Origin of the sequence: Ideonella livida (assembly GCF_010499455.1) — a bacterium.
Taxonomy (GTDB): domain Bacteria; phylum Pseudomonadota; class Gammaproteobacteria; order Burkholderiales; family Burkholderiaceae_C; genus Ideonella; species Ideonella livida.
The window spans coordinates 1-56,155 of the sequence record NZ_JAAGOH010000023.1 but is presented as its reverse complement, the minus strand read 5'-3'; the positions used below and the strand labels follow the sequence as shown (position 1 = coordinate 56,155).

Genomic DNA, 56,155 nt, shown 5'->3' with positions numbered 1-56,155 from the left:
CTGACCCCCGGCCGGCGCCCGCCGCCGTCCCTGTCAGGAGAACCCCATGAGCCCCACGACCCTGTTCCATCCGCTGCGCGTGGCCGCCGTGGAAGACGACACCCCCGACGCCAAGGTCATCCGCTTTGAGGTGCCCGAGGCGCTGCGCCCGCTGTTTCTGGGCTTTGAGCCCGGCCAGTACCTGACGCTGCGCGCCCAGGTGGACGGCCAGGAGCTGCGCCGCGCCTACAGCATCTGCGCTGGCGTGGACGATGCCGCGCTGCGGGTGGGCGTGCGCCGGGTGAACGGCGGCGCCTTCTCCAGCTGGTTGCACCGCAGCGTGCAGGCCGGCCACACGCTGGAGGTGATGCCGCCGCAGGGCCGCTTTCACCTCACGCTCAACCCGCAAGCCCGCCGCCATGTGCTGGCCATTGCCGGCGGCAGCGGCATCACGCCCATCCTCTCCTTGGTCAAAAGTGTGCTGGCACGCGAGCCCGGCAGCCGCGTGACCCTGCTCTACGCCAACCGCAGCCTGGCCAGCACCATGTTCAAGGAGGAGCTGGAGGACCTGAAGAACCGCTACCTCACCCGCCTGGTGCTGCACCATGTCTTCTCACGCGAAGAGACCGAGGTGCCGCTGCTGCACGGCCGGCTGGACCAGGCCAAGGTGGGCGATTTCCTGCGCCTGCTGGTGCCCGCCGCCACGGTGGACGAGGCTTTCATCTGCGGCCCGGCCGAGATGAACGACGCCGCCGAGGCCGCGCTGCTTGCCGCCCACCTGCCGGCCGAGCGCATCCACATCGAGCGCTTTGGCGTGGCCGGCAGTCCCGCCGGTGGGGCGGTTGAACACGAGAGCAGGCCGGAAGATGCCGACCACGCCCGCATCACCCTGGTGCGCGATGGCCTCAAGCGCGAATTCATCTTCCGCAAAGACCAGCCCAGCCTGCTGGACGCCGCGGCTGCCGCCGGGTTGGAGGTGCCTTTCTCGTGCACCTCGGGCGTGTGCGGCACCTGCCGCGCCAAGGTGCTGGAGGGCCGCGCCCGCATGGACCGCAACTTCGCCCTCAGCCCGCAGGAAGTGGCCGACGGTTATGTGCTGTGCTGCCAGGCCCATGCCCTCACCGAGCGCGTGCTGCTGAGCTTTGACGACAAGTGATCCGCATCCAGGTCCCCCACCAGGAACCCGCCCCATGACCCACCCCGCCACGCCCCCGCTGCTGCAAAGCTTCACCGCCGGCCGCTGGACCGGCCACACCGAAGGCGCCCTGCTGCGCAGCGCCGTCAACGGCCGCCCGGTGGCCCTCACCCCGCAGGAGTCGCCTGACTTTGCGCAGGCCGTGGCCTACGCCCGCCACACCGGCCTGCCCGGCCTGCTGGCCCTGGACTTTCAACAGCGCGCCGCCCGCCTGAAGGCGCTGGCCAAGTACCTCAATGAGCGCAAGGAACAGCTCTACGCGCGCTCGGCCCACACCGGCGCCACCCGCGCCGACAGCTGGATCGACATCGAAGGCGGCACCGGCACCTTGTTCGCCTACGCCAGCGCCGGCAGCAACGAGCTGCCCAGCGGCAACCTCTGGCACGAAGGGCCGGTGCTCAACTTGGGCAAGACCGGGCGTTTTGCCGGCACGCACATCCTGGTGCCGCGCGGCGGCGTGGCGGTGCACATCAACGCCTTCAACTTCCCCATCTGGGGTCTGCTGGAGAAGTTCGCGCCCAGCTTCTTGGCCGGCATGCCCTGCATCGGCAAGCCCGCCACCGCCACCAGCTACCTGACCGAGGCGCTGATGCGCCTGATCGACGCCAGCGGCCTGCTGCCGGCCGGCGCGCTGCAGTTGGTGATCGGCCCCACGGGAGACCTGCTGGACCATCTGGACGGCCGCGACGTGGTCACCTTCACCGGCAGCGCCGACACCGCCGCCAAGCTGCGCGTGCACCCGAACCTGGTGCGCCACAGCGTGCCCTTCAACGCCGAGGCCGATTCGCTCAACTGCGCCATCCTGGCGCCCGATGTGACGCCGGATGACGAGGAGTTCGGCCTCTTCATCAAGGAAGTGGCGCGCGAGATGACGACCAAAGCCGGGCAGAAGTGCACCGCCATCCGCCGCATCATCGTGCCGCGCCAGCGCCTGGACGCCGTGGCCCAGGCCCTGGGCCAGCGCCTGGCCCAAGTCACCGTGGGCGACCCGGCGGTGGAGGGCGTGCGCATGGGCGCCCTGGCCTCGCACGCCCAGCAGGCCGACGTGGCCGCCCAGGTGGCGCGCCTGATGGCCCAGGCCGAGCGCGTGTGGGGCGGCCCGGCCGCCGACTTCCGCCCCGTGGGCGAGGGCACCGAGGCCGGCGCCTTCTTCCCACCCACCCTGCTGTGCGCCCGTGATCCCGCCGGCACCGACGACACCGTGCACAGCGTGGAGGCCTTCGGCCCGGTCAGCACCTTGATGGCCTACGAGAGCGCGGGGGCCGATGACCTGGCCGGCGCCTTGGCCCTGGCCGCCCGTGGCCAAGGCAGCCTGGTGGGCACGCTGGTCACCCGCAGCCCGGCGCTGGCGGCCCAGGCCATTCCGGTGGCCGCCGCCCTGCACGGCCGGATGCTGGTGCTGGACGCCGAAGCCGCGCCCGAATCCACCGGCCACGGCAGCCCCCTGCCCCAGCTCAAGCACGGCGGCCCGGGCCGCGCCGGCGGTGGCGAGGAGCTGGGCGGCCTGCGCGCTGTCAAGCACTACCTGCAACGCAGCGCGGTGCAGGGCTCACCCACCATGCTGGCGGCCATCACCCGCGAGCATGTGCGCGGCGCCAAGGTGATTGAGACCGAGGTACACCCCTTCCGCCGACACTTTGAGGACCTGCAGATCGGCGAGAGCCTGCTCACCCACCGCCGCACCGTCACCGAGGCCGACATCGTCAACTTCGGCGGCATCTCGGGCGACTACTTCTACATGCACTTTGACGAGCTGGCCGCCAAGGAAACCGCCTTTGGCCAGCGCATCGCCCACGGCTATTTCGTGCTCTCCGCCGCCGCCGGCCTGTTTGTCAGCCCCGCCCCCGGCCCCGTGCTGGCCAACTACGGCCTGGACACCCTGCGCTTCATCAAGCCCGTGGCCATTGGCGACACCCTCCAGGCCCGCCTGACCGCCAAGCGCAAGATCGACCGCATGAAGACCGATGCCCAGGGGCGCGGCCAGGGCGTGGTGGCCTGGGATGTGGAGGTCAGCAACCAGCACGGTGAACTGGTGGCCAGCTACGACATCCTGACGCTGGTGGCCAAGAAGGCATGAGGGCCGCCCGCAGCCGATGAACGGCACCTTCCCCCAGGCGCATGAGCTTTTGGGGGGACGACGGGAGACGGGCGTGGTTCTACGGTGGCGCCTTCCACCACCACCACGCTGAGGAGACTCCCATGCGCCACCTGATCGTCTGCTGCGACGGCACCTGGAACACCCCTGAGGACACCGATGCCGGCGTGCCGGCGCCCACCAATGTGGTCCGCCTGCACCACGCCCTGGCCGCCGCCACGGGCACCGGCGTGCCCCAGATCGCCTACTACCACCCCGGCGTGGGCACCGGCCGCAGCTGGTGGGACAAGGTGGTGGGCGGCGGCGCCGGCGCGGGCCTGAACGACAACATCAAGAGCGCCTACCGCTTCCTGTGCCAGCACTACCAGGACGGCGACCGCCTCTTCCTCTTCGGCTTCAGCCGCGGGGCCTACACGGTGCGCAGCCTGGCCGGCCTGATCGGCCGGGTCGGGCTGCTGGACCTCAACGGCCTGTCCGCTGCCGAGGGCTGGAAGCGCATCGCCACCGTGTTCAAGGAGGGCTATCGCAAGAAGCGGCAGTCGCGCGGCGATTGGGAGGCCTGGAACTTCCTCGACACCCTGGGCCCTGACAACCGCCCCCGCGTGCCGGTGCATTTCCTGGGCGTCTGGGACACGGTGGGTGCCCTGGGCATCCCGGACGACATGGCGGTGCTCAACCTCATCGACGAGTTCAAGGACTACACCTTCCACGACACCGAGTTGGGCAAGCACATCGTGCACGCCCGCCACGCCGTCGCGCTGGACGAGGAACGGGCCAGCTTCCAGCCCACGCTGTGGACCGACACCCCGCAGGCCAGGACCCTGTGGTTCCCCGGCGTCCACGGAGACGTGGGCGGCGGCTATGCGGATGCCGGCCTGTCCGACGGCGCCCTGGCCTGGATGATGGACGAGGCCCAGGCTTGTGGCCTGGCCTTCGATGCCGGCATCCGCCAGCAGATCCACCCCGACGCCCAGGGCACACTGCACGACTCCGCCACCGGGGCGTTTCAGCTGCTGCCCTTGCAGCCGCGCGGCGTGCCCCACTCCGGCAGCGGCTTGTGGCATGCATCCGCCCTGGCACGCCGCGCCACCCCCTCCATCCGGCAAGGCCGCTACCGCCAGGAGGTAAGCCTGCCGGCCACCGTGCCGGTTTTCGCCGTGGACCCCTGGAACGCCACCGGCGTGTGGCTCGAAGCGGGCGTGACCTACCGCTTCACCGCCACCGGCGAATGGCTGGACAAGGACATCGCCTGCGGCCCCGACGGCGCCGAGGACGGCCGCTTCCACTTGGGTGAGGTGATGCAGTGGGCGGGCACGGTGTCCGGCCACCTGGAGAAGGCCTGGAACACCATCTCAGGCAACCACCGCGGCGACTTCCACCTCTCGCGCCGGCATGAAGGCAAGGGCTTCCCCTGGTTCGTGCTGGTGGGCGCCGTGGCCAATGGCCGCGGGGCCGACGCGCAGGAGAAGGTCAAGGCCCACGAGACTTTCTGCATCGGCCAAGGCTGCCTCTACACCCCCGAGGCCGGGGGCTACCTCCATGCCTATGCCAACGACGGCTGGCGCCTCTATGCCAACAACCGTGGGCAGGTGCGGCTCCTGATCGAACGGGTCGCCCCACCCTCTGGCACCGGGCTTTGATACATAGAGCCCCCGCCGCGCCGTGAGGCGCTGCTAGAATGCCGGATTTTCCGCCCTGGGCAGGCCCTGACCCAGGGCGCCCGCGCAGGCTTGACCGCCCGCGCCCCGTCGCGCCCGGGCCCTGCAAAGGGCCTGCCGGCAGCCAAATTCGCGACACACGGGCTGTTCCGGTTCGTCCACCGCCATCCAAGGTCTGCATCGCCCGGCGGAACGCAGCCACTTCTCTCCAGCCGTCGCAGCCGCTGTGTCATGCGCTCGAACGGCTCCCCCTGCAGACACCCAAGGTCTCCCTGCCCTGCCGGCCGGGGCCGACGATGCGGGTGTGTCCGCCTGAAAGTCTTGAATCACCGATTCCGCATTCCAACTGGGCAAGTACTTGATTTCGCCCATGACCCGCCCCCTGCCGGCGGGACGGCACGCCGCCAGCGTGTCCATCCGTTCGGGCCACGGCACGGCCAGCCATGACCGCGTGCTGCGCCTGAACCTCGATTTCCGCTCTCCCCGGCTGGCCCTGCGCCATGCCGCCGCCGAAGGCCGCGCCTGGGTGCGCTCGCAGGACCTCTCCTGAGCCCCGGCCCCTTCCCTCCGATCCACATCCCACACACGCAAGGACCACGACATGGCCAAGGAAGAACTGATTGAAATGGGCGGTCACGTGCAGGAAGTTCTGCCGGACTCGCGTTTCCGCGTCAAGCTGGACAACGGCCACGAGCTGGTGGCCTACACCGGCGGCAAGATGCGCAAGAACCACATCCGCATCCTGGCCGGCGACAAGGTCACCCTGGAAATGTCGCCCTACGACCTGACCAAGGGCCGCATCACCTTCCGCCACCTGGAGCGCACCGGCGCCCCGGGCGTGCGCCGCCCGGCGCCGCGCCGCCGCTGAGGCGGGTCGCGGCGGCCCCAGGCCGCCGCCGCTCCTGCTGGCCGCCCCATGCGGGCCAGCCCCACCGACCGCCCCGCACGCGGCGGACGGACAGCCGCCGTACTGGTCCCCCAGGCCATGCCTGTTCGGGCAAAAGGGTCGGACGGCTGAAGCGAAGATCGGGCACATGCCCCCGCGCGCTGGGCGTGGCGGGCCCGGCCTGCCGCCTGGCAAGGCCGCCGCGCTGTCGTCGAGGTGCCCCATGTCCTTCTTCCACAAGCTGCCCGGTTTCCAACGCTCCGCCCCCGGCTGGGAGCACCGCCTGTGGCGGCGCCTGCCCGCCATCCTGCTGTGGGGCACGCTGCTGCCGGCGCTGCTGGCCGGCGCCCTGCATCTCGCGGCGGAGCCTCCGGCCGATGCGGGCCGGGTGAATGCCGCCCTGCTGCTGTGGGACTTCACGCTGGTGGGGGTGGTGGTGCTGCACTGGACCCTGGTGCTCACCGTGGGCCTGGCCTGCTTCATCGTGCGGGTCATGAAGGGCCCGGCCTATGTGGCCGACCCCTACCCGCTGCCGGTGCTGCCGGAGCCCGGGGACGGCCCGCAGGGCTGAACGCGCCGGCCGGGTGACGCCCGCGCAGGCCTGACCACGGAACTTTCCGCGCGGCGGCGACCCTGCCCTTGCAGGGCGCTGCGCCGCAGCGTCCCCCCCCCCCCCCAACGCCCCGGGAAGTCTCCTGGGCCTGCCGTGAGGACTCTGCTGAATGCCCCATGCCATCTCCCTGATCACCACCCTGGCGGCCGCCTTCGGCCTGGCCCTGATCCTGGGCTTTGCCGCCGTGCGGCTGCGCCTGCCCGCCTTGCTGGGCTATCTGCTGGCCGGGGTGGTCATCGGGCCGTTCACCCCGGGCTTTGTGGCCGACACGGCGCTGGCCGGGCAACTGGCCGAGATCGGGGTGATGCTGCTGATGTTTGGCGTGGGCCTGCACTTCTCGCTGGATGACCTGCTGGCGGTGCGCAAGGTGGCGGTGCCGGGGGCGGTGGTGCAGATGGGAGTGGCCACGGCCCTAGGCGCCGGGCTGGCCCTGGCCTGGGGGTGGAGCCCGGCGGGGGCGGTGGTCTTCGGGCTGACGCTGTCGGTGGCCAGCACGGTGGTCATGCTCAAGGCGCTGGAGAGCCAGGGGCTGCTGGCCAGCGGCCATGGCCGCATTGCCGTGGGCTGGCTGGTGGTGGAGGACCTGGCCATGGTGCTGGTGCTGGTGCTGCTGCCGCCCCTGGCCGGGCTGGTGGGCGGCGGGCCGGCACCGGCCGGTGCCTCGGGTCAGCCGCTGTGGGCGACGCTGGGCCGCACCCTGCTGGCGGTGGCCGCCTTTGTGGGCCTGATGCTGCTGGCCGGACGCCGCGCGCTGCCCTGGCTGCTGTGGCAGGTGGCGCGCACCGGCTCACGCGAGCTGTTCACCCTGGCGGTGGTGGCGGCGGCGGTGGGCATTGCGGTGGGCTCGGCCCTGCTGTTCGGGGTGAGCTTTGCGCTGGGCGCCTTCTTTGCGGGCATGGTGCTGCGTGAATCGCCCTTCTCCCACCGGGCGGCCGAGGAGTCGCTGCCGCTGCGCGATGCCTTTGCGGTGCTGTTCTTCGTCTCGGTGGGCATGCTGTTCGACCCGCGGGTGCTGCTGCAGCAGCCGCTGCAGGTGCTGGGCGTGGTGGCGGTGGTGGTGGTGGGCAAGTTCGTGGCCGCCGCCGGCCTGGTGCTGCTGCTGCGCTATCCGCTCAACACGGCGCTCATCGTGGCGGCCAGCCTGGCCCAGGTGGGCGAGTTCAGCTTCATCCTGGTGGGCCTGGGCATTCACCTGGGTGTGTTGCCCCAGGCGGCACAGAACCTGGTGCTGGCCGGGGCGCTGGTGAGCATTGCACTCAACCCGCTGGCCTTTGCGGCGGCGGCCCCGCTGGGCCGCTGGATCCGGGAGCGATCGGCCCTGGCGCGGCAGCTGGAGGCGCGCCACGACCCCCTGGCCGCGCTGCCGGCCGACACCGCGCCCACCGCGCTGCGCGGCCATGTGGTGGTGGTGGGGGGCGACGGGCCGGCGCTGCCGCTGATCGAGGGGCTGCGCCAGGCCGGCCAGCCCTGCGTGGTGGTGGACGCCCGGCGTGAGGTGGTGGAGCTGTGGCGCGGACAGGGGCAGCCCGCCGTGCTGGGCGAGTGTGCCGAGGCGGCCACGCTGGTGCAGGCGCATGTGGCCCACGCGCGCCTGCTGGTGATGCCGCGACCGCAGGCGCCGGACGTGCCGGGCCTGGTGGCCACGGCGCGCACCCTGCAACCACGCATCGGCTTGCTGCTGGCTGCCCAGGACGAGCAGGAGGCGCTGCGCCTGGCCCATGAGGTGGCGGCGCAGGGTGAACACCCGGCCGGGGTGGTGCTGGAGGCCTCGGCCCTGCTGGCCCAGGCCCTGCTGCGGCAGGCGCTTGCGGCCAGCGCCGCGCCGCATGTCAGCCCTCAGGGCTGACGCAGACGCCACAGCGCCTGGGCCAGCCACTGCAGCTCCAGCGTCAGCAACTGCAGGCGGCGCTGCAGCCAGGGGGTAAGGTCGGGCGAGGCCTCATGGCGCGGCCACAGGGTCAGGCCGGCGTCGGGCAGGCTGGCCGGGGGCTCGGGATCGGGGGCGCCCGGCGCGGGCCAGGCCAGCAGGGCCTCGGCCTGGGCCACCGTCTGCGCCAGGAGCGCCTGGGCGCGCTCGGGGTCGAGTTGGGCGCCGCGGCGGTGCCGCAGCTGCTGCACCGCGCCCAGCAGGGCGGTGGCGCGGTGGGCGTGCAGCAGCATGGACTGCAGCTCGGCCTGGGGCAATTGGGCGTAGCGGGGTTCGGCGCGGCTGCGCAGGCCGCTGGCCACCAGCTCATCAAGCACCGCCTGCAGCTGGTGCCGGCACAGGCGCTGGGCCCGCTGCCCGGCGGGGTCCAGCTGGCCGTGGAGCACGGCCTGGCACTGGGCCAGCAGCAGGCTGCTGGCTTGGCGCAGGCGCTGGGGCAGGCCGCGGCGCTCCCAGTGCGGCCACAGGTAGCAGGCGGCCCAGGCCAGGCCCGCGCCCAGCAGCGTGTCCACCAGCCGCTCGGCCAGGGGCAGGCCCTGGTCGGGCTGGAGCAGATGGGCCTGCACCAGGGCCAGCACCGTGGCCGCCGCCGCGGTGCGGCGGTAGGCGGTGTTGACGTTGGCATGGGCCACGCCCACGCCCACAAAGAAGGCCAGCTGCCAGGCCCAGGGCTGGCCCCAGGCCGCCAGCAGCGCCACCAGGGCGCAGCCCAGCACCGTGCCCACCAGGCGGTCGTTGCGCCGCGCCAGGGTCTGGGCCAGGTTGCCACGCAGCACCACGGCCACGCTCAGCATCAGCCACTGGGGGTGCTGGGCCCAGGGCACCAGCAGGCCCAGGCCCAGGGCCAGGGCCAGCGCGCCGGCATAGGACACCGCCGCGCGGGCGGCATGGCGGGCCACCGGCGAGTCCAGATGCAGGTGGCGGCGCAGCGCGGCCGGCGCCCAGCCCTCGGGCGACTGGAAGGCGGACAGGGCCTCGGGCGGCCAGTCCCGCAGGCTCACCCGGGCCCCCGGGCGGCCGGCCAGGGCATCGGCCAGGGCGGCGGTGTCGTCCAGCAGGTCGCCCAAGCGCACCTGCATGGAGTCCAGCAGCGGACGGCGCACGTCCAGCGGCAGCGGACCTGCCCCTGGCAGGGACGCGGGCGTGGCCTGCGCCAGGCGGCCGGCCAGGTCGTGGCGCCACAGCTCGGCCGAGAACTCCGGCACCGGACCGTCCTGCCGGGTCACGTCCGCCAGGCGCTCCAGCGCCTCGGCCATGCGGCCCAGGGTGCGGGCCAGCTCGGCGCGCCAGGCCAGGCCCAGGGCGTCATGCCCCAGCAGCTCCACATCCACCCGGCTGGCCAGCAGCAGTTCACGCAGGCCCGACAGGGCAATGAGCCCCTGCAGCCAGCGCTGCTGGGCCGCGCTGGCGCGCTCGGGGTCCAGCCCGTAGAGCAGGTCCCGGGCGGTCTGCAGCGCGGCCGCCCAGGCGGCATCGGTCTGCAGCGCCACCTGCAGGCCTTGCGGCCCCGGTGAGAGCTGGCCAGAAAACAGCGGCGCCCGCACCCGCAGCACCTGCGCGGTAGCGGCCAGCGCATCGGCCAGGGCCAGGCGCTGCCAGTGCGTCTGGCTGAAACGGGCGCAGGCCAGGGACCAGGCCACGCCCAGCACACCACCCAGGCCCACCCACGCGGCCTCGACCAGCCCCTGCCCCCACCAGGCCGGGGCGGGCCCACTGAGGGCAAAGACCGCCGCCAGCACGCCGGCAAAGGCCAGGGCACCACCCCGGGCGCCCCAGGCCAGGGCCAACTGACCCAGCCCGCCGATGGCCCCCACCGCCAGCACCAAGGCCAGGCTTTGGGCCAGCCCGGCTGGCAGCAGGCGCACGGCGGCCAGCAGCGCGGTCACGCCCACCGCCACCGGGACGGCCGGCAGCAGGCGGCGCCGCGCTCGCGCCGGGGTGTTGGGCACGTCCAGCAGGCTCACACAAACGGCACCCCCGGCGGCCAGCAGGCCCGCCTGCGCCCCGGCCGCCAGGCCCACGCCCAGCTGCACGCCCGCCACACCCAGGGCCACCTGCAGGCCGTTGCGGGCATTCGCACCCAGGCCCCGCCACCATTGCATCCGCATTCCGGCATCCTTGTCTGGCGGCGCGTGGGGCGCCGCCGCCGGCAGTGTGCCAGCGGGGCAGGCAGCCAGACGGCCGCTGCGTGCGGCGGCCGGGCCGCGGGCTCACGCCCGGGAGTCGGGCGTGTGATCTGCCGCAGCCGTGCGCCGGGGGCTCAGCAGAACAGGCCGTTCTCGCCCCACAGGCCGTGCCACAGGGCAAAGCCCGAGCCCACGGCCAGGCCCAGCCCGGCCACGCGCACCGCCCAGCGGTTGACCTCGACCGAGGCCTGCGCGCCCAGACGCCGCCACAGCCAGGGCCACAGCCACAGCGCCGGCGCAGAGGCCAGGGCAAAGGCCGCCATGGCCAGCCCGCCACCCAGTGGCGTGGCGGACAACGCGGCGGTCAGCAAGGCGGTCTGCAGCAGGCCGCAAGGCCAGCCCGCCCACAGGGCACCGCCGGCCAACGCCCGGCGCCAGGGCGCGCGCGGCACGATCTGCACCACCGCCTCGCCGGCCGTCCGGGCCAGGTCGCGGGCGGGGCGCAGGCCGAGCCGGCCCATCCACAGCGGCATGCGGCCAGTCACCAGCAGCCAGCCGGCCAGCACCATCACGGCCATGTGCAGCATGACCCAGAAGGGCCGCAGCATGGGGGCGGCCGACTGCAGAGCCGGCATGGCGCTGGTGGCCCACGCCAGCACCGCCCCCACCGTGGCGTAGCTGGCCATGCGGGCCAGGTGGAAGGCGACCAGCGCCTGGCCTTGCTGACGTGCCCCGGGCGAGGCGGTCAACGCGGTGCAGGCAGCGCCGCACATGGCCGCACAGTGGGGCATGCCGGCCAGGCCCAGCAGAAAGGCCGAGAGGATCAGCGTCTCGCTCATGGCATCACCGCAGGACGCACGGCCACGGTGCCGGCAGGGGCACGCCGGCGGGACACGGCGCCCGAGCAGGGATCCGGGGGCAAAAACAAGGCAACGGGCATGACGCAGGTGGGCAGGGGCAGGCAGAAGATGACGCATCGTCACCGGCCCGCCAGTCTAGTGGGCGGAACCTGCACCGGCATGCGAGAGGTCAAGCCAGCCGACAGCCTGGCGACAAGCGCCACCGCCACAATCGGCCGCCCCGTTTCACCGGACCCTCGTCCGCCCCCTCTCTGGAGACCCCTGCATGAGCCGCCTGACCCTGGCCCCCGAGCTGATCCACGCCTTTGCCCCCACGGGTACCCTGCGCGCCGCCATCAACCTGGGCAACCCGCTGCTGGCCCACCGCGACGCCGCCACCGGCGAGCTGGGCGGTGTGTCCGTGGACCTGGCCGGGGCACTGGCCGAGCGTTTGGGCGTGCCGCTGGCACTCACCGCCTTCGAGGTGGCCGCCAAGTCGGTGGAGGCGGTGCGCACCGAGGCCTGCGACATCGGCTTTTTCGCCATCGATCCCGCCCGCGGCGAGGGCCTGTGGTTCACCGCCCCCTATGTGCTGATTGAGGGCGCCTACCTGGTGCGGCAGGACTCCCCGCTGCAGGACAACGCCGAGGTGGACCGGGCCGGCCACCGTGTGGTGGTGGGCAAGGGCAGCGCCTATGACCTGTTCCTCACCCGGGCGCTGCAGGCCGCCACGCTGGAGCGGGCTGCCAGCTCCCAGGCGGTGGTGGACGACTTTGTGGCGCAGGGCCAGGAGGTGGCCGCCGGCGTGCGCCAGCAGCTGGAGGCCGACATGCAGCGCCACCCCGGCCTGCGGCTGCTGCCCGGGGCCTTCATGACCATCCAACAGGCCATGGGCCTGCCGCGCAGCCGGGGCCTGGCCGCCGCCGGCCTGCTGCAGGACTTTGTGGAAACCGCCAAGCGCAACGGCGCGGTGCAGGCGGCCCTGGCCCGCCACGGCGTGCAGGGGGCCGGGGTGGCCGGCGCGCAAGGGCGCCGACCAGCCATGGACTGAGCGGACGGCCGCGGGCCTGGCGTCAGCCGGCTGACGCCAGCTCGGTGCGCCGCCGGCGCGGCGTGGCGGGCAGCAGCCGAGCCCCCAGGGGCAGTGGCGCGCCACGTTCCACCCACCGGGTGAGCGCAGCGCCGCCGGCCAGGGACAAGGCCCAGGTCAGCAGCAGCGCGCTCAGGGCCAGCAGGGGCCGCTCCAGCCCCTCAGGGCCCAGCAGCCACCACCACAGGCTGTTGACCAGCAGGCTCAAGGGATAGTGCAGCAGGAACAGGCCGTAGGAGATGCGGGCCAGGCCCTGCAGGGCGGTGGCCAGGCCCGCCCGCGGCAGCCACAGGTCGCGGCCCCAGGCCAGCACCAGGGCGGTGAGACCGGCCACCACCAGCCGGCTGCGCCAGGCATGTTCCAGCGCCAGCAGCACCACCGCCGCCACCACCAGGGTGGCCAGCAGCCGGGCCGACCGCGGCGCCAGGCCGCGGATCCACCAGGCCAACACCCCCAGGGCATAGGAGCCGGCAAAGTAAGGGGCCCAGATGTCACCGTGCGGATCCAGGTTCCAGACCCACAGGGCGCCGGCGCCGCATGCCGCCACCGCCGCCAGCGCCAGCGGCCGGCGCCATGCGGCGGGCGCATGGGCCAGCAACGCCGCCAGCAAGGCCAGGCCAAGGTAGAGCTGCAGGTCGATGGCCAGGTACCACAGGCCGGCGGTGAGCGCCGGCTCGGCCAGCAGGTCCTGGGTGAGGGTGAAGTTGGCCAGCAGGCCGCGCAGGTCGGGGGCGGCCGGGGTGTCGGCATCGGCCATGCACCACCGCGCCAGCCAGGCCGTGGCCAGCGCCAGCAGCAGGGCAGGCCACAGCGGCACAGCCAAGCGCAGGAAACGGGCCTTGGCACGGGTCAGCCACTGCCGCCACGGCACCGTGGGCGAGGCCGGCGGCCCGCCCGCCTGGGCGCCAGCCGCGGGCAGCAGGCGCACCGCCGCGAGGTAGCCCCCCAGCACCAGGAAGACCTGCACCACCTGGCGGGCGTCGTCCGCCAGCCAGCCCACCAGGTCAGGGGCCAGCGGCCGCACCGCGACCATGAGCGGCCCGAAAAAGAGGAGGTGGTGCCAGACGATGAGCTGGGAGGCGAGCACGCGGGCCAGATCGGGCCAGCAGACGTGCGGGGAACGTGACGGACGCATGGACGGGACACGGGGCCAGGCCGGCCCGAGGGGAAACCCTCGATTATCCGACCTGACCGCCCCAGGCGCTGTCCCCCAGGGGTGCGGCACGGGCCCGGAGAGCCCGGGCGGCGGCGCGAACCGGGGCTTACTTGGCCCGGCCGGAGATCGTGATCTGCACCTTGTCGCCCGGAGAGGCCACCAAGCCGGCGGTGGAGCAGTTGAAGGCGGCCTGGTCGTTGAGGGTCACGCGCTGGCCGGTGGAGCGGTTGGTGCACACCACGCTCAGGCCGCGGCTTTTGAGGTTGACCACCTTGCCGGAAATGGGCAGGGTTTCACAGGTGCCGGCCACATCGGTCGGGATGAAAGGGTCGGCATTCAGGCCGATTTCACCGGCATAAACCCCCACACCGGCGGCGCCGGTGAGGTATCGCCCAGCAAAGGCCATGGTCACGTCCACCCGCTGGGTCTGGCCCACCGGCACCTGAATCTCCACGGAATCCTTGAGCTGGCCGTCGTCCCAGAGCTCGAAGGTGACGTTGTCCATGCCGCCACCGTCGTCGTTGACGCCCGTGACCTGGCCGGTCACGCGGATCACCACCTTGGAGCAGTTGTCGTCCTCAGAAACCACCTGCTGGCCGGTGACCACCAGGTCGCCCGCGGGCACCGCCGAGGGGGCGACCGGCGCCTTGCGGCCGATGTTGCCGCCGCCAGCCATGGCGGCGCAGGGCAAGGCCAGCGCCACGGCCAGCAGGGTTTTGGAGACAAGGATCTTGGGGAGCGTCATGGTCAGCCTCACGGAATATCAAGGGTTTTCAGGAGGACGCAGAAAATCCTCAAAAAACCCTTTTCCGGGCGGGTTGACGGATTTCTGATTCCTGTTTTCAAGTGCCCTTTGAACGAGCACACAGAAAACAGGCGTCAGGTTATGCCGCCACCCCGTGGGCGTCAAAAATCCAGGCCCCCACAGGCTAGGGAAAAATCTTACGATTGACCGCCTGAGGAAACATCAAAGGATTCTTGTTTCAATTTCTCAGGCCTGCGGCCCGGCGTCGACCAGCTTGTGCAGCAGGGCCATGAACTGCTGGCGCTCGGCCGGCGCCAGCGGCTCCAGGATGCGCCACTGGGCCCGCTCCATGGCGGGCATGACGGCGGCCAGCAGCGCGGCCCCTTCGGCGGTCAGGGTGAGCAGGCGCACCCGGCGGTCCGAGGGGCTGGCATTGCGTTGCATCAGGCCGCGGGCCTCCAGGCGGTCGACCACGCCGGCCGTGGTGGAGGTGTCAAAGCTGATCTCGCGCGCCAGGCCCCGCTGATCCAGGCCCGGCCGGTCGGCCACCATGCGCAGGGCGGCGAACTGCACCGGCGTGAGGTTGTGCCCCTCGGTCTCCTGCATGAACAGGGCCACAGCCTGCTGCTGCAGGCGGCGTATGGCATGCCCGGGCAACACGTTGAGCGGGTGGGCCTGCGCGTCGGTGGCGAGGTCTTCGGCGGGAAGGCCGGCGGCAGGGGACGGCGGGCAGGGCATGGCAGACACGGCGGACTTCAAGCTTGATCCGGGATAACCCCCGGTGCAACGCGGCGGATCCTATCATTACACTAATCGTCAGCATGCTGATGATATGCATGCTTACAGAACACCACCCTCGCCCCTCCCCCTCGACCTCCGGCGCCGTCCCCCCGGCGCCTGCGACCTCAGGAACACGCCATGAACGCAGCAAGCTCCCCCTCCAACCTGCCGGTGCTGGTCGCCGGCGGCGGCATCGGCGGCCTGGCCGCCGCCCTGGCCCTGGTGCGCCAAGGCTTTGAGGTGGTGGTGCTGGAGCAGGCCGCCGAGATCGGCGAGATCGGCGCCGGCATCCAGCTCGGGCCCAACGCCTTCCATGCCTTTGACGCCCTGGGCATCGGCCCCAAGGCCCGCAGCCGCGCCGTCTACACCGACTACATGGTCATGCACGACGCGATCGACGAGTACCAGGTGGGTCGCATCCCCACCGGCGAGGCCTTCCGCCAGCGCTTTGGCAACCCGTATGCGGTGATCCACCGGGTGGATGTGCACACCTCGCTGCTGGAGGGCGCGCAGGAGACCGGCCGCGTGCGCTTTCACACCTCCACCCGGGTCAGCCACGTTGAGCAGGGCCAGGGCACCGTGACCGTGCACTGCGCCGATGGCCGCACCTTCACCGGCCAGGCGCTGATCGGTGCCGACGGCGTGCGCTCGGTGGTGCGCCAGCAGTATGTGAACGACCCGCCGCGTGTGACTGGCCATGTGGTGTACCGCGCCGTGGTGGACCAGGCCGACTTTCCCGACGAGCTGAAGTGGAACGCCGCCAGCATTTGGGTGGGGCCGAAGTGCCACCTGGTGCATTACCCGCTGCGCGGCGGCGAGCAATACAACGTGGTCGTCACCTTCCACAGCCGCCAGCAGGAGGAGTGGGGCGTGACCGATGGCAGCAAGGCCGAGGTGGAAAGCTACTTCCAGGGCATCTGCCCCAAGGCTCGGCAACTGATTGAGCTGCCCAAAAGCTGGAGGCGCTGGGCCACGGCCGACCGCGAGCCCATCGGCACCTGGGTGTTTGGCCGCGCCACCTTGCTGGGCGATGCCGCCCACCCCACCACCCAGTACATGGCCCAAGGCGCCTGCATGGCCCTGGAGGACGCCGTCACCCTGGGCGAAGCCCTGCGCGTGCATGGCAACGACTGGGACCAGGCCCTGCCGCTCTACCAAACCAGCCGCGTGGCGCGCACCGCCCGCATCGTGCTCAGCGGCCGCGAGATGGGCCGCCTCTACCACGCCGAAGGGGTGGAGCGCCTGGTGCGCAACAGCCTGTGGAAGGGCCGCACCCCTGAGCGCTTTTACGACGCCATGGAATGGCTCTATGGCTGGAACGTCAGCAACTGTTTGGCCCTTTGACCCCGAAAGCCCACCATGCATGAACTTGGCCGCCTTGAAGACCTGCCCGCCGACTACCTGGACAGCCTGACCGCGCAGAACCTGGTGCCCCTGTGGCCCAGCCTGCGTGCCGTGCTGCCGCCGGGCGTGCCCACCCGCCGCACCCAGCCCACGCACTGGTCGTATGAGGCCCTGCGCCCGCTGCTGATGCGCGCCGGGGACCTGACCCCCATGGAAAAGGCCGAACGCCGCGTGCTGGTGCTGGCCAACCCGGGTCACGGCCTGGAGGCCATGAAGGCCAGCGCCGCCATGTACCTGGGTATGCAGCTGCTGCTGCCGGGCGAATGGGCGCCCAGCCACCGCCACACCCCCAATGCGGTGCGCATGGTGGTGGAGGGTGAAGGCGCCTGGACCACCGTGGACGGCGAGAAATGCCCCATGGCCCGGGGCGACCTGATCCTCACCCCCACCGGCCTGTGGCACGAGCACGGCCACGACGGCACCGGGCCGGTGGTGTGGCTGGATGTGCTGGACCTGCCGCTGGTGTACTTTCTGGAGGCCAGCTACGCCATCGAGGGCCAGCGCCAGGTGCAGCACCCGGGCCGTGGCGACCGGGCCTACGCTCGGGGCGGCCTGGCGCCCACGCCGGTGTTTGGCCGCAGCGGCAAGGCCTACCCCATGCTGCGCTACCCCTGGGCCGAGGCCAAGGCCGCTCTGCAAGCCCTGGCCGAGGACCGCCCCGACCTGGACGCGGTGCAGATCACCTACGTCAACCCCGAGACCGGCGCCGACGCCGAGAACATCCTGGGCTTCTACGCCCTGATGCTGCGCCCGGGCCAAACGCTGCGCCTGCCCGCCCGCTCGCCGGCCCAGGTCTTCCATGTGATTGAAGGCGCCGCCGCGGTGGCGGTGGAGGCATCCGGCCCGGCCGGCGCCCCTGCGCGCTTTGACTTGGCCGAGGCCGACACCTGCTGCGCCCCCGGCTACACCGCGGTCACGCTCACCAATGCCCGCGCCGACGCGCCGAGCTTCGTCTTCATCGCCGACGAGAGCCCGCTGCATCGCAAGCTGGGCGTGTACGAAGAACGCGGCTGACCCCCAACCCACCCCTCCCGAACCGAACCGAGCCCATCATGAGCACGACCTCCAGCTACCTCTTCCCCCCGCCCGCCATCGCCAGCCTGCCCGTGCGCGGCAGCACCCAGCGCGTGCCCGTCAACCGCATCTTCTGTGTGGGCCGCAACTACCACGCCCATGCGGTGGAGATGGGCCGCCCGGTGGACAAGTCGGTCGAGCGCCCCTTCTACTTCACCAAGTCGCCCGGCACCCTGGTGCCCAGCGGCGCCACCGTGCCCTACCCGCCCGAGACCGGCAACTACCACTTCGAAATGGAGCTGGTGCTGGTGATCGGCAAGGCGGGCTTCCGCATCCCGCCCGAGGCCGCCCACGAGCACATCTACGGCTACGCCTGCGGCCTGGACATGACCCGCCGCGACCTGCAACTGGTGGCCCGCGACAAAGGCCGTCCCTGGGACCTGGGCAAGGACATTGAAAACGGCTCGGTCTGCAGCGAGGTGCTGCCCCTGCCCGGCGTGGTGATCGAGCGCGGCGAGATCGCCCTGAGCGTGAACGGCCAGGTCAAGCAGCAGTCGGACGTGGACAAGCTGATCTGGAACATCCGCGAGATCCTGGCCGACCTGAGCCTGTTCTACCACCTGCAGCCCGGCGACCTCATCTACACCGGCACCCCCGAAGGCGTGGGCGCCGTGGTGCCGGGCGACCACATCACCGGCCATGTGGCCGGCGTGGGCGAGGTGACGCTGACGATTGGGGCGGGGCAATGAGGCGGGGCACATCTGGGCCGAGCGCCGGGCCGCTCCCAAGCCGGTCCACATCCCCTCGGGGGATCGGCCAACGGACCCGTTGGTCGAGGGGCTGACATGCGGCTCTACAACTTCTTTCGCAGCGGCACCTCGCACCGCCTGCGCATTGCCCTGGCCCTCAAGGGCCTGACGCCCGAGTACGTGGCGGTGGACCTGCGCACCGAGGCCCACCTGCGGCCCGGCTTCAAGGCGCTGAACCCGCAGGGCCTGGTGCCCGCGCTGGAGCTGGATTCGGGCGAGGTGCTGATCCAGTCGCCCGCCATCATCGAGTGGCTGGAAGAGCGCCACCCCACGCCCGCACTGCTGCCCACCGAACCGCTGGCCCGCGCCCGGGTGCGGGCGCTGGCCGCCCTCATCGGCTGCGACATCCACCCTGTCAACAACCGCCGCATCCTGGAGACACTGCGCCAGCAGTTTGGCTGCGACACCACCGCCATCAACGCCTGGTGCGGCACCTGGATCGGCGCCGGCTTTGACGCGCTGGAGGCCCTGCTGGCCGCCGACACCGCACGCGGCGCCTTCTGCTGGGGCCACACCCCCACGCTGGCCGATGTCTACCTGGTGCCGCAGGTGGAGAGCGCCCGCCGCTTTGGTGTGGACCTCAGCCGCTGGCCACTGATCAGCGCGGTGGACGCGGCCTGCGCCGCCCTGCCCGCCTTCCAGGCCGCCGCGCCCGCGCGCCAACCCGACGCGGGCTGACGACTTGGCCCGCGCCGGCCCCTGTCCTTGCCCTTCAACCCACCGGGCGCCAAGACCCGGCCTTCCTTTCATCCCCGGATCCGCCACAGGAGACACCCGTGAATCCCTCCACCGTCCGCCGCCACACCCTCGGCACCCTGGCCGCCGCCCTGTTGGGCCTGGCATTGCCCCTGGCCCACGCCCAGGAGCCCTGGCCCAGCAAGCCCGTCACCCTGGTCACGCCCTTCGCCCCCGGCAGCGGCCCGGACGCCGTGCTGCGCCTGGTGGGCGAGAAGCTGGGCAAGCTCTGGAACCAGCGCGTGCTGGTGGACAACAAGCCCGGCGGCGGCGGCTTCCTGGCCATCGACGCGGCCAAGCGCGCCCCGGCCGACGGCTACACCCTGCTGCAGCTCGACAGCGAGCACCTGGCCGCCCTGCCCCTGCTCTACAAGTCACGCAACTTCGAGACCCTCAAGGCCTTTGAGCCCACCGGCATCCTCTTTCGCACGCCCTTCATGCTGGCCGTGGCCGCCGACTCTCCCTGGAAGACCGTGGGCGACCTGATCGCCGCCGGCAAGGCCAAGCCCGGCAGCATCAGCTTTGGCTCCTGGGGCGTGGGCAGCCCCGGCCACCTGGGCGGTGAGGAGTTGGAACTGCGCGCCGGCCTGGACATGCAGCACATCCCCTACCGCGACGTGGGCCAGCTCTATGGCTCGGTGGGCGCGGGCGACCTGCACTGGGCCTTCGGCAGCATCCCCAGCAGCCAGGGCGCCTACAAGGCCGGCAAGCTGCGCTACCTCGCCGTGGCCGCCCCCAGGCGCATCGCCCAACTGCCCGACGTGCCCACCCTGGCCGAGGCCGGCGGCCCGCCGCTGGAAATCAACTCCTTCGTGGTGCTGGTGGCCCCGCGCGGCCTGCCGGCCGCGGTGCGCGACAAGATCCACGCCGATGTGGCCAAGGCGGTGGCCGAGCCCGACATCCAGGCCCGCTTCAACACCTTCGCCTTTGAGACCCTGCCCTGGAGCCCGGCCGAGATCGAGAAGCAGGCCGCCGCCAAGGCCAAGGTCTACGCCGAGCTGGTCAAGCGCAAGAGCATCAGCCTGGAGTGAGCGGACCCGGCCCGGTCGCCCGGCCGGTGTGACGCAATGCACACCGGCCGCGGCCCCGGGCGCTTGCCCCCTCAACCCGAGGGGGGAAAGGACGAACTGCGGGGCCATTCCACCGCAGTCCAGGCGACCGTCCCCCCCGGCGCCCGTCCACCACCATGACCACCTTCAACGGCACCACCGGCAACGACAGCTTGCTGGGCGGCACGGGCAACGACCTCCTCAACGGCCTGGCGGGTCATGACACCCTGGACGGCGGCGCCGGCGCCGACACGCTGGTGGGGGGCGACGGCAACGACACCTACAAGGTGGACAACGCCGGCGACGTGGTCAGCGAGACCAGTGCCAGCGGCGGCATCGACCTGGTGATGAGCAGCATCAGCCTGACCCTCGGCGCCTTTCTGGAGAACCTGCGGCTGACCGGCACCGGGCACCTCAACGCCACCGGCAACGGCCTGGACAACGTGCTGTTCTCCAACGCCGGCCACAACGTGCTGGACGGCGCCGGTGGCAACGACACCGCCTCCTACCAATACGCCGCCGCCGCCGTGGTCGTCAACCTGGGCACCAGCACCGCGCAAGACACCGAAGGCGCGGGCGTGGACACCCTGCGCAACATCGAGAACGTCACGGGCAGCGCTTTTGACGACGTGCTCACCGGCTCCAGTGGTGCCAATGTCATCGACGGCGGCCTGGGTGCCGATGTGATGACGGGACGCAACGGCCATGACACCTATGTGGTCGATTCAGAAGACGATGTGGTCGTGGAGACCCAGAGCAACAGCGCCATTGGCGGCGTGGACCTGGTGCAGACCACCTTGGCCGCCTACACCCTGGGCCGCAACCTGGAGGATGGCCGCCTGCTCAGTGCGGGTGCCGCCAACCTGACGGGCAACGGCTTGGCCAATGTGCTGTACGCCGGCGCCGGCGCCAATGTGTTGGACGGTGCGGGGGGCACCGACACGGTTTCCTACCGCCACGCCACGGCAGCGGTCAATGTCAGCCTGGCCCTCAGCAGTGCACAAGCCACCGGCGGCTCTGGCAGCGACACCTTGCTCAACCTGGAGAACTTGGGCGGATCCGCCTTCAATGACACGCTACGGGGCAGCACGGGGGCCAACGTGCTCAGCGGCGAGGCCGGCAACGATTCCATACTGGCGGGCGGTGGCAATGACCTGCTGCGCGGGGACGCGGGCCATGACACCCTGCGCGGTGAATCGGGCCAGGACACCCTGGTGGGCGGCGCCGGCAACGACAGCCTGGACGGCGGCGCGATCACCGACCGCCTCAACTACACCGACGGCAACGTCCTGAGTTATCGAGACTCCACCGCCGGCATCGTGCTGAACCTGTCGGGCATCACCGGGACTGGCGCCACCGGCTACGGCACGGTGGCCGACGGGCTGGGCGGCACCGACCGGGTGGTCAATGTGCCCTTCATCGTCGGCTCCAGCCTGGATGACCTGCTGATCGGCAGCACCGCCCGCATCTTCGAGCAGTTCGAGGGCGGCACCGGCAACGACACCCTGGACGGCGGCGCCATCACCGACCTGTACGCCATCGGCAACAGCAACCGCGCCAGCTACCAGAACGCGACGGGTGCGGTGCAGGTGGACCTGGCCGAGGGCACGGCCACCGGCGCCGACGGCAACGACGTGCTGGTCAACATCAACCAGGTGCGCGGCTCCGGCTTTGGCGACCTGCTGGTGGGCTCTGACGCCACCGCCTGGACCGAGTCCTTTGAGGGCCGTGCGGGCCACGACACCCTCGACGGTGCCGGGGGCAAGGACTTCGTGCGCTACGAGGCCGCCACCGTCGCCGTGCAGGTCAACCTGGCCACCGGCACCGCCCAGGATGGCCAAGGCGGCACCGACATCCTGCTGAACATCGAAGGCATCTGGGGCTCGGCCTACGGCGACCTGCTCGTGGGGGGCGCCGCCGCCAACGGCGCCGGCACCACCGACGGCTTTGAGTTCTTCCGCGGCGGCGCCGGCCACGACACCATCGACGGCGGCACCGGCTATGACCGGGCCGACTACACCAACAGCGCCACCGGCATCGTCGCCCAGCTCAGCGGCAGCGACAGCATCGCCGGCACCGTGCAGGACGGCCTGGGCGGCACCGACTCGCTCTACAGCATCGAGGCCATCCGCGGCTCGGCCTTTGCCGACCAGATCACCGGCAGCGGCCGCAGCACCTACGCCGTGGACAGCTACTATGAAAGCCTGGAAGGCCTGGAGGGCAACGACACCCTCCATGGCAACGGCGGCAGCGTGCGGGCCGACTACCTCAGCAGCACCGCCGGCATCACGGTGAACCTGGTCACCGGCACGGTGCAAGACGGCTTTGGCACGACCGACACCCTCATCGCCATCGGCTCCATCCGCGGCTCCAACCATGCCGACGTGATGCTGGGCAACGACTGGAACAACACCCTGGACGGCCAACTGGGCGACGACACCCTGACCGGCGGCAAGGGCAACGACACCTACCGCGTGCACGACGCCGGCGACCAGGTGGTGGAGCTGGCCGGCGAGGGCACCGACACGGTGTTCAGCCACCTGGCCGACCTCACCCTGGCCGAGCAGGTGGAAGTGGGCCGCGTGGCCGGCAGCACCGGCCAGGCACTGAGCGGCAACGCCTTGGCCAACACCCTGGTGGGCGCGCTGGGCGACGACACCCTGAACGGTGGCGCCGGCAGCGACTGGCTGGAAGGCGGCGCTGGCGATGACTCGCTGGACGGCGGCCTTATCGCCGACCGCTTGGCCTTCTCCGACGGCAACTGGGCCAGCTACCGCAATGCCACCGCCAGCGTGGCAGTGGACCTCTCCGGCATCGCCGGCGACGGCAGTGTGGGCACCGGCACCGCCAGCGACGGCGTGGGCGGCACCGACACCCTGCGCAACATCAATTTGGTGGCGGGCTCCGCCTTCGATGACGACATCACCGGCAGCGCCGCGCTGCAGTTTGAGATGTTCGAGGGTGGCCTGGGAGACGACACCCTGGACGGCGGCGCCATCACCGACCGCTACGGCCAGACCGGCACCAACCGCGCCAGCTACCAAAACGCCGGCGGGGCCGTACAGGTGAACCTGGCCACCGGCACCGCCACCGGTGCCGATGGCGACGACACCCTCCTCAACATCAACCAGGTACGCGGTTCGAGCTACGGCGACCAGCTCACCGGCAGCAATGCCAGCGCGTGGAACGAGCTGTTCGAGGGCCGCGCCGGCAACGACACCCTCGACGGCGCCGGTGGGAAGGATTTTGTGATGTACCGCGCTGCGGCCAGCGCGGTGAACGTCAACCTGGCCACCGGCACCGCCAGCGATGGCGACGGCGGCACCGACACGCTGCTGAACATCGAAGGCGCCTTCGGCTCCAACTTCAATGACGTGCTCACCGGCGGCGCCAGCGCCAATGGCAGCGGCCTGCTGGACGGCTTCGAGATGTTCCGCGGCTATGGCGGGAACGACACCCTGGACGGCGGCGCCGGCTACGACCGCGCGGACTACAACCAGGACGCCGGGGCCATCACCGCCACGCTCAGCTACCTCGGTGGCGTGATGGGCGGCACCGTGGCCGACGGCTTTGGCGGCACCGACACCCTGATCCGCATCGAAGCCATCCGCGGCTCCCTCTACAACGACAGCCTCACCGGCAGCGGACGCAACACCTGGGCCACCGACGGCTTCTTTGAGACCTTCGAAGGCGTGGAGGGCAACGACACCCTCAACGCCAACGGCGGCATGGTGCGCGCAGACTATGCCAGCAGCCTGGCCGCCGTGACCGTGAACCTGGCCACCGGCACCGCCAGCGACGGCCTGGGCGGCACCGACACCCTCATCGGCGTGAACATGGCCCGCGGCTCCGACCTGGCCGACACCCTGGTGGGCAACGCCGCACGCAATGTGCTGACGGGCGGGCTGGGCGCCGACACCCTGACCGGCGGCGCCGGCAACGACCTGTTCCGCTTTGAGACCACCGCCGGCAGCGCCCACGCCGACCGCATCACCGACTTCAGCAGCGCCGACGACCTCCAGCTCGAGAACGCCGTGTTCACCAAGCTCACCACCACCGGCGCGCTGGCCAGCGGCCAGTGGGCGGCCAACGCCAGCGGCGCGGCGGCAGACGCCAACGACTACGTGGTCTACAACACCAGCACCGGGCAGCTCTGGTACGACGCCGATGGCAACGGCGCCGGTGCCGCCCAGCTCATCGCCACCCTCACCGGTGCGCCCACCCTCACCGCCGGCGACATCTTCGTGACCTGATCAGGCGCCGCAAGCCGGGTTGGCGGTGTTGGCGGCAAAGCCCACGCTGCCGTTGACGGTGCCAGTGGCGCCGTCACCACTGCCGCTCAGCACCTTGGCGGTGAAGCTCAGGGTACGGCCGCTGGTGCTCACCGTGATACCCGAAATCGGGCTGCCGCTGGCGTTGTCGAACACCGTGTAGCCGGTGCTGCCGATCACCGAGGCATGCAGCACCGCCTGGTCCGACGGGCGGAAGTACACCTGCACCGCATAAGTGCTGCCGTTGGCGCCGGGCACGTTCTCCCAGAACAACTCGCAGTAGGGTTGGGCGCTGAAGCCATCGGCCGCCCGGGCCAGGTTGCCCGCCGTGCCCGCCGCGCCCAGGTTGAGCGTGGTGTTGTGGCTGGACGGCGTGGCCGACGACAGGGTCAGGCTGCCCGAGCCGCCACCGGCCGGGGGGGCCTCCTCGTCATCCCCACCGCCGCCGCAGGCGCTGAGCAAGGCAGCGCAGGCCCACACGGCCAAGGAAGCGCGAAACAGACGCCGGGTCGGGCGGTGGGCGGTCCGTGCGCAGGGGCTTGTCGTCAGGTTCATGGTCATCTCCAGGTCTCGGCCAGGCCGACCGGCGCCGCCGGCCCCCGGCGGGGGCCGTCGCGGCGGCGGCCACATCGAGCCGGGCGCTGTCTGACTACGCCGGTTTGGCCGCCGTCAAGGCTCAGCGCAGTCCCACCGTCCGGTCCACAAACTAGGGAGAAGCGCCGGGGGCATGCGCCAGCACCCAGTCGTACAGGGCCTGCGCCGCGGTCGAGAGGCTGCGTTCACGCCGCCGCACCCGATAGATCTGGCGGCTCAGGCCCGGCCAGGCCAGCGGCCGGGTGGCCAGTGCGGCATCCTGAAACTGGTAGAGCGTCAGCGCCGGCACGATGCTCACCCCCAGCCCCGCCTTGACCAGCCCGGCCACCGTGGCCAGCTGCTCCACCTCCAGCACCGGGCGCAGCGCCTGCGGGTGAATGGCCGCCTCAATGCAGGGCCGCACGCTGGAGGTGCGCGCCAGGTGCACAAAGGGCCAGGCCGCCACCCCCTGCGGCGTGAGCTGCGCCGCCGGCAGGGCGGGGTCGGCCAGCGGGTGGCCCACGGGGCAGACCAGGTGAAAGTCGTCGGCACAGAAGGGTTCAGCCACCAGCTCGGGCATGTCTTCTCGGCGGGTGGCCGGGCTGGCGGCCAGCGCAAAGTCGGCCAGGCCCTGGCGCACCCGGTCCAGGCAGGGTTCTGACAGCACATCGGCCACCTGCACCTCAATCCCCGGCCAGCGGGCCTGGAACGCCGCCAGCACCGGTGGCAGCCAGCCCGCCGCCAGCGAAGGCAGCAGCGCCAGCGCCACCCGGCCGCGCGCACCCTGGGCCCGCTCGCGCATCAGCGCCAGCGTGGCCTCGGCCTCGTCCACGATGCGTTGCGCCCCGGCGGCAAAAGCCTGGCCCTCGGGCGTCAGCTCCACGCTGCGGGTGGTGCGGTCAAACAGGCGCGCGCCCACCTCCGCCTCCAGCTGCTGGATCAGGGCCGAGAAGGCCGGCTGCGACAAATGGCAAGCCGCCGCCGCTCGCGTGAAGTGCCGCGCCTGGGCCAGGGCCAGAAAGGCCCGCAACTGCCGCAGCGACAGCTGCCCGCCAGCCAGGGATGAGGACAGTGGATTCATTGGCATGGCAGATGAGTTGCGCTGAATTTTCTATTTCACAGATTAGCAGCCCCCGCCTAGAGTGCGCCGCATGTCTGCCACCCCACCGCCTGCCGTATCGCCGCCCGCTGCCTCCACGTCGGCTTCCCCGGCCGCGCCGCCAACCGCCGTGCTGCGCGTGGCCTGCGCCGCCGGCTTCTCCGGCGACCGCACCGACGCCGCCCTGCCCCTGGTGCAGGCGCTGGCCGCCGCCGGTGGCCCGGCCTGCCTGATCTTTGAAACCCTGGCCGAGCGCACCCTGGCCCTGGCGCAGCTGGCCCGCCGCCAACAGCCCGAAGCCGGCTACGAGCCCCTGCTCGACGAGCTGCTACGCCCAGTCCTGGGGCCCTGCCAGGCGGCCGGCATCACCATCGTCAGCAACTTTGGCGCGGCCCACCCGGCCGGCGCCGCCCGGCGCATTCACGCCCTGGCGCGTGCGCTGGGCCTGCGCCCGCCCCGCATCGCCGTGGTGGAGGGGGACGACCTGATGAACCCGGCCCAGCGCCCGCTGTGGCAGGCCGCCGCCGGCGAGGCCCAGGTGGTTTCAGCCAACGCCTACTTGGGGGCCGAGGCCATTGCCGCCGCCCTGCGGGAAGGCGCCGAGGTGGTGGTGTGCGGCCGCGTGGCCGACCCCTCGCTCACCGTGGGCCCCTGCCTGGCCCACTTTGGCTGGGCCGTTGACGACTGGGACCGCCTGGCCCGCGCCACCATGGCCGGCCACCTGCTGGAATGCGGCGCCCAGGTCAGCGGCGGCTACTACGCCGACCCCGGCGTGAAAGATGTGCCCGGCCTGGCCACACTGGGCTACCCCATTGCCGAGATCGACGCCGACGGCCACTGTGTCATCACCAAACCCGCCGGCACCGGCGGCGTGATCGACACCCACACCGTGCGCGAACAACTGCTCTACGAGGTGCACGACCCCGCCGCCTACCTCACCCCCGATGTGGTGGCCGATTTAAGCGAGGCCGAGGTGACGGCCGAAGGCCCGGACCGGGTGCGCCTCTCGGGCGTGCGCGGCCACCCGCGCCCCACCACCCTCAAGGCCAACCTGTTCCATGAAACCGGCTGGCTGGCCGAGGGCGAAATCTCCTACGCCGGCGTGCGCGCCGCCGCCCGCGCCCGCCTGGCCGCCGACGTGGTGCGCCAGCGCCTGGCCGATGTGCCTGGCCTGGCCCAAGGCCTCGTGACCCTGCGCGCCGACCTGATCGGCGTGGCCAGCGTCTTTGCCGATGACACCGGCCGCTGGTGGCGCGACGAGGGCGACCCCACGCAAACCGACGGCTTCGCCCATGCCACCGACGTGCGCCTGCGTCTGGCCCTGGCCCACCCGCTGCGGACCCAAGCGGAGCGGCTGCTGCGTGAAGTCACCGCCCTCTACACCTGCGGCCCGGCCGGCGGCGGCGGTGTGCGCACCGCCCTGCGCCCGCGCCTGGGCACCCTGTCCTGCACGGTGCCGCGTGCCGCCGTGCCCGCCACCCACCGTTTCATCCTGCCAGAGGCCGCATGAACCACCGCCCCACCCCGCCCGGCGACAGCCTCTCCGTGCCCCTGCACCGTCTGGCCCACGGCCGCACCGGCGACAAGGGCGACCGCAGCAACATCAGCGTCATCGCCTGGGAGCCTGATTTCTGGCCCCTGCTGTTGGCCCAGGTGACGCCTGAGGCCGTGGCCGCCCAGTTCCGCCACCGCCAGCCCCAGCGCGTGCAGCGTTTTGTGCTGCCCCGCCTGCAGGCCATGAACTTTGTGCTCGACGCCGCGCTGGACGGCGGCGTCAACGACTCACTCAACCTCGACACCCACGGCAAGTGCCTCTCGTACCACCTGTTGGACCTGCCAGTGCAGGTGCCGGCCGACTGGGCGCGGCGCCTGCGGGGCTGAAGGCGTGAGCCGCCGCCACCGCCTCGCCCCTGGCCCTGCCGTTAAGCTGCATCCCCCCACGGGGTAGACCCCCCGAACCAGACCCACGGAGACAACGATGACCTTCCCCACCCGCCGCCACCTGCTCACCCTGGCCACCGGCGCCGCCCTGGCCGCCACGGCCGCCACCGGCTGGGCCCAAGCCTACCCCGCCAAGCCCATCACCTTTGTGGTGCCCTTTGCCGCCGGCAGCGCCACCGACCAGCTGGCCCGCGCCCTGGGCCAGTCCATCACCGAGCAAACCGGCCAGGCCGTGGTGGTGGAGAACAAGGCCGGCGCCGCCGGCATGCTGGCCGCCCAGGCCGTGGCCCGCGCCCCGGCCGACGGCTACACCGTGCTGATTGCCACCAACACCACCCAAGCCGCCAACCCCCACCTCTACCGCAAGCTGGGCTATGACCCGGTCAAGGACTTCAGCCCCGTCAGCGGCCTGGGCAAAGGCGGGCAGGTGCTGGTGGTGCAAGCCAGCGCGCCCTACAAGAGCGTGGCCGAGTTGGTGGCCTTTGCCCGCAAAAACCCCGGCAAGCTGAGTTTTGGCAGCGGCAGCGCCTCCAGCCGCGTGGCCGGTGAGATGTTCAAGGACCTGGCCCATGTGGACATCCTGCATGTGCCCTACAAGAGCAACCCCAACGCCCTGACCGACCTGCTGGGCGGCCAGATCGACCTGATGATCACCGACACCGCCACCGGCCTGCCGCACATCAAGGCCGGCAAGCTGCGCGCCCTGGGCTTCTCGGCCACCAAACGCAACGCCCTGCTGCCCGAGCTGCCCACGCTGGAAGAAGCCGGCGTGAAGGGTTACGACATGAGCTACTGGTTCGCCGCCTACCTGCCGGCCGGCGCCCCCGCCCCGGTGGTCAACCGCCTGAACGAACTCTTTGGCGCCGCCCAAAAGAGCGCCGGCGGCCGCGCCTTCTTTGAAGGCACCGGCAACGACGCCTGGCACAGCACCCCGGCCGAGCTGGCCCGCTTCCAGGCCGCTGAAACCGACAAATGGGGCCGCATCATCCGCGCGGCGGGCATTGAGCAGGAGTGAGGCCGGCATGACGCCACGCACCGCATCGTCACCCACCCCGCAGCGCGCCACCCGCTGGCACCTGTCGCCTTTGACCGGCGCCCTGGCCACCGCAGCCCTGCTGCTGGCGCCGGGCCTGGCGCCAGCCGCGCTGCCGCCCGACGTGCAAAACATCAAGGACGCCGAGGCCCTGTTGCAGTGGGTGCGAGAGCGCCCCTGGGTGGCCGCCCAACTCACCCGCCTGGACGTGCGCGAGGCCCGCGTGCACTGGGGCGCCAGCTGCACCGCCACCTTTGAGCGCCAACGCCCCCAGGACCGCCTGCCGCCCATGCCCGGCCCCGCCGCCCCGCTGGTGTTCAAGGCGGCGAACTGTCCGTTGGACAGGCCTTGAGGGGCTCAGGCGCCGCCCCCGCCAGCACCGCCGTCAACCGATCCAGGTTCTCCTCATTCGCGCGGCCCACGATGGCCTTCACCGCCTGCGCGGTGGCGGCGTCGTCAAAGGCCTGGTCCCAGCGCAGCTGGGTGCCGCCGGGCACGGGTGAGAGGCTCACGGTGAGGGTGAAGAAGGGCGCGCAGTCGTGGCGGATCACCACCACCTCGCCCGGCACCAGGCGGGTGAACAGGCTCTGGTTGGCGTAGTCCTGGCCGTGGGGGCTGTGCATGGTGAAGACCCAACGGCCGCCTTCGCGGAAGTCGAAGGTCTCAAAGGTGTTGGTGAAGCCGGCCGGGCCCCACCAGCGGGCCAGCAGCGCCGGGTCGGCAAAGGCACCGTAGAGGGCCTGGGGGCTAAAGGGCAGCGTGCGCTGGGTGCTGAGGGTGCGGTCTGAGTCCATCGACAGGCTCCAGGCTGAGGGTGAGGCCCGGAACTTTACGGTCAGCCAAGGGGTGGGCTGGCACGCAAGACCTGCTGCGCACAAGAAAACGCAGGGCCGCCCCAAGTGTTCTTGACCCCCTCGGGGGGCCTGACGACCAAAGGGCGGCCGGTTGGGGGGGCTCACAAGCGGCTGATGCGCGCCTCGGCCACCAACTGGGTCCACTTCTGCACCTCGGCCCCCACCAGGGCGGTCATCTCCTGGGGGGTGCTGGCGCGCACCTCGCCGCCCATGGCCTCCAGGCGTTCACGCACCGTGGGCTGCTGCAGGGCGCGCTGGGTTTCTTGCTGCAGGCGCTCGACGATGGGCGCGGGCGTGCCGGCGGGCAGCATCCAGCCGGCCCAAGAGCGCACGTCATAGCCGGGCACGCCCTGCTCGGCCACGGTGGGCAGCTCCGGCATGCCGGCCCAGCGCTGTGCGCCGGTGACGGCCAGGGCGCGCACCTTGCCGGTTTTGAGGTGGGGCAGCGCCGCCGTGACCGGCACCACGATGAAGGGCACCTCACCGCCCAGCAGGGCGGTGAGCGCAGCGGCATCGCCCTTGTACGGCACGTGCATGAGCTTGACGCCGGCCAGACGGGCCAGCAATTCACCGGCCAGGTGGTGGGTGGAGCCCACACCGGCGCTGCCGTAGGCCACGCTCTCGGGTTTGGCGCGGGCGGCCGCCAGCATGTCAGTCAGGTGGCGCCAGCGGGCGTCAGGACCGGCCAGCAGCAAGAAGGGGAAGTAGGTGATGGTGGAGACCATCTGGAAACTGGCCACCGGCTGGTAGGCCAGCTTGTCGTACAGCGCGCCGGTGACGGCATGGCCGCCGGTGGCCAGCAGCAGGGTGTAGCCATCGGCCGGGGCACGGGCCACGGCGGCCGAGGCCAGGGTGCCACCGGCCCCCGCCACCGCCTCCACCACCAAGGTTTGGCCCAGGCCGCGCGCCATCTCACCACTGACGAGGCGGGCGATGGTGTCGGCGTTGCCGCCGGGCGCAAAGCCCTGGACGACGCGGATGGGCCGCTCGGGCCAGGCGGCGGCCCGGGCGGCGCCCGGCAGGCCGCTCAGCGCCAGGCTGAGCGGGGAGAGCACGCTGGCGCCCGCGCCAGCCAGCAGGGTTCGACGTTGCATGGGGTGTCTCCGGTCTGGTGGTCTTGAAGTGAAGCGGGCATGGCGCGGCCTGACCGGGGGCCGTTTCAGGCGGCCACCGGAGGGCGATGCGTTCAGCCGGGGAAGGCGGGATGGGGCCGGCGGGCGCGGCGTCAAGCCGTGCGCTGGCGCCCCTCAAAGCGCGCAGACCACTCGGCCAGCGGCATGAAGGTGGGGTCAGCCTTGGCGATGCGCTCGGTCTCGGCCCAGATGGCGGCGTCGGGCTGGTCCAGGTCCAGCGGGTCGCCGTGGGGCTGGGTCACGTACCAGGGCGTGTCCACATAGACCTCCAGGGTGTTGTCCTCGGGGTCTTTGCAGTAGATGGAGATGGCGTTGGCGTGGTTGAGGCCGCGCATGCCGGTGGCGCCATGGGCCAGGGCGCGGCGGCGCGCCTCGCGCAGGTCGGCCAAGGTGTCCACCTTGAAGGAGACCTGCATCACGGTGCTCACCGCGCCTTCGGGACGGTTCTGCGCCAGCGCCAGCTGGTGGTGCTGGTCCGGCCGGGCGCTCAGGAAAGCCAGCGGGTACGGGAAGGTGTGGCCCACGCCCCGGTCGGTGAGCTGCAGACGGAACACCGCCGTGTAGAAGCCGATCATGCGTTCGATGTCAAAGCAGGCCAGGCCCATGTGGCACAGGCGCGGGGCGTAGGAGGCGGAACCAGAGTCGGACATGAGGGGATCCTTGAACGGCTGAAGGGCGGATCGAAGCGGGAAGAACCTGGGGCGGCTCAGGGCACCAGCACCAGCTTGCCGGGCACCTCGCCCGCCTCCAGCAGGGTGTGGGCCTGGCGCACCTGGGCCAGGGGCAGGCGCATCACCTCGGGCAGGCGGATGCGGCCGGCGGCCACCAGGGCGATGGCCTCGGCCATCAGGGCGCGGCGCTCGGCGGGGCGGTGGTCATAGGTGTGCATGGAGAAGGTGCGCAGGCCCAGGCTGCGGCCCAGCAGGGTGCGCATCTCCAGCAGGGTGTCGCGTGGGGGGGCGCCCAGCGTGAGGTTGTAGGACACCAGGGTGCCAAAAGGCGCCAGCGCGTGCAGGCCAGCCAGCAACCAGTCACCACCCAGGTGGTCAAAGCAGGCGTCCACGCCCTGGCCGTCGGTCAGGGTCATCACCTCAGCCGCCAGGGTGGCGGCGTCGGCGGCCGCCAGTTCGGTCACGCCCAGCTGGCGTGCCAGGGCCTGCTTGGCCGTGCCCCGGGCGGTGCCGATGACGCGCACGCCCTGGGCCAGCGCCACCTGGGCCAGGGCCGAGCCCACGCCGCCGCACACACCGGGCACCAGCACGCTGCGTGGGATGACACCGCCGGCGCAGCGCAGCAGGGCCAGGGCCAGCTGCAGATTGGGCAGGCAGGCGGCGGCGCCGTCGTCCACCGCGTCGGGCAGCTCGAACAACGCCTCGGCCGGCACGCACCAGGCCTGGGCGTAGCCGCCGCCCCGTTGGCTCAGCTCGCGGGCGCTCACCAGCACGCGCCGGCCCAGCCAGGCGGCGGCCACGCCAGGGCCCAGGGTGTCCACCACGCCCACCATCTCGGCGCCGGGCACGGCCGGCAGCGGCGGCATCCATTTGTAGGTGCCGCGGCGGATCAGCACATCGGGCCGGCCCACGCCCAGCACCGTGGCCTTCACCCGTACCTCGCCCGGGCCAGGCTCGGGCCAGGGCAGGTCCTCCAGCTGCAAGGCCTCCGGGCCGCCGGGCTGGTGCACGCGCACAACTTGCATGGTCAGGCTCCTGGGTGTTCAGCGCTGGCCGTCGTGCACGCTGACCTGCTCGCGCGTCAGCCCGCCCAGGCGGGCATGCACCCGGCCGCCAGTACCCATGACCAGGGCAAAGAGGATCTCGTCGGGCCGGGGGGCGTCTTGGATGCCCACCTCGAAGCTGTTGAAGTGACTGCGCACATAGGCCGCATGGATGTAGTGCAGCGGCACGATGAGCCGGTAGCCGGTGGCAGCCACACACTTGGCCGCCGGCACGATGGCCTTGGGCTGGCCTAGCACCTCGCGCATGGCCCAGCCTCCGGCCTCATGCCACACGGCGCCGTGCTCCAGCTCGCCGTTCACGCCCACGATGGCGGCCTTGCTGTAGGTCTCCACCTGGTCCCGGCCCAGGGTCTCCACCAGCTCGGTGGCCAGGGTGGTGCCCAGGTGGCGCAGCTCGGCCATGAAGGGCAGCAGGTTCTCCTCATAGCGGCCGGCGTAGGGATTGCGGATGACGGCGCAGGCGGCGGCGATCTTGAGCGGCTTGTCCACGGGCGGGCCGCCCTCATGGAACACGGTTTCCACGGTGAGGCTGCGCTTGCGGACCTGGATGAGGGACATGGGGGCTCCGGGGCGGAAAAGAGGGCAAGGAAGACGGGCGACGGGCCGCGGTGACAGGCCACAGGATGCGGGCGTTCAGCCCTGCGCCACGATGGGGTTGACCAGGGTGCCAATGCCCTCGATCTCCACCTCGCACACATCACCGGGCTGCATGAAGCGCTGCGGCTTGCGCGACCAGCCCACGCCGGCCGGGGTGCCAGTGGCGATCACGTCCCCGGGCACCAGGGTGAAGATGGTGGAGGCGTAGGCAATCAGCCGGGGGATGGAGAAGATCATGTGGCCGGTGTGGCTGTCCTGCAGCACCTCGCCGTTCAGGCGCGTCTGCAGGCGCAGTTCACGGCCCGGGGCGATCTCATCGGCCGTCACCATCCAGGGGCCAAAGCCGCCGGTGGACTCGAAGTTCTTGCCCGAGGCGATCTGCTTGGCGTGGAACTGCCACTCGCGCACGCTGCCGTCGTTGTAGATGCTGTAGCCGGCCACGTGGTTCCAGGCCTCGGCCTCGGCAATGTGGCGGCCACCCTGGCCAATGACCACGGCCAGCTCACCCTCCCAGTCCAGGCTGGCCGAGACCTGGGGGCAGACGATGGGCGCGCCATGCGCCGTCTGCGAGCGCCACACCCGCAGGAAGATGGGCGGAAAGTCCGACAGCTCGCGCTGCATGCCGGCGGCCAGCACCTCCTGGTGGTGGTCCATGTAGTTGCGCACGGCGCAGACGATCTTCTCGGGCTGCGGAATCACTGGCAGAAAGCGCAGGCCGGCCAGCGGCAGCTCGGGCGACAGGCCCTGCACCAGGGCGGCCCGCTGGGTGTATTGCGGGCTGCCCACAAACTCGGCCAGCGTGGCGCAGCCGCTGCGCGCGGCCAGCGAGGCCACGCCGGCCTCGGCGCCTTCTCCCAGCACCACGCCCCAGGTGGGCAAGCCTTGGGCGTCCAGATACGACAGCAGCTTCATCTCGGTCTTCCTTTTCAAGCCTTGGGTTCGGTGCAACTTGCGTCTCAACTTGTGCATGACTCTATGTTTTATGCATAAAACGTCGAATAGGCGCAAACCCTTGCTTTGCCGATGCCGGCTGCCGACAATCGACCCACCATGAACGAGGCCCCCTCCCCCGATTCCGCCGTGGACGCCCAGCCCCTGTCTGAGCGCGCCTACCAGGCGCTGCGCCAGGCCATCGTGCGCGGCGACTTTGAGCCCGGCGCCCGCCTGCGGGTGGAGGAGCTGACGCGCCGCTTTGCCGTCAGCAGCAGCCCGGTGCGCGAGGCGCTCAACCGCCTGACCGAGCAGGGCCTGGTGCGCATGCTGGACAACCGGGGCTTCCGGGTGGCGCCGCTCACCGCCGCCGGGGTGAGTGACATCTCCCGCGTGCGCCAGCTGGTGGAATGCGAGGCCCTGCGCGACGCGCTGGCCCACGGCGACGACGCCTGGGAGGCGCAGGTGGTGGCCGCCGGCCACGCCCTGGCCCTGGCCGAGCGCCGCCTGGGCGACGCCCCGCGCGCACTGGACGACGACTGGTCCGCCCGCCACCGCGCTTTTCACCTGGGGCTGTACGCGGCCTGCACCTCACCGCTGCTCAAGGCGCTGGCGGACCTGCTGTTTGACCAGGCCGAGCGCTACCGCCGCTGGGCCGCCCGCCACCGCTCCAGCCCGCGTCACAAGCTCGACGAGCACCAGGCCCTGCTGGCGGCGGTGGTGGCCCGCGACACGCCCCAAGCCGTGGCCCTGCTGCAGGGGCACATCGCTGGTACCGAGCGCTTTGTGGCCGCGGCACTGCATGGGCCGGGCCTGACCGGGCCGCAGTGAGCGTCCGGGACCGGAGCGCCCTCAGCTCCAGGTGACGGCGGCAGAGAAGACGTAGCCCGCGCCGTAGACGGTCTTGATGAGCTTGGGGTTCTGGGCGTCCTGCTCCAGCTTGCGGCGCAGGCGCGAGATGCGCACGTCGATGCTGCGGTCGGTGGGCGAGAGGTCGCGCTGGCCCATGAGCTGTTCGCGGGTGAGGATCTGGTGGGGGCGCTCGATGAAGTGGCGCAGCACCTGGGCTTCGGCCGTGCCCAGCAGGTGTTCAGCGCCATCCTGGGCGCGCAGCAGGTGGGCGGCCAGGTCCAGCGTCCAGCCGGCAAAGTGGCCGTAGCGGCGGCTGCCGCCGGGCGAGGCCACCGCCCCGGCCGGGGCCCGGCGGCGCAGGATGCTGCGCACCCGGGCCACCAGCTCGCGCGGCTCGAAGGGCTTGGTCATGTAGTCGTCGCCACCCAGCTCCAGCCCCATGACGCGGTCCACGGTGTGGCCCCGGCCGGTGAGGATGAGCACGCCCGCGCTGCACTGGCTGCCGATCTGGCGCACCAGCTCGATGCCGTCCATGTCGGGCAGGCCCAGGTCGACGATGCACAGGTCAGGCCGGTCGTGCCGCAGACGGCGCAGCACGGCCTCACCCGTACGGAAGGGCTGGGTGAGGAAGCCGAAGTCGTGCAGCGCCAGCTGCACCAGGCGGCTGACGGCCTCGTCGTCCTCCACCACCCAGACCAGGGGGCGGGGCTCGCCCGGGGCGGGGGGCGGAGCGTTGGCCGTGACGTTGGTCGTGGCGCTGGGGGCGGCGCTGTCCGGGGCAGAGGTGGGCATGGAGAGGGGGCAGAGGACCGGTTCAGAGCGCCGGCGTCGGGACCGAGGGCGGGCGCGGCGGGGTGCGCAGGCCGTCCAGGAAGCGGGCCAGCTGTTCGCGGCTGAAGGGCTTGGTGAGCATGGGCAGGCCGCCGGTGTCCAACGCCCCGGGGGCGTAGCCGCTCATCAGGCCCACGCAGGGCACCTGCCCGGCCGCCAGGGTGCGGCGCGCCAGCTCGGCGCCGTCCAGGCCGCCGGGCATGACCACATCCGTCAGCAGCAGGCCGATGCCGGGCATGGCGCCCAGGATGGCCAGGGCCTCGTCGCCGTCCTGCGCTTCCAGCACGGCATGGCCCAGCTCCAGCAGGTGGCGGCGCACCACCTGGCGCACAGCGGCCTCATCGTCCACCAGCAGGGCCAGGCCACGGGGGGCGGTGCCTGCGGGCGGTGGAGCCGTGGTGTCCGTGGCCGCGGACCGGGGGGCATCGGGGGCATCGGGGGCTGTGGCGGCCTCGGGCAGGTCGGCGGCATCGGAGGGCGGCTCGGCCACCGGCAGCCACAAGCTGACGGTGGTGCCGCGGCCCGGCGCGCTGACCACCTCCACCAGACCGCCGCACTGGCGCACGAAGTCCTGCACCATGGGCAGGCCCAGGCCGGTGCCCAGGCCCGGGCGCTTGGTGGTGAAGAAGGGCTCGAACACCCGGGCCTGGGTCTCGGCGTCCATGCCCACGCCGTTGTCGGCCACGTCCAGGCGCACGTAGCGGCCCGGGGGCAGCCGCAGGGGCGCGCGGTCGCTGCGGGGCTGGGCCGGGCGGCTGCAGCGGATGCGGATGCGCCCGCCGCGCGGGTGGTGGGCCACGGCGTCGCGGGCGTTGAGCACCAGGTTGAGCAGGCTGTTCTGCAGTTGGTGGGGATCGGACAGGGCCCACAACGGCCCGTTCTCCAGCACGGTGTCCAGGCGCAGGCTCTCGGGCAGGGAGCGGCGCAGCATGCGGGCCAGGCCCTCCACCTGCGGGGCCAGGGCCACGGCCTGCAGCGCCAGCGGCTGGCGGCGTGAGAAGGACAGCAGGCCCTTGATCAGTTCGGCGCCACGGTGCGAGGCCTCCAGCGCCGGGGCCACGAACTCGGCCACCGCCGGGTGCCCCGGCCGCTGGTCGCGCAAGGCGCAGAGGTTGCCGATGATGACGGTCAGCAGGTTGTTGAAGTCATGCGCCAGCCCGCCGCTCAAGTGGCCCAGGGCCTCCATTTTCTGGGCTTGGGCCAGCATCTCCTGGGCGCGGCGCTGCTCGGTGATGTCGAAGGTCAACTCGAAGCAGCCCTGCACCTGCCCCTCGGGGCCGCGCTCGGGGATGAGGGTGGTGCGCACCAGCAGTTGGCGGCCCAGGGCGCTGGCCTGCAGGCGGTACTCAAAGCTCACCGCCTCGCCGGCCAGGGCACGCAGCACCTGGGGCCGGATGCCTTCGTAAGTGGCCGCGCCCAGGTAGTCGCGCGCGCTCACCCGCTCGGGGGCCTGCGGGTCCAGGCCGAACCAGTCCTGGTAGCCCTTGCTGATGAAGCGGTAGCGGCGCCCGGCGTCGAAGTAGGCGATGAGCGCCGGCAGGGAATCCAGGATCAGGCGCATGTGCGCCTCGCTGCGCTGCAGCGACCGGGCCAGGGCCTGGTTGCCCGCCACCGCGGCGCGCAACTCCGCATTGCGGGCCTGCAGCTCCTGGGTGCGCTCGGCCACGCGCCGGGCCAGTTGGGCGTGCTGGTCCTCTCGCTCGCGCTCATGGGCGCGCTGCGCGGTCACGTCGGAGTACAGGGTGACAAAGCCCAGGCCGGGCAGCGGCTGGCCCACCACACGCAGCACGCGGCCGTCGGGGCGCACACGCTCGATGTCGTGCGGGGCAAAGCGGCGTGCGGCCTCCACCCGCCGGGCGACCTGGGCCTCGTGGTCCTCGCCATATTCGCCGCGCGCGGCGTTGTAGCGCATGAAGCTCTCGAAGTGCGCGCCGACAAAGGCCAGGTGCGCCGGAAAGTCCAGCAAGCGCAGGAAGGCCCGGTTCCAGGCCACCATGCGCAGGTCGGCGTCAAACACCGTCAGGCCCTGGTCCAGCAGGTCCAGGCCAGCCTGCAGCACGGGCAGGCGCTGGGCGTCGGAAGGCGCTTCAAAGGGCGGGATCACGCGGGCCTCGGACGGGTCTGGTCGGCGGGACAGCGGGCCGGGCGGAGGCGCACGGCCGGGACAGAGCGAAATTCTAGGAGCCGGCCGGGACCGCGCCCAGGCTTGCAAACATTCGTCGCAATTGCTGGGGGCTGCTGCAAACTTTGCCGGCGAACATGCGCCAGCCATTGCCCAGCCGGGCGGCCCAGGCGGCCACAGACCCGGCAGGCAACATCCATCCGACGCAGGAGACAAGGCCCATGAGCGCACACAACCCCTACCGGCTGGGGCTGGACAAGAACGCCGCCAACTTCGTGGCGCTGTCCCCGCTGAGCTATATCGAGCGCACCGCCGCCATCTACCCGCAGCGCACCGCCGTGGTGTATGGCGAGCGCCGCCAGACTTGGGGCGAAACCTACCGCCGCTGCCGCCGCCTGGCCAGTGCCCTGGCCGCGCGCGGCATTGGCGTGGGCGACACGGTGGCGGTGATGCTGCCCAATGTGCCGGCCATGTACGAGGCGCACTTTGGCGTGCCCATGTGCGGTGCGGTGCTCAACACGCTGAACACCCGGCTGGACCCGGAGGCCATCGCCTTCATGCTGCAGCACGGCGAAGCCAAGGTGCTGCTGACCGACCGCGAGTTCGCCCCGGTGATGGAGAAGGCCTTGGCCCTGCTGGGCCCGCGCCGCCCGCTGGTGGTGGAGGTGGAGGACGAGACCGCGCCCCCCGGTCGCCACCTGGGCGAGCTGGGCTACGAGGCCCTGCTGGCCAGCGGCGACCCGGACTACGCCTGGCGCCTGCCCGAGGATGAGTGGGACGCCATCTCGCTGAACTACACCAGCGGCACCACCGGCAACCCCAAGGGTGTGGTGACGCACCACCGCGGCGCCTACCTGAATGCCGCCAGCAACGTCATCAGCTGGCAGATGCCGCACCACAGCGTCTACCTGTGGACACTGCCGATGTTCCACTGCAACGGCTGGTGCTTCCCCTGGACGATGGCCCTGATCGCCGGCACCAGCGTGTGCCTGCGCCGGGTGGACCCGGTGCAGATCTTCCCGCTGATCCGCGCGCACCACATCACCCACCTGTGCGGCGCGCCCATCGTCTACAGCATGCTGATCAATGCCCCGGCCGAGCTGCGCGAGGGCATCACCCACACCCTCCACGGTCAGATCGCCGGCGCCGCGCCGCCGGTGGCGGTGATCGAGGGCTGCGAAGCCGCCGGCATCGAGCTGACCCATGTCTACGGCCTGACCGAGGTCTATGGCCCGGCGGCGGTGTGCGCCAAGCAGGACGACTGGGCGGGCCTGAGCCTGGAGGCACGCGCCCAGATGAACGGCCGCCAGGGCGTGACCGCCCCCATGCAGCAGGCCGTGGCGGTGCTGGACCCCGTGACCCTGCAGCCCGTGCCCGCCGACGGCCAGACCATGGGCGAGATCTTCTTCCGCGGCAATGTGGTGATGAAGGGCTACCTGAAGAACCCCAGCGCCACCGAGGAGGCCTTTGCCGGTGGCTGGTTCCACACCGGTGACCTGGCGGTGATGCACCCAGACGGCTACGTCAAGATCAAGGACCGCAGCAAGGACATCATCATCTCGGGCGGGGAGAACATCTCCAGCATCGAGGTGGAGGACATCCTGCACCGCCACCCCGCCGTGATGCTGGCCGCCGTGGTGGCCCAGCCCGACGCCAAGTGGGGTGAGGTGCCCTGCGCCTTTGTGGAGTTGAAGACCAACGCCACGGCCACCGAGGAAGAGATCATCGCCTTCTGCCGCAGCCAGATGGCGCGCTTCAAGGTGCCCAAGCGCATCGAGTTCTGCGTGCTGCCCAAGACCTCCACCGGCAAGATCCAGAAGTTCGTGCTGCGCCACCAGATCAAGTCGGCCAGCGCCATCGAGTAGCCCCGCGCCGGGGCCGGCGCTCGGCCCCTCCCCCGCCCGCCCTTTCCCATCACCCCGCCCGGGCCGTCTTGGCCCTGGGTGCTGGGCGGCGCCTGCCCGGCGCACGCCCCCCCGTCATGCCCATGTCAGACCCCATCCTGCAGACCCACGACCTGTGCAAGGAATTCCTGGGGTTCGCGGCCGTCTCCGGCGTGAACCTGCAGATCCAGCGCGGCAGCGTCCATGCCCTGATCGGCCCCAACGGCGCCGGCAAGACCACGGTGTTCAACCTGCTGACCAAGTTCCTGCCGCCCACCCGTGGCCAGATCCTGTTCAACGGCGCCGACATCACCGGCGAAGGCCCGGTGCAGGTGGCGCGGCGCGGCATGATCCGCAGCTTCCAGATCTCGGCCACCTTTGCGCACCTGACGGTGCTGGAGAACGTGCGTGTGGCCCTGCAGCGCCAGCGCGGTGACGGCTTTGCCTTCTGGAAGAGCGAGCGCTGCCTCAACAGCCTGAACCAACGCGCCCTGGAGCTGCTGGAGCAGGTGGACCTGGCCGGCTTTGCCCGCAACGTGACGGTGGAGCTGCCCTATGGCCGCAAGCGGGCGCTGGAAATTGCCACCACCCTGGCGCTGGAGCCCGAGCTGATGCTGCTGGACGAGCCCACCCAGGGCATGGGCCATGAGGACGTGGACCGGGTGGTGGCGCTGATCAAGCGCGTGGCCGTGGGCCGCACCATCTTGATGGTGGAGCACAACCTGTCGGTGGTGGAGAAGCTCTGCGACCGCATCACCGTGCTGCAGCGCGGCAGCGTGCTGGCCGAAGGCGACTACGCCACCGTCTCCAAAGATCCGCGCGTGCTGGAAGCCTATGTGGGAGTGGAAGCATGAACACCGTTGCCACCCACGTCGCCACCCCGCACGGCGCCAGCGCCTTTCACCCCGGCGGTGAGTTGCTGCGCCTGACCGACCTGCATGCCTTCTACGGCGAGTCGCACATCCTGCACGGCATTGACCTGACGGTGAACCGGGGTGAGCTCATCACCCTGCTGGGCCGCAACGGCGCCGGGCGCTCCACCACCCTCAAGGCCATCCTCGGCCTGGTGGGCCGGCGCACCGGCTCGGTCATGTTCAACGGCACTGACCTCACGCGCCTGGCGCCACACCAGGTGGCGCGCCTGGGTGTGGGCTTCTGCCCGGAGGAGCGCGGCATCTTCGCCGGCCTGAGCACCGAGGAGAACCTGATGCTGCCGCCCCAGGTGGCCAGCGGCGGCATGACCCTCAAGGAGATCTACGAGGTCTTCCCCAACCTGCTGGAGCGCCGCCACAGCCCGGGCACGCGCCTGTCAGGCGGTGAACAGCAGATGCTGGCCATGGCCCGCATCCTGCGCACCGGCGCCAAGCTGCTGCTGCTCGATGAAATCACCGAGGGCCTGGCCCCGGTCATCGTCAAGAAGCTGGGCGAGGTCATCCGCCTGCTCAAGTCCCGGGGCTACACCATCGTGCTGGTGGAGCAGAACTTCCGCTTTGCCGCCCCGCTGGCCGACCGCCACTACGTGCTGGAGCACGGCCGCATCGTGGCCACGGTGGAACAGCACGAGCTGGCCGCCAAGACCGACATGCTGCATGAGCTGCTGGGGGTCTGAGGCGCCGCCCTCGCCTCTCGGCCCTCACCCGCACTGTCCACCCGGCCCTGCTGCCACCCCCTTTTCCCCGCCAACACCCCCAGGAGACAAACCCATGCAACGCAAGTCCTTCACCCAGGCCATGGCCCTGGCCCTGTCCGCCCTCACCGCCGGCGCCCTGGCCCCGGCCGCCCAGGCCCAGGTGGCCGGTGGCGTGGTCAAGATCGGCGTGCTGACCGATCTGTCGGGCGTCTATTCCGACGTGGCCGGCCGCGGCACCGTGGTGGCCACCCAGATGGCCATTGACGACTTCATGGCGCGTGAGAAGCCCGGCTTCAAGGTGGAACTGGTGAGCGCCGATCACCAGAACAAGGGCGACATCGCCGCCAACAAGGCGCGTGAATGGTTCGAGCGTGACGGGGTGGACGTGGCCTCGGAGCTGGTGACCACCTCGGTGGCGCTGGCGGTGCAGAAGATCGCCAAGGAGAAGAACAGGATCGCGCTGATCTCGGGCGCGGCTTCCACCCGCGTGACCAACGAGGACTGCAACGACGTCACCGTCCACTGGACCTATGACACCTATGCCGTGGCCAACGGCACGGCCAAGGCCGTGACCAAGGCCGGCGGCAAGAAGTGGTTCTTCCTGACGGCGGATTACGCCTTCGGCCACTCGCTGGAGAAGGACGCCGGTGACGTGGTCAAGGCCAACGGTGGTGAGGTGGTGGGCGCGGTGCGTCACCCCTTCCCGGGCTCGGACTTCTCTTCCTTCCTGCTCAAGGCGCAAAGCTCGGGCGCGCAGATCATCGGCCTGGCCAATGCCGGCGGCGACACCATCAACGCCATCAAGCAGGCGGCGGAGTTTGGCGTCACGCCCAAGCAGAGCCTGGCCGGCCTGCTGATGTTCATCACCGACATCCACTCCCTGGGCCTGAAGACCACCCAGAACATGTACCTGACCGAGGGCTTCTACTGGGACCTGAACCCCGAGACCCGGGAATGGTCCAAGCGCTTCTTCGGCCAGATGAAGAAGATGCCCACCATGATCCAGGCGGGCCAGTACAGCGCCGTGATGCACTACCTCAAGGCCGTCAAGGCCGCGGGCACCAAGGACACCGCCAAGGTGATGGCGCAGATGAAGAAGACGCCCGTCAACGACTTCTTCGCCAAGGGCGGCACCATCCGCGCCGACGGTCGCATGGTGCACGACATGTACCTGCTGCAGGTGAAGAAGCCGGCCGAGTCCACCACCCCCTGGGACTACTACCACGTGCGCGCCACCATCCCGGCGGCCGAGGCCTTCCAGCCGCTGTCGGCCTCCAAGTGCTCGCTGGTGAAGTAAGCCGCTGACGCCGGCCCAGGGGCGCCCGCCAGCCCCCTGGCCACCGTGGCGCCCTTCCCACGCCCCAAGCGTCCCGCCGCCCCCCTTTAGAGCACGACATGGAAATCCTCGGCATCCCCTCGCAGGCCCTGTTCGGCCAACTGCTGCTGGGGCTCATCAACGGCTCGTTCTACGCCGTGCTGAGCCTGGGCCTGGCCATCATCTTCGGCCTGCTCAACATCATCAACTTCGCCCATGGGGCGCAGTACATGATCGGCGCCTTCGTCGCCTGGCTGGGCCTGACCCACCTGGGCATCAACTACTGGGCGGCGCTGCTGCTGGCGCCGCTGGCCGTGGGCCTGCTGGGCGTGCTCATTGAGCGGCTGCTGCTGCGCCACCTCTACCAGCTGGACCACCTCTACGGCCTGCTGCTGACCTTTGGCCTGGCGCTCATCGGCGAGGGCGTGTTCCGCCACTACTTCGGCGTCTCGGGCGAGGGTTATGAGGCCCCCGAGGTGCTGCAAGGCGGCGTGCACCTGGGCTTCATGTTCCTGCCGCTGTACCGCGCCTGGGTGGTGGTGGCTGCCCTGGCCGTGTGCCTGGGTGCCTGGTACCTGATCGAGCGCACCCGCCTGGGCGCCACCCTGCGCGCGGCCACCCAGCGGCCCGACCTGGTGCAGGCCCTGGGCCTGAATGTGCCGCTCATGATCACCGCCACCTATGCCGCGGGCGCTGCCCTGGCCGGCTTTGCCGGCGTGCTGGCCGCGCCCATCGTGCAGGTCAACCCGGTCATGGGCAGCAACCTCATCATCGTGGTGTTCGCGGTGGTGGTCATCGGCGGCATGGGCTCCATCCTGGGCTCCATCGTCACCGGCCTGGGCCTGGGCCTGATCGAGGGCCTGACCAAGGTGTTCTACCCCGAGGCCTCGGCGGTGGTCATCTTCGTGATCATGGTCATCGTGCTGCTGCTGCGCCCGGCCGGGCTGTTCGGCAAGCAGGCCTGAGCGGCGGCGCACCGCCCTCCCCCCACTCCCCCTTCGCGGCAAGGAACCCCATCATGTCGTCCACCGTGTCCCACGCGCCCGTGGTCAGCCAGAGCATGGCGCCCACGGCGCCCGCGCCCTGGCGCCTGTTCGCCCTGCTGGTGCTCATCGGTGCCGTGGCGCCCTTTCTGGCCTACCCCACCTTCCTGATGAAGGTGCTGTGCTTCGCCCTGTTCGCCTGCGCTTTCAACCTGCTGCTGGGTTTTGCCGGCCTGCTGAGCTTTGGCCACGCCGCCTTCTTTGGCGGGGCCGCCTATGTCTGCGGCTACCTGGTGCGCGACCTGGGCGTCAGCCCGGAACTGGGCATCCTGGCCGGCGCAGCCGTGGCCGGCCTGCTGGGCCTGGTGTTCGGCGCGCTGGCCATCCGCCGCTCGGGCATCTACTTCGCCATGATCACCCTGGCCCTGGCGCAGCTGGTGTTCTTCCTCTGCCTGCAGATCAAGGCCACCGGCGGCGAAGACGGGCTGCAGGGCATTCCCCGCGGCAAGCTGCTGGGCCTGTTCGACCTGTCGGACAACCTGGTCATGTACTACTTCGTGCTCGCGGTGTTCCTGGGCGGCTTCTGGCTCATCCACCGCACGGTGCACTCGCCCTTTGGCCAGATCCTCAAGGCCATCCGCGAGAACGAGCCCCGCGCGACCTCGCTGGGCTACGACGTGGCCCGCTACAAGCTGCTGGCCTTTGTGCTGTCGGCCACGCTGGCCGGGCTGGCCGGAGCCACCAAGGCCCTGGTGTTCCAGCTGGCCTCGCTGACCGACGCGCACTGGCACATGAGCGGGGAAGTGGTGCTGATGACCCTGCTGGGCGGCCTGGGCACCCTGCTGGGCCCGGCCGTGGGCGCGATCACCCTTGTCGGCCTGGAGAACCTGCTGGCCGACAAGGTGGGCTCCTGGGTCACCGTGATCATGGGGGTCATCTTCGTGGTGTGTGTGCTGGCCTTCCGCCGCGGCCTGGTGGGTGAACTCACCGCCCTGGTGGCCGGGCGGCGCTGAGGCCGCCCCCCTCCCTTCCACTTCCTCTCGCTCCCTCGCCAAGACCCCAAGAGACCGCCATGAGCACCTACGCCGCCCCGCTGCACGACATGCTGTTTGCCATGAAGGAGGTGGGCGGGCTGGACGCCATCGCCGCCCAGCCCGGACGCGAAGACCTGAGCGCCGACCTGGTGGAGGCCATCCTGGAGGAGGCGGCCAAGTTCGCCGCCGGCCAGGTGGACCCCATCAACGCCCCCGGTGACAAGGTGGGCGCGCGCTGGCATGTGGGCCACACCGTCACCGCCGCGCCAGGCTACGGCCCGGTCTACCAGGCCTTCTGCGAAACCGGCTGGCACGCCATGCCGGCGCGCACCGAACTGGGTGGCCAAGGCCTGCCCACGCTGGTCTCCACCGCCGTGGCGGAGATGTGGAAGTCCTGCAGCCTGGCCTTCAGCCTGTGCCAGATGCTCACCCAGGGCGCGGTGGAGGCCATCGCCCACCATGCCAGCGAGGAGATCAAGGCCACCTACCTGCCCAAGATGGTGGCCGGCACCTGGACCGGCACCATGAACCTGACCGAGCCGCAGGCCGGCTCGGACCTGGCCGCCGTGCGCAGCAAGGCCGTGCCCGAGGGCGACCACTACCGCGTCAGCGGCACCAAGATCTTCATCACCTGGGGTGAGCACGACCTGGCGGAGAACATCATCCACCTGGTGCTGGCCCGCCTGCCCGATGCGCCCGAAGGGGTGAAGGGCATCTCGCTGTTTCTCTGCCCCAAGTTCCTGGTCAACGCCGACGGCAGCCTGGGGGCACGCAATGACTTGGCCTGCACCAGCATCGAGCACAAGCTGGGCATCCACGGCAGCCCCACGGCGGTGATGAGCTTTGGCGACGGCCCCGGCGCCATCGGCTACCTGATCGGTCAGCCCCATCAGGGGCTGGCCTGCATGTTCACCATGATGAACCACGCCCGCCTGAACGTGGGCCTGGAAGGGTTGGGCGTGTCCGAGCGCGCCTACCAGCATGCCCGTGCCTATGCGCTGGAGCGGGTGCAGGGTCGCACCCTGGTGGCGGGCTCGCGCAGCATCATCGGCCACCCGGATGTACGCCGCATGCTCATGGACATGAAGGCCCGGGTGGAGGCCATGCGCGCCCTGGCCTACTACACCGCCGGCCAGCTCGACCGTGCCGCCAGCCACGAGGACGCCAGCGTGCGTGCCCCCTGCCAGAGCCGGGTGGAGCTGCTCACCCCGGTGGTCAAGGGCTGGTGCACCGAGCAAGCCCAGCGGGTGACCTGGCTGGGCGTGCAGGTGCATGGCGGCATGGGCTTCATCGAGGAGACCGGCGCCGCGCTCTACCTGCGCGACGCCCGCATCACCACCATCTACGAGGGCACCACCGGCATCCAGGCCAATGACCTGGTGGGCCGCAAGCTCTGCCGCGAGGGCGGCCACACCTTGGACGCCCTGCTGGCCGAGCTGCGCACCGACGCGACCCGCATGGTGGCCGAGGGCCGGGCCAGCGGCACCGACGACCTGGGCCACAGCCTCCTGCAGGGCGTGCAGGCGCTGGACGGTGCCACCCGGCACCTGCTGGCCACCTACGCCGCACAGCCGGCGGCGGTGCATGCCGGGGCCGTGCCTTTCCTCCTGCTGACCGGCCATGTCGTGGCCGGCTGGTTGCTGGTCCGCCTGGCCGAAGCCGCCGCCGCCCAGCTGGCCGCCGGTGCGGCGGACGCCGACTTCCTGCGCGCCAAGCTCACCACCGCCCGCCACTACATGGCCCATGTGCTGAGCGAATGCGCTGGCCTGCAAGCCGTGGTGCAGACCGGCGCCGAGACCACGCTGGGCTTGACGGACGCGCAGTTCTGAGGCGCAGCCTTCAGGCCCAGGTTGGCGGCCGGCCCGGGCCGGCGGAGGCACGGTGCCCCGCCACCGCACCGGGGTCAGGGCGCCGTGCGCACCAGCCGCACGCCGTGCAGCTGGGTCATGGCGTAGCTGGCCACATGGCCGTAGTCGAAGTCCACGCCCCAGGCGCGGTCGGGCTGGCCCACGGCGGCGGTGGACGTCCAGAAATGGCGCGTGCCCGGGTTGGGGAAGGCGCCAGGATCGGTGGCCGGCGTCTCCTCGCGGGGGTCGATCAGGCTGGCCAGCTCCTTGGCATTGGGCAGCCGCCAGGGCAGGCCCGTGCTGCCTGCGGTGCCCAGCGCCTGCGCCAAGGCATCCCGCCAGCCCAGCGTGGTAGCGGTGCCCGTGCAGACGGTGCCGGTCCAGGCCTGACCCAGCGCGCAGCGCTGCCAGAGCAGGCCGGTGTGGCGGTCCAGCACCGCATCCCCCTGGGCTTGGTAGCGATCGCCCGCCGGCGGCACCCTGCCGCCGCGGACCAGGCGCACCGCGCGGGTGTCGGTCTGGCTGCCGATGACCACCGCCCCGCTGCGGAAGTCCACCGTCCAGCCCCAGCCCGGCGAGCCGTAGTTGTCCGAGGCCCAGGTGGAAGCGCCCTCAACGTCCCCGAAGTACACCGGGTCCAGCGCGGCATCGGGCTGGTAGCGGGCATAGACGGCCATGGACTGCAGCTCGGCCCGGGTGGGCAGACGCCAGTCTTGCGCGCCGCACCACTGCTCCTGGTTGGCCGCCGCCACCAGGGCAGCGGCGTCGCCGGTCCGGCCATCGCCCACGCGGGTGAAACGCTGGGCCCCGTCGCGCAGGCCGCCGTCACGGGTCTTGCGTTCCCAGAGCAGGCCGGTGCGCACATCCTTCACGCAGGCCCAGTCATGAGCGGAAGTGCCCGGCGCCGGATCGGCGGGACACCGACCATGGCCGGCGAACTGGCCATTGCCGCACACCTTGCGCCAGGCAAAGCCGGCCAGGCCGTCGGCGGGGTCCGACCGCCGGGGTCGGGCGTCGCGGCCATGGGCCGCATCCTGTCCCGTCTCCGAGCAGGACGCTTGCCACACCCCCCTGACTTCACAGTGCTGCAGGCCGGTGTCGTTCAGGCGCGGGTGCGGCCAGGACTCGGCCCAACCCGGCATGGCCAGGACCAGCAGCGGCAGGCCTGCCAGCCAACGCCGGGACCTGTTTGACTCAAGGAAGGGGACAGGGACAGTAGGCAGGTGGGGCATGCACTTCTCCATGGGACTGGGCGAAGTCACCACCCTAGGCCGCCGCCGTGCGCTGCGCCATCCCTACGCCATGCCCAAGGCTCAGGCCTGCCGCCTGCCCGCCTCGTACCAGCCCTTGCTGCGGTTGACCCAGCGCACCACCAGCAGCATCACCGGCACCTCGATCAGCACGCCCACCACCGTGGCCAGGGCCGCGCCGGACTCAAAGCCGAACAGGCTGATGGCCGCGGCCACCGCCAGCTCAAAGAAGTTGCTGGCGCCGATCAGGCAGGACGGGCCGGCCACGCAATGCGCCTCGCCCAGCCAGCGGTTGAGCCCGTAGGCCAGGCCGGCATTGAGCAGCACCTGCAGCAGGATGGGCACGGCCAGCATGGCAATCACCAACGGCTGCTGCAGGATGGCCTGGCCTTGAAAGCCAAACAGCAGCACCAGCGTGGCCAGCAGTGCGCTGATGGACCACGGCCCCAGTCGGGCCAGCGTGGCCTCCAGCGCCTGCGGGCCGCGCGCCAGCAGCGCCCGGCGCCAGAGCTGGGCCAGGACCACCGGAATGACGATGTACAGCCCCACCGAGATCAGCAACGTGGCCCAGGGCACGGTGATGGCCGACAGGCCCAGCAGCAGGCCCACCAGGGGCGCAAAGGCGAACACCATGATGGTGTCGTTGAGCGCCACCTGGCTGAGCGTGAACAGCGGATGGCCCTGGGTGAGCCGGCTCCACACAAACACCATGGCCGTGCAGGGTGCGGCCGCCAGCAGGATCAGGCCCGCCACGTAACTGTCCAGCTGGTCGGCCGGCAGCCAGGGCGCAAAAACCTGGTGCACAAACAGCCCGCCCAGCAGCGCCATGGAAAAGGGCTTGACCGCCCAGTTGACGAACAGCGTCACGCCAATGCCGCGCCAGTGCGCCTTGACCTGGTGCAGGGCGCCAAAGTCAATGCGCAGCAGCATCGGGATGACCATCACCCAGATCAGCAGCCCCACCGGCAGGTTGACCTGGGCCACCTCCATGCGGCCAATGGCCTGCACCGGCCCGGGCAGCCACTGGCCCAGGGCAATGCCGGCCACGATGCACAGGCCCACCCAGACGGTGAGGTAGCGCTCAAACAAATTCATGGTGTTGTGCTCCGTGGCGGGCTTCAGCTGCGGCCAATGGCCTGCAGTGCGGCCCGCAGTGCCGGGCGGTCCATCTGCGCCAGCGGCAGATCCAGCAGTTGGCGCATGCGGTAGCCAATGGCCTGGCGCGTCAGCTCAAAGGCGCGGCGCTTGCCCTCGTCACCGCCCTCGGCGTTGGAGGGGTCGGGGTAGCCCCAATGCACCTGCACCGGGGGCTCGCCCGCCTGGCCGGTGAACACCGGGCAGGTCTCGGCCGCAGCGCTGTCGCACACGGTGATGACGATGGACAGCGGCGGCGAATCCGGCTGGCTGAAAGCGTCCCAGCTTTTGCTGTGGCAGCCTTCGGTGCTCACCCCCGCCGCCTGCAGCACCTGCAAGGCAAAGGGGTTGATGCGCCCACTGGGCGCACTGCCGGCGCTGTGCGCACGCACATCACGACCCAACTGCTGGGCCAGGTGGTTGAGCATGCACTCCGACAGCACGCTGCGTGCGGAGTTGTGGGTGCAGAGGATGAGGACGTGGGTGGTCATGGGGACAGATGGCGGGTGGCAATCGGACCGGCGCGGTCTTGGTTTCGATTATCCAGCGATCATGGAAATATTGACACTTTCCGAGCCGGGCAAACCCGCGTGGCCACCCCATCCGCTGGCCCTTGCCGTGCCAGCCCGCCCACAATCGCCGCCCATGCACGACACCCACCTCACCCTCAAGCCCACCCCGCTGTGCCCCGGCGGCCCCGCCCTCTCGCCCATCGTGGCCGGCTGCTGGCGCATGGCCCAGTGGGGCCTGAGCCCGGCCGAGCGCCTGCGCTGGATCGAGCAGTGCCTGGACCTGGGCGTGAGCAGCTTTGACCATGCCGACATCTACGGCGGCTACACGGTGGAAGGCCTGTTTGGCGAGGCGCTGGCCCTGGCGCCAGCCCTGCGCCAGCGCCTGCAACTGGTGAGCAAGTGCGGCATCAAGCTGGTGTCGGCGCAGCGGCCGGGCCACGCCATCAAGTCCTACGACACCTCGGCCGCGCATGTCACCGCCTCGGTGGAGGCCAGCCTGCGCGCGTTGCGCACCGACCACCTGGACCTGCTGCTCATCCACCGTCCCGACGCGCTGATGGACGCCGCCGGGCTGGCCGACACCTTCAGCCGCCTGCAGGCCGCCGGCAAGGTGCGGCACTTTGGCGTGTCCAACCACAGCCCGGCCCAGTTGCGCCTGCTGCACCGCCGCCACCCGCTGGTGACCAACCAGATCGAGCTGTCGCCCTTGCACCTGGCGGCGCTGGACGACGGCACCCTGGACCAGTGCCAGGAACTGGGCCTGAGGCCCATGATCTGGTCTGCCCTGGGTGGCGGCCGCCTGTTCACCGGCACCGACCCGCAGGCCCTGCGCGTACGCGCCACGCTGGAGGCGCTGGCCCACGCCCACGGCGTGAGCCCCGCCACCCTGGCCTACGCCTGGATCCTGCGCCACCCCAGCCGCCCGCTGCCCATCACCGGCAGCCAGCGCATCGCCGCCGTGCAGGAGGCTGTGGCCGCCCTGAGCCTGCAGCTGCCCGCCGAAGACTGGTACCGCCTGTGGGAGGCCAGCACCGGGCATGAGGTGGCCTGAGGTGGAGAGAAGTGGACTGATCGCCGTTTGCGCAGCCCTGCCGGCCGTCAGCCCGCCGACGGTCGGCAGGCCTCGGGCGTGAGCCCGGTGAGCTTGCGGAACATGGCGATGAAGGCCGAGGCGCTGGCGTAGCCCAGGTCCAGCGCCAGGGAGGTGACTTTCTCACCGCGTGCCAGCCGGCCCAGGGCGGTGAGCACGCGCAGGCGCTGGCGCCATGCCACAAAGCTCATGCCCAACTCACGCTGGCAGCGGCGGCTGAGGGTGCGCTCGGTGCTGTGTACCTGGGCGGCCCAGGCCGACAGGGGCCGGTTGTCGGCCGGGTCGGCCTCCAGTGCCTGCAGCACGGGGGCGAGCAGCGGGTCGGTGCTGTGCGGCAGGTAGCTGCGCACCCGCTGCGCGTGGGCCAGCTGATCCACCAGCACCTGCAGCAGGCGGTGTTCCTCGGCACTGGGCGCGTGGGCGGTGGGCGAGGTTGCGGTGTGGGTGCGCAGGTGCTCCAGCAGGGCCCGGGCCAGCGGGCTGACCACCAGCGCGCAGGCCTGGGCCGGCAAGGCCCCGCACAGCTCCGGCGCCACGTACAGCGAGCTGTGCGCCGCCGCCTGGCGGTTCAGGCCCTGGTGCTCCACCTGAGGCGGCAGCCAGATGCCCAGCTGCGGCGGCGCCAGCACCTGCTGCCCCGCCAGCCGCACCTCCATCACGCCGCTGAAGGAGTACACGAACTCGCCCCAGCGGTGGCTGTGCACCGGGTACTCGGCCTGGCCCTCAAGCTGCGCGCTGCGAAACACCAGCGGCGCCGGCAGCGTGTGCGGATAGGGCGGCACCAGTTGGGCGGGGGTCTTCTGGTCTGCCGCCGCGGCAGGGCGGCGTGGGGTGGCGCGGGGCATGGTCAACGGTAGGGCGGGATCGGTGCAGGCCCGGTGGCCGGCGTGTTGGCCGGCGTCCGGCATCAGTTGTCTGATTCTCGCTATCGGCTGTCGTTCCGCCAAATCCAGAATGGGCGCATGCCCTCGTCGCCCCACGCCACCTCGCCCACCCCCGGCCCGCTCGATGGCCGCGCCAGCGCCATCATGACGAGCTTGTGCCTGCTGTGGAGCCTGCAGCAAATCTCACTCAAGGCCGCGGCGGCCGACGCCAGCCCCATGACGATGATCGCCCTGCGCTCAGCCATTGCCGCCGCGCTGGTGGCCGCACTGATGGTGTGGCGGGGCGAGGCCCGCCCCGCCCTGGCCGCCGCCGTGCAGCAGGGGCGCTGGCGGCCGGGGGCGGTGGTGGGCGGCCTGTTCGCGCTGGAGTACCTGCTGGTGGCGGTGGCGCTGCAGCTCACCAGCGCCGGCCATGTGCTGGTGTTCCTCTACACCTCGCCGGTGTTTGCGGCGCTGGGCCTGCAGGCGCGGCTACCCGCCGAGCGGCTCAAGCCGCTGCAGTGGCTGGGCATCGGCCTGGCGTTTGCCGGCATCGCCATCGCCTTTGCCGGGCGCGCGGCCACCCACGGCGTGACCGGCAGCAGCGCCGGCACCGCACAGATCCTGCTGGGCGATGCCCTGGCCCTGCTGGCCGGCGCCAGCTGGGGCGCCACCACCGTGGCCCTGCGCACCAGCAGCCTGCGGCACGCCCCCGCGGCCGAGTCCCTGCTCTACCAGCTGCTGGCGGCCTTTGTGCTGCTGGCGCCGGCCGCGCTGCTGGGGGGGCAGTGGCATTTCACCCCCACGGCAGCGGCCTGGGGCCACCTGGGCTTTCAGAGCCTGATCGTCAGCTTTGCCAGTTTTTTGGTGTGGTTCTGGCTGCTGCGCCACTACCTGGCCTCGCGCTTGGGGGTGTTCTCGTTCCTGACCCCGGTGCTGGGCGTGGTGCTGGGCCACGCCCTGCTGGGTGAGCCGCTGGAGACCCCCTTTTTGATGGGCGGCGCCTTTGTGTTGGCCGGCATCGGCCTGGTGAACGGGCATGAGTGGATGGCCGGCTGGCGCCGGACGGCCGAGGTGTGAGCAAGGGTTTCAGGCCGGGGCAAACCCGTAGCGGCCCAGGCCCCCGCGCCCCCAAAATCCGTCCACCGAGAACCGCGCCCCTCAATTAAAAATTGCCTTTCTGGCGGCCTGGAGCGGGGCCTCCCCGGGGTGCGGTACGGTGTCCTTCAGCACCCCTCCAGGAGGCCTCCATGCCCAGTTCCCTGCGCAGCGCCCGACCGTTTGGCGCCCTGTTCCAGCACCTGCGGAGCGACGCGCCCACCCTCACCGACCTGCAGCACGCCGCTCAACTGGCGCTCCAGGTCGAGTTCACCACCATCCCGGTGTACCTGAGCGGCATGTACTCCATCACCGACAAGGGCAGCACCGCCTACCAGGCGCTGCGCGCCGTGGTGATGGAGGAGATGTTCCACGTCAACCAGGCCGCCAACCTGGTGATCGCCCTGGGCGCCCTGCCCCGTTTCACCGGGGACGCCGCGCCGCACTATCCCGGCTACCTGCCGCATGCCAACGAGGCCACCACCCCGCTGCTGGGCCTGTACCGCGCCTCGCCGGACGTGTTCAGCAACGTCTACGCCGCCATTGAGACACCGGCCCCCGCCGGCGCGCCGGCCCAGGCCGACCGCTACGACACCATCGCCCAGCTCTACGAGGCGCTGGTGCAGGGCCTGATGCGCTACCCCGGGGACCCCTTCGCCACGCCCGCGGCCGAAGGGCGCCAGCGCACCGACATCTACCTGGGCAAGTTCGGTGGCACGGTGCTGCAGGTCAGTGACATGGACAGCGCGCTGCGTGGCATCCAGCAGATCGTGGAGCAAGGTGAGGGCCGCGTGCCGGCCGGCGCCCCACTGGTGCCACAAGAGCCCTTTGGCACCTACAACCAGTACGGCATCCGCACCGATGGCACCTACGGCCCCATCCTGGGCACGCCACTGGAGCTGAGCCACTTCAGCCGCTTCCGCCAGGTGAGCCTGTCGTCCGACCCCTTCCCGCCCACCCTGCCCATCAGCTCCAACCCCGCCGACGAGGCCTTCGGCAACCCCTTGGCCCAGGCGCTCAGCCGCAGCTTCAACAACGCCTACAGCGTGATGCTGCACGCCTTCGAGCAGAGTTTCACCGCCGGCATGGGCGACCCGTACTTCGGCGTGGTGCTCAACCTGATGCACCAGGTGCTGCCGCAGCTGGCCCTGGCGCTGATGAGCACCCCGGCCCAGCAGGGCGGCGATGCCAGCGTGGGCCCCAACGCCGCGCCCACCTGGCGCTACCTGCCCCAGGCCCGCATGCCCGGGCTGCGGCACGCCTTCCAGCACCTGCACCAGGTGGTGGCCGGTGGTGCGCCTGCGGCCGTGCGCCAGGCGGTGGACCAGGCCCAGGACGGCCTGGACAAGCTGCCCCAGGGCCTGCCCGCCCTGCACACGCTGTGAGCGGCCCCGCCGCCGTGCCCCCGGGCGACGCCGTCGCCGCGCCATCACAACGACCCCTCCGGCTTACAGGATCCGCACCATGAGCAGCTACAAGATCTTTCCCCCCATCGGCGTGGCCCGCGTGGGTGACGCCCCCAGCGCCTTCTACATCGGCCCGGAGACCTACCGCGGCCTGCCCCTCAAGCCCGACGGCAGCACCTTCACCCAGGACGACTTCCGCGACGCCGACGGCCGCCTGTGCCGCCAGGCCGCCCGCTTCACCATCTACCGCGACACGCCCCAGGGCCCCGAGGAGGTGACGCTGGACTGCGCCGACGTGCAGTCCATCCAGTGGACCGTGCATGTGGCCAACAAGAAGGCCAGCTGGTACGCCTTCCAAACCAATGCTGGGGAAAACGGCTACGCCAGCAACCACCCCCTGCGCAACGCCCACGTGACCGACCGCCACCGCCTGGTGATCGATGCTGGCCCGCGCAGCATTGCCGGGCGCAACGCCGCCGGACCGACCTTCAGCCGCGACACCGTGCCCCCGGGCTACGAGGGGGCGAACTTTCCGCCCCCGCTGCACAACGGCCTGAGCCCGGTGAGCATCGACACCCTGGGCGAGCTGCGCACCGACGCGCAGGGCCGCCTGCTCTTCCTGGGCGGGCACGGCATCTCCGGCTCCAGCCAAGCGCAGCCCAGCATCGCCGAATACGCCAACAACGACGACTGGTGGGACGACACCGCCGACGGCCCGGTCAGCGCCACCGTGTGGCTCACCAGCGGCGAGCGCATTGACGCCGGCACCGCCTGGGCCCTGGTCGCGCCACCGGCCTACGCCCCGCAGATCGCCAACCTGGTGACCCTGTGGGACACCATCTTCGACACCGGCGTGCGCAACGGCCAGCACCCCGAGATCTGCACCGGCGGCCTCTGGCGCAGCGGCCCGCAGGGCTACCGCCCCAACTTCCAGACCGAGATCGGCCCGCTGCTGGCCCGCGCCACGCTCTACCCTTGGGTGGCCGCCATCCCGCCCAAGGCCCACACCTTTGACATGGCGCGCCTGGGCCGCGTGCCCACCAGCGCCAGCGACGACGAAAACCGCGGCCTGCGCCACTGGATCCTGCAGGTGCTGCGCCCGCCCGCCGCCGAGAACCAGATCATCGGGTCCACCGGGCGCACCATGATGCCCTTCCTGGCCGGCGACAACGCCCTCAACCTCGACAGCCTCAGCTCCAAGTACCTGCGGCTGACCGACACCCAGTACTTCTTCCTGCAGCAGTGGGCCGAAGGCTGGTTTGACAACCAGCCCGACACCACTCCCGCGCCGCTGGCCCTGAGCCGTGCGGTGCTGGAAAACTGCGTGGGCGGCGCCTTCTCGCCCGGCATCGAGATGAGCTGGATCTCGCGCAACCCGGCCATCTACCAGGCGCAGGACCCGCTGCGCATCAACGCCAGCCTGCCCGCCAACGGCCCGCTGCGCCTGGACTTCAACCCCGCAGCCATGGAGCCTGGTGACATCTGCCGCTACATGGCCGTGCCCTGGCAGGCCGACTTCAACGAATGCTCGTCGCAGCCCATCGACGGCCGCGTGCTGTGGTGGTGGCCGGCCCAGCGCCCGGAATACGTGTACCTGGACCCCACCCCGACCGCCCCCCAGGCCTTGAAGGCGCTGCCCGTGCCCAGCCAAGCCACCGGCGGGCAGGTGGCCTGGCTGGGGACCGACTTCGACCAGCAGCGCGGCGACTACATCATGTTCGCCGACGACCTGCAGATGGTGCAGTACTGGGCCGGGCTGGGTTTCATCCTGGAGAAGGCCGTGCCGCCGGCCGGCGAGCAGCGCTTTGTGGAGGTGGCGCGCACCCTGCCCCGGCCCTTCTTCCCGCCCTCGGGTGACTGACGCCGCACCGATGACGGCCTGGGACGTCCTCATCGTCGGCGCCGGGCCGGCGGGCTGCGCCACCGCCCTGGCCCTGCGCCAGGCCGGCGTGGCCCGCGTGGCCCTGCTCGACCTGCAGGCCCCCGCGCCCGCCGCACCCGCTGCCGCCCCTGCTCCGCTGCGCCTGGCCGAAACCGCC

51 protein-coding genes (1 of these 51 cut by a window edge) are annotated in these 56,155 nt (G+C 71.3%); 32 read left to right on the top strand and 19 right to left on the bottom strand.

Features of this window, described 5'->3' with window-relative positions; translation table 11 throughout:
• The 8 genes from paaD to G3A44_RS16920 form a co-directional block, all read left to right on the top strand.
• Positions 1-4, top strand: partial view of a 1,2-phenylacetyl-CoA epoxidase subunit PaaD gene (gene paaD, locus G3A44_RS16955; RefSeq protein WP_163458935.1) — the 3' portion only. 512 nt of this gene lie to the left of the window's left edge; the window shows 4 of its 516 coding nt (coding positions 513-516); the start codon falls outside the window, past its left edge; it ends in the stop codon at positions 2-4.
• A 42-nt stretch (positions 5-46) separates the two neighbouring features.
• Complete coding sequence (gene paaE / locus G3A44_RS16950) at positions 47-1,135, top strand: 1,2-phenylacetyl-CoA epoxidase subunit PaaE (RefSeq protein WP_163458934.1); 1,089 nt, start codon at positions 47-49, stop codon at positions 1,133-1,135.
• 34 nt (positions 1,136-1,169) lie between these two features.
• Positions 1,170-3,251, top strand: a complete 2,082-nt coding sequence (paaZ, locus tag G3A44_RS16945) for a phenylacetic acid degradation bifunctional protein PaaZ (protein ID WP_163458933.1) — start codon at positions 1,170-1,172, stop codon at positions 3,249-3,251.
• Between the two features lie 122 nt (positions 3,252-3,373).
• Positions 3,374-4,909, top strand: coding sequence for a T6SS phospholipase effector Tle1-like catalytic domain-containing protein (locus tag G3A44_RS16940; RefSeq protein ID WP_163458932.1), 1,536 nt, complete (start codon positions 3,374-3,376; stop codon positions 4,907-4,909).
• A gap of 388 nt (positions 4,910-5,297) precedes the next feature.
• Complete coding sequence (locus G3A44_RS16935; protein ID WP_163458931.1) at positions 5,298-5,477, top strand: hypothetical protein; 180 nt, start codon at positions 5,298-5,300, stop codon at positions 5,475-5,477.
• 51 nt (positions 5,478-5,528) lie between these two features.
• Positions 5,529-5,795 carry a translation initiation factor IF-1 gene (infA, locus tag G3A44_RS16930; protein WP_163458930.1) on the top strand — a complete coding sequence of 89 codons (267 nt, stop codon included), beginning with the start codon at positions 5,529-5,531 and terminating at the stop codon, positions 5,793-5,795.
• A gap of 241 nt (positions 5,796-6,036) precedes the next feature.
• Positions 6,037-6,384 carry a hypothetical protein gene (locus G3A44_RS16925; protein WP_163458929.1) on the top strand — a complete coding sequence of 116 codons (348 nt, stop codon included), beginning with the start codon at positions 6,037-6,039 and terminating at the stop codon, positions 6,382-6,384.
• Between the two features lie 151 nt (positions 6,385-6,535).
• A complete protein-coding gene (locus tag G3A44_RS16920) occupies positions 6,536-8,272 on the top strand; it encodes a cation:proton antiporter (protein ID WP_163458928.1) in 1,737 nt (578 codons plus the stop codon).
• On the opposite strand, the gene G3A44_RS16915 is transcribed toward G3A44_RS16920, so the two are convergent.
• Both G3A44_RS16915 and G3A44_RS16910 read right to left on the bottom strand, forming a co-directional pair.
• Positions 8,263-10,461, bottom strand: a complete 2,199-nt coding sequence (locus G3A44_RS16915; RefSeq protein ID WP_163458927.1) for an FUSC family protein — start codon at positions 10,459-10,461, stop codon at positions 8,263-8,265. The two genes, G3A44_RS16920 and G3A44_RS16915, sit on opposite strands and share 10 nt — an antisense overlap.
• A 152-nt stretch (positions 10,462-10,613) precedes the next feature.
• The gene (locus G3A44_RS16910; protein ID WP_163458926.1) at positions 10,614-11,318 is read right to left on the bottom strand and encodes a sulfite exporter TauE/SafE family protein; all 705 of its coding nucleotides are present in this window, start codon (positions 11,316-11,318) and stop codon (positions 10,614-10,616) included.
• 286 nt (positions 11,319-11,604) lie between these two features.
• Between G3A44_RS16910 and G3A44_RS16905 the strand changes: the two genes are divergently transcribed.
• Positions 11,605-12,369 carry an ABC transporter substrate-binding protein gene (locus G3A44_RS16905; protein WP_163458925.1) on the top strand — a complete coding sequence of 255 codons (765 nt, stop codon included), beginning with the start codon at positions 11,605-11,607 and terminating at the stop codon, positions 12,367-12,369.
• Between the two features lie 22 nt (positions 12,370-12,391).
• On the opposite strand, the gene G3A44_RS16900 is transcribed toward G3A44_RS16905, so the two are convergent.
• The 3 genes from G3A44_RS16900 to G3A44_RS16890 form a co-directional block, all read right to left on the bottom strand.
• Entirely contained in the window at positions 12,392-13,543 is a 1,152-nt protein-coding gene (locus tag G3A44_RS16900) for an acyltransferase family protein (protein WP_163458924.1), read from the bottom strand.
• Between the two features lie 127 nt (positions 13,544-13,670).
• Complete coding sequence (locus tag G3A44_RS16895; protein ID WP_163458923.1) at positions 13,671-14,309, bottom strand: hypothetical protein; 639 nt, start codon at positions 14,307-14,309, stop codon at positions 13,671-13,673.
• A gap of 246 nt (positions 14,310-14,555) precedes the next feature.
• Positions 14,556-15,047, bottom strand: a complete 492-nt coding sequence (locus G3A44_RS16890; protein WP_163458947.1) for a MarR family winged helix-turn-helix transcriptional regulator — start codon at positions 15,045-15,047, stop codon at positions 14,556-14,558.
• Between the two features lie 180 nt (positions 15,048-15,227).
• On the opposite strand from G3A44_RS16890, the gene G3A44_RS16885 reads away from it, so the two are divergent.
• The 6 genes from G3A44_RS16885 (at position 15,228) to G3A44_RS16860 (ending at position 24,353) form a co-directional block, all read left to right on the top strand.
• Entirely contained in the window at positions 15,228-16,433 is a 1,206-nt protein-coding gene (locus G3A44_RS16885; RefSeq protein ID WP_163458922.1) for a 3-hydroxybenzoate 6-monooxygenase, read from the top strand.
• 15 nt (positions 16,434-16,448) lie between these two features.
• Positions 16,449-17,507, top strand: a complete 1,059-nt coding sequence (locus G3A44_RS16880; protein ID WP_163458921.1) for a cupin domain-containing protein — start codon at positions 16,449-16,451, stop codon at positions 17,505-17,507.
• Between the two features lie 38 nt (positions 17,508-17,545).
• Complete coding sequence (locus G3A44_RS16875; protein ID WP_163458920.1) at positions 17,546-18,256, top strand: fumarylacetoacetate hydrolase family protein; 711 nt, start codon at positions 17,546-17,548, stop codon at positions 18,254-18,256.
• Positions 18,257-18,352: 96 nt separating this feature from the next.
• Complete coding sequence (gene maiA, locus G3A44_RS16870; protein ID WP_163458919.1) at positions 18,353-18,994, top strand: maleylacetoacetate isomerase; 642 nt, start codon at positions 18,353-18,355, stop codon at positions 18,992-18,994.
• A 98-nt stretch (positions 18,995-19,092) separates the two neighbouring features.
• Positions 19,093-20,082, top strand: a complete 990-nt coding sequence (locus G3A44_RS16865; RefSeq protein ID WP_163458918.1) for a Bug family tripartite tricarboxylate transporter substrate binding protein — start codon at positions 19,093-19,095, stop codon at positions 20,080-20,082.
• A gap of 155 nt (positions 20,083-20,237) precedes the next feature.
• The gene (locus tag G3A44_RS16860; RefSeq protein ID WP_163458917.1) at positions 20,238-24,353 is read left to right on the top strand and encodes a beta strand repeat-containing protein; all 4,116 of its coding nucleotides are present in this window, start codon (positions 20,238-20,240) and stop codon (positions 24,351-24,353) included.
• On the opposite strand, the gene G3A44_RS16855 is transcribed toward G3A44_RS16860, so the two are convergent.
• Complete coding sequence (locus tag G3A44_RS16855) at positions 24,354-24,926, bottom strand: hypothetical protein (RefSeq protein WP_163458916.1); 573 nt, start codon at positions 24,924-24,926, stop codon at positions 24,354-24,356.
• 151 nt (positions 24,927-25,077) lie between these two features.
• A complete protein-coding gene (locus G3A44_RS16850; protein ID WP_239061931.1) occupies positions 25,078-26,031 on the bottom strand; it encodes a LysR family transcriptional regulator in 954 nt (317 codons plus the stop codon).
• A 64-nt stretch (positions 26,032-26,095) separates the two neighbouring features.
• Between G3A44_RS16850 and G3A44_RS16845 the strand changes: the two genes are divergently transcribed.
• From G3A44_RS16845 to G3A44_RS16830, 4 genes are all read left to right on the top strand, one after another.
• The gene (locus G3A44_RS16845) at positions 26,096-27,553 is read left to right on the top strand and encodes an acyclic terpene utilization AtuA family protein (RefSeq protein ID WP_163458915.1); all 1,458 of its coding nucleotides are present in this window, start codon (positions 26,096-26,098) and stop codon (positions 27,551-27,553) included.
• Positions 27,550-27,924, top strand: a complete 375-nt coding sequence (locus G3A44_RS16840) for an AtuA-related protein (protein ID WP_163458914.1) — start codon at positions 27,550-27,552, stop codon at positions 27,922-27,924. Before G3A44_RS16845 ends, G3A44_RS16840 begins: the two co-directional genes overlap by 4 nt.
• Positions 27,925-28,021: 97 nt before the next feature.
• Positions 28,022-28,999, top strand: a complete 978-nt coding sequence (locus G3A44_RS16835; protein ID WP_163458913.1) for a Bug family tripartite tricarboxylate transporter substrate binding protein — start codon at positions 28,022-28,024, stop codon at positions 28,997-28,999.
• A 7-nt stretch (positions 29,000-29,006) separates the two neighbouring features.
• Positions 29,007-29,369 (top strand): hypothetical protein, encoded by a 363-nt coding sequence (locus G3A44_RS16830; RefSeq protein WP_163458912.1) that lies wholly within the window; start codon positions 29,007-29,009, stop codon positions 29,367-29,369.
• Here G3A44_RS16830 and G3A44_RS16825 read toward each other — a convergent pair.
• From G3A44_RS16825 to G3A44_RS16800, 6 genes are all read right to left on the bottom strand, one after another.
• Positions 29,335-29,811 (bottom strand): SRPBCC domain-containing protein, encoded by a 477-nt coding sequence (locus tag G3A44_RS16825; protein ID WP_163458911.1) that lies wholly within the window; start codon positions 29,809-29,811, stop codon positions 29,335-29,337. The two genes, G3A44_RS16830 and G3A44_RS16825, sit on opposite strands and share 35 nt — an antisense overlap.
• A 161-nt stretch (positions 29,812-29,972) precedes the next feature.
• Positions 29,973-30,965, bottom strand: a complete 993-nt coding sequence (locus G3A44_RS16820) for a Bug family tripartite tricarboxylate transporter substrate binding protein (protein ID WP_163458910.1) — start codon at positions 30,963-30,965, stop codon at positions 29,973-29,975.
• Positions 30,966-31,096: 131 nt separating this feature from the next.
• Positions 31,097-31,654 carry a VOC family protein gene (locus G3A44_RS16815; protein WP_163458909.1) on the bottom strand — a complete coding sequence of 186 codons (558 nt, stop codon included), beginning with the start codon at positions 31,652-31,654 and terminating at the stop codon, positions 31,097-31,099.
• 56 nt (positions 31,655-31,710) lie between these two features.
• On the bottom strand, positions 31,711-32,700 hold the full coding sequence (locus tag G3A44_RS16810; protein ID WP_163458908.1) for a zinc-binding dehydrogenase: 990 nt from the start codon (positions 32,698-32,700) through the stop codon (positions 31,711-31,713).
• Positions 32,701-32,718: 18 nt separating this feature from the next.
• Positions 32,719-33,297 (bottom strand): amino acid synthesis family protein, encoded by a 579-nt coding sequence (locus G3A44_RS16805; protein ID WP_163458907.1) that lies wholly within the window; start codon positions 33,295-33,297, stop codon positions 32,719-32,721.
• A 75-nt stretch (positions 33,298-33,372) separates the two neighbouring features.
• Positions 33,373-34,248 (bottom strand): fumarylacetoacetate hydrolase family protein, encoded by an 876-nt coding sequence (locus tag G3A44_RS16800; protein ID WP_163458906.1) that lies wholly within the window; start codon positions 34,246-34,248, stop codon positions 33,373-33,375.
• Between the two features lie 138 nt (positions 34,249-34,386).
• Here G3A44_RS16800 and G3A44_RS16795 point away from each other — a divergent pair, with 138 nt between their 5' ends.
• Positions 34,387-35,097, top strand: coding sequence for a GntR family transcriptional regulator (locus G3A44_RS16795; RefSeq protein WP_163458905.1), 711 nt, complete (start codon positions 34,387-34,389; stop codon positions 35,095-35,097).
• A gap of 21 nt (positions 35,098-35,118) precedes the next feature.
• Here the strand turns inward: G3A44_RS16795 and G3A44_RS16790 are convergent, their stop codons facing one another.
• Together G3A44_RS16790 and G3A44_RS16785 are read right to left on the bottom strand one after the other, a co-directional pair.
• Positions 35,119-35,910: a response regulator transcription factor gene (locus G3A44_RS16790; RefSeq protein WP_163458904.1), complete on the bottom strand. Its 792-nt coding sequence runs from the start codon at positions 35,908-35,910 to the stop codon at positions 35,119-35,121.
• A 22-nt stretch (positions 35,911-35,932) separates the two neighbouring features.
• Entirely contained in the window at positions 35,933-38,053 is a 2,121-nt protein-coding gene (locus G3A44_RS16785; RefSeq protein WP_310734400.1) for a PAS-domain containing protein, read from the bottom strand.
• Between the two features lie 239 nt (positions 38,054-38,292).
• On the opposite strand from G3A44_RS16785, the gene G3A44_RS16780 reads away from it, so the two are divergent.
• From G3A44_RS16780 to G3A44_RS16750, 7 genes are all read left to right on the top strand, one after another.
• Complete coding sequence (locus tag G3A44_RS16780; protein ID WP_163458902.1) at positions 38,293-39,936, top strand: acyl-CoA synthetase; 1,644 nt, start codon at positions 38,293-38,295, stop codon at positions 39,934-39,936.
• A 116-nt stretch (positions 39,937-40,052) separates the two neighbouring features.
• Entirely contained in the window at positions 40,053-40,808 is a 756-nt protein-coding gene (locus G3A44_RS16775; protein ID WP_203561449.1) for an ABC transporter ATP-binding protein, read from the top strand.
• On the top strand, positions 40,805-41,563 hold the full coding sequence (locus G3A44_RS16770; protein WP_163458900.1) for an ABC transporter ATP-binding protein: 759 nt from the start codon (positions 40,805-40,807) through the stop codon (positions 41,561-41,563). The genes G3A44_RS16775 and G3A44_RS16770 overlap by 4 nt, the downstream gene beginning before the upstream one ends.
• Before the next feature lie 94 nt (positions 41,564-41,657).
• Positions 41,658-42,881 (top strand): ABC transporter substrate-binding protein, encoded by a 1,224-nt coding sequence (locus tag G3A44_RS16765; protein ID WP_203561448.1) that lies wholly within the window; start codon positions 41,658-41,660, stop codon positions 42,879-42,881.
• Between the two features lie 98 nt (positions 42,882-42,979).
• Complete coding sequence (locus G3A44_RS16760; RefSeq protein WP_163458899.1) at positions 42,980-43,864, top strand: branched-chain amino acid ABC transporter permease; 885 nt, start codon at positions 42,980-42,982, stop codon at positions 43,862-43,864.
• A 95-nt stretch (positions 43,865-43,959) separates the two neighbouring features.
• On the top strand, positions 43,960-44,895 hold the full coding sequence (locus G3A44_RS16755; protein ID WP_163458944.1) for a branched-chain amino acid ABC transporter permease: 936 nt from the start codon (positions 43,960-43,962) through the stop codon (positions 44,893-44,895).
• A 59-nt stretch (positions 44,896-44,954) separates the two neighbouring features.
• Positions 44,955-46,745: an acyl-CoA dehydrogenase gene (locus G3A44_RS16750; RefSeq protein ID WP_163458898.1), complete on the top strand. Its 1,791-nt coding sequence runs from the start codon at positions 44,955-44,957 to the stop codon at positions 46,743-46,745.
• A gap of 74 nt (positions 46,746-46,819) precedes the next feature.
• Here G3A44_RS16750 and G3A44_RS16745 read toward each other — a convergent pair whose 3' ends face one another.
• From G3A44_RS16745 to G3A44_RS16735, 3 genes are all read right to left on the bottom strand, one after another.
• Positions 46,820-47,995 carry an Lcl C-terminal domain-containing protein gene (locus G3A44_RS16745; RefSeq protein ID WP_163458897.1) on the bottom strand — a complete coding sequence of 392 codons (1,176 nt, stop codon included), beginning with the start codon at positions 47,993-47,995 and terminating at the stop codon, positions 46,820-46,822.
• An 81-nt stretch (positions 47,996-48,076) separates the two neighbouring features.
• Positions 48,077-49,108, bottom strand: a complete 1,032-nt coding sequence (gene arsB / locus G3A44_RS16740; RefSeq protein WP_163458896.1) for an ACR3 family arsenite efflux transporter — start codon at positions 49,106-49,108, stop codon at positions 48,077-48,079.
• Between the two features lie 23 nt (positions 49,109-49,131).
• A complete protein-coding gene (locus G3A44_RS16735) occupies positions 49,132-49,638 on the bottom strand; it encodes an arsenate reductase ArsC (RefSeq protein ID WP_163458895.1) in 507 nt (168 codons plus the stop codon).
• A 154-nt stretch (positions 49,639-49,792) separates the two neighbouring features.
• Here G3A44_RS16735 and G3A44_RS16730 point away from each other — a divergent pair, with 154 nt between their 5' ends.
• Positions 49,793-50,710, top strand: a complete 918-nt coding sequence (locus tag G3A44_RS16730; protein ID WP_163458894.1) for an aldo/keto reductase — start codon at positions 49,793-49,795, stop codon at positions 50,708-50,710.
• Between the two features lie 47 nt (positions 50,711-50,757).
• Here the strand turns inward: G3A44_RS16730 and G3A44_RS16725 are convergent, their stop codons facing one another.
• Positions 50,758-51,594: an AraC family transcriptional regulator gene (locus G3A44_RS16725; RefSeq protein WP_163458893.1), complete on the bottom strand. Its 837-nt coding sequence runs from the start codon at positions 51,592-51,594 to the stop codon at positions 50,758-50,760.
• A 117-nt stretch (positions 51,595-51,711) separates the two neighbouring features.
• On the opposite strand from G3A44_RS16725, the gene G3A44_RS16720 reads away from it, so the two are divergent.
• From G3A44_RS16720 to G3A44_RS16705, 4 genes are all read left to right on the top strand, one after another.
• Entirely contained in the window at positions 51,712-52,692 is a 981-nt protein-coding gene (locus tag G3A44_RS16720; RefSeq protein WP_163458892.1) for a DMT family transporter, read from the top strand.
• Between the two features lie 170 nt (positions 52,693-52,862).
• Complete coding sequence (locus G3A44_RS16715) at positions 52,863-54,095, top strand: ferritin-like domain-containing protein (protein WP_163458891.1); 1,233 nt, start codon at positions 52,863-52,865, stop codon at positions 54,093-54,095.
• Between the two features lie 79 nt (positions 54,096-54,174).
• Complete coding sequence (locus tag G3A44_RS16710; RefSeq protein WP_163458890.1) at positions 54,175-55,977, top strand: LodA/GoxA family CTQ-dependent oxidase; 1,803 nt, start codon at positions 54,175-54,177, stop codon at positions 55,975-55,977.
• Between the two features lie 10 nt (positions 55,978-55,987).
• On the top strand, positions 55,988-56,155 hold a 168-nt coding region (locus G3A44_RS16705), incomplete at its 3' end, for an FAD-dependent oxidoreductase (protein WP_163458889.1).

Bases quoted from the DNA above. Each gene is read 5' to 3' on its own strand.
- G3A44_RS16855 (WP_163458916.1), bottom strand. From the start codon at position 24,926: ATGAACCTGACGACAAGCCCCTGCGCACGGACCGCCCACCGCCCGACC.
- paaZ (WP_163458933.1), top strand. From the start codon at position 1,170: ATGACCCACCCCGCCACGCCCCCGCTGCTGCAAAGCTTCACCGCCGGC.
- G3A44_RS16830 (WP_163458912.1), top strand. From the start codon at position 29,007: ATGACGCCACGCACCGCATCGTCACCCACCCCGCAGCGCGCCACCCGC.
- G3A44_RS16860 (WP_163458917.1), top strand. From the start codon at position 20,238: ATGACCACCTTCAACGGCACCACCGGCAACGACAGCTTGCTGGGCGGC.
- G3A44_RS16770 (WP_163458900.1), top strand. From the start codon at position 40,805: ATGAACACCGTTGCCACCCACGTCGCCACCCCGCACGGCGCCAGCGCC.
- G3A44_RS16805 (WP_163458907.1), bottom strand. From the start codon at position 33,297: ATGTCCCTCATCCAGGTCCGCAAGCGCAGCCTCACCGTGGAAACCGTG.
- infA (WP_163458930.1), top strand. From the start codon at position 5,529: ATGGCCAAGGAAGAACTGATTGAAATGGGCGGTCACGTGCAGGAAGTT.
- G3A44_RS16810 (WP_163458908.1), bottom strand. From the start codon at position 32,700: ATGCAAGTTGTGCGCGTGCACCAGCCCGGCGGCCCGGAGGCCTTGCAG.
- G3A44_RS16745 (WP_163458897.1), bottom strand. From the start codon at position 47,995: ATGCCCCACCTGCCTACTGTCCCTGTCCCCTTCCTTGAGTCAAACAGG.
- G3A44_RS16795 (WP_163458905.1), top strand. From the start codon at position 34,387: ATGAACGAGGCCCCCTCCCCCGATTCCGCCGTGGACGCCCAGCCCCTG.
- arsB (WP_163458896.1), bottom strand. From the start codon at position 49,108: ATGAATTTGTTTGAGCGCTACCTCACCGTCTGGGTGGGCCTGTGCATC.
- G3A44_RS16920 (WP_163458928.1), top strand. From the start codon at position 6,536: ATGCCCCATGCCATCTCCCTGATCACCACCCTGGCGGCCGCCTTCGGC.
- G3A44_RS16820 (WP_163458910.1), bottom strand. From the start codon at position 30,965: ATGCAACGTCGAACCCTGCTGGCTGGCGCGGGCGCCAGCGTGCTCTCC.
- G3A44_RS16880 (WP_163458921.1), top strand. From the start codon at position 16,449: ATGCATGAACTTGGCCGCCTTGAAGACCTGCCCGCCGACTACCTGGAC.
- G3A44_RS16715 (WP_163458891.1), top strand. From the start codon at position 52,863: ATGCCCAGTTCCCTGCGCAGCGCCCGACCGTTTGGCGCCCTGTTCCAG.
- G3A44_RS16780 (WP_163458902.1), top strand. From the start codon at position 38,293: ATGAGCGCACACAACCCCTACCGGCTGGGGCTGGACAAGAACGCCGCC.
- G3A44_RS16750 (WP_163458898.1), top strand. From the start codon at position 44,955: ATGAGCACCTACGCCGCCCCGCTGCACGACATGCTGTTTGCCATGAAG.
- G3A44_RS16815 (WP_163458909.1), bottom strand. From the start codon at position 31,654: ATGTCCGACTCTGGTTCCGCCTCCTACGCCCCGCGCCTGTGCCACATG.
- G3A44_RS16755 (WP_163458944.1), top strand. From the start codon at position 43,960: ATGGCGCCCACGGCGCCCGCGCCCTGGCGCCTGTTCGCCCTGCTGGTG.
- G3A44_RS16825 (WP_163458911.1), bottom strand. From the start codon at position 29,811: ATGGACTCAGACCGCACCCTCAGCACCCAGCGCACGCTGCCCTTTAGC.
- G3A44_RS16765 (WP_203561448.1), top strand. From the start codon at position 41,658: ATGCAACGCAAGTCCTTCACCCAGGCCATGGCCCTGGCCCTGTCCGCC.
- G3A44_RS16835 (WP_163458913.1), top strand. From the start codon at position 28,022: ATGACCTTCCCCACCCGCCGCCACCTGCTCACCCTGGCCACCGGCGCC.
- G3A44_RS16730 (WP_163458894.1), top strand. From the start codon at position 49,793: ATGCACGACACCCACCTCACCCTCAAGCCCACCCCGCTGTGCCCCGGC.
- paaE (WP_163458934.1), top strand. From the start codon at position 47: ATGAGCCCCACGACCCTGTTCCATCCGCTGCGCGTGGCCGCCGTGGAA.
- G3A44_RS16875 (WP_163458920.1), top strand. From the start codon at position 17,546: ATGAGCACGACCTCCAGCTACCTCTTCCCCCCGCCCGCCATCGCCAGC.
- G3A44_RS16845 (WP_163458915.1), top strand. From the start codon at position 26,096: ATGTCTGCCACCCCACCGCCTGCCGTATCGCCGCCCGCTGCCTCCACG.
- G3A44_RS16790 (WP_163458904.1), bottom strand. From the start codon at position 35,910: ATGCCCACCTCTGCCCCGGACAGCGCCGCCCCCAGCGCCACGACCAAC.
- G3A44_RS16890 (WP_163458947.1), bottom strand. From the start codon at position 15,047: ATGCCCTGCCCGCCGTCCCCTGCCGCCGGCCTTCCCGCCGAAGACCTC.
- G3A44_RS16900 (WP_163458924.1), bottom strand. From the start codon at position 13,543: ATGCGTCCGTCACGTTCCCCGCACGTCTGCTGGCCCGATCTGGCCCGC.
- G3A44_RS16915 (WP_163458927.1), bottom strand. From the start codon at position 10,461: ATGCGGATGCAATGGTGGCGGGGCCTGGGTGCGAATGCCCGCAACGGC.
- G3A44_RS16800 (WP_163458906.1), bottom strand. From the start codon at position 34,248: ATGAAGCTGCTGTCGTATCTGGACGCCCAAGGCTTGCCCACCTGGGGC.
- G3A44_RS16720 (WP_163458892.1), top strand. From the start codon at position 51,712: ATGCCCTCGTCGCCCCACGCCACCTCGCCCACCCCCGGCCCGCTCGAT.
- G3A44_RS16840 (WP_163458914.1), top strand. From the start codon at position 27,550: ATGAACCACCGCCCCACCCCGCCCGGCGACAGCCTCTCCGTGCCCCTG.
- G3A44_RS16895 (WP_163458923.1), bottom strand. From the start codon at position 14,309: ATGACGCTCCCCAAGATCCTTGTCTCCAAAACCCTGCTGGCCGTGGCG.
- G3A44_RS16925 (WP_163458929.1), top strand. From the start codon at position 6,037: ATGTCCTTCTTCCACAAGCTGCCCGGTTTCCAACGCTCCGCCCCCGGC.
- G3A44_RS16910 (WP_163458926.1), bottom strand. From the start codon at position 11,318: ATGAGCGAGACGCTGATCCTCTCGGCCTTTCTGCTGGGCCTGGCCGGC.
- G3A44_RS16725 (WP_163458893.1), bottom strand. From the start codon at position 51,594: ATGCCCCGCGCCACCCCACGCCGCCCTGCCGCGGCGGCAGACCAGAAG.
- G3A44_RS16935 (WP_163458931.1), top strand. From the start codon at position 5,298: ATGACCCGCCCCCTGCCGGCGGGACGGCACGCCGCCAGCGTGTCCATC.
- G3A44_RS16885 (WP_163458922.1), top strand. From the start codon at position 15,228: ATGAACGCAGCAAGCTCCCCCTCCAACCTGCCGGTGCTGGTCGCCGGC.
- G3A44_RS16775 (WP_203561449.1), top strand. From the start codon at position 40,053: ATGCCCATGTCAGACCCCATCCTGCAGACCCACGACCTGTGCAAGGAA.
- G3A44_RS16735 (WP_163458895.1), bottom strand. From the start codon at position 49,638: ATGACCACCCACGTCCTCATCCTCTGCACCCACAACTCCGCACGCAGC.
- G3A44_RS16760 (WP_163458899.1), top strand. From the start codon at position 42,980: ATGGAAATCCTCGGCATCCCCTCGCAGGCCCTGTTCGGCCAACTGCTG.
- maiA (WP_163458919.1), top strand. From the start codon at position 18,353: ATGCGGCTCTACAACTTCTTTCGCAGCGGCACCTCGCACCGCCTGCGC.
- G3A44_RS16850 (WP_239061931.1), bottom strand. From the start codon at position 26,031: ATGCCAATGAATCCACTGTCCTCATCCCTGGCTGGCGGGCAGCTGTCG.
- G3A44_RS16940 (WP_163458932.1), top strand. From the start codon at position 3,374: ATGCGCCACCTGATCGTCTGCTGCGACGGCACCTGGAACACCCCTGAG.
- G3A44_RS16905 (WP_163458925.1), top strand. From the start codon at position 11,605: ATGAGCCGCCTGACCCTGGCCCCCGAGCTGATCCACGCCTTTGCCCCC.
- G3A44_RS16710 (WP_163458890.1), top strand. From the start codon at position 54,175: ATGAGCAGCTACAAGATCTTTCCCCCCATCGGCGTGGCCCGCGTGGGT.